Source organism: Chitinophagales bacterium (genome assembly GCA_041392475.1).
Classification (GTDB): domain Bacteria; phylum Bacteroidota; class Bacteroidia; order Chitinophagales; family UBA2359; genus JAUHXA01.
Genome location: JAWKLZ010000003.1, coordinates 380514 through 438184, shown reverse-complemented (window position 1 = coordinate 438184; position 57671 = coordinate 380514). Strand labels below are relative to the sequence as shown.

General features: G+C 39.6%; 48 protein-coding genes (2 of these 48 cut by a window edge). 22 read left to right on the top strand and 26 right to left on the bottom strand.

Annotated elements, in window-relative coordinates:
- Positions 1-269, bottom strand: the 5' portion of a protein-coding gene (locus tag R3E32_24745) for a PD-(D/E)XK nuclease domain-containing protein (protein ID MEZ4887960.1). It extends 157 nt beyond the left edge of the window; only the first 269 of its 426 coding nucleotides appear in the window; its start codon is at positions 267-269; the stop codon falls past the left edge of the window.
- 5 nt (positions 270-274) lie between these two features.
- On the opposite strand from R3E32_24745, the gene R3E32_24740 reads away from it, so the two are divergent.
- On the top strand, positions 275-820 hold the full coding sequence (locus R3E32_24740; GenBank protein MEZ4887959.1) for a hypothetical protein: 546 nt from the start codon (positions 275-277) through the stop codon (positions 818-820).
- Positions 808-1125, top strand: a complete 318-nt coding sequence (locus tag R3E32_24735; GenBank protein ID MEZ4887958.1) for a hypothetical protein — start codon at positions 808-810, stop codon at positions 1123-1125. The genes R3E32_24740 and R3E32_24735 overlap by 13 nt, the downstream gene beginning before the upstream one ends.
- A 198-nt stretch (positions 1126-1323) precedes the next feature.
- Here the strand turns inward: R3E32_24735 and R3E32_24730 are convergent, their stop codons facing one another.
- Both R3E32_24730 and R3E32_24725 read right to left on the bottom strand, forming a co-directional pair.
- Positions 1324-1593: a hypothetical protein gene (locus R3E32_24730; protein MEZ4887957.1), complete on the bottom strand. Its 270-nt coding sequence runs from the start codon at positions 1591-1593 to the stop codon at positions 1324-1326.
- Positions 1594-1757: 164 nt separating this feature from the next.
- Positions 1758-2591: a hypothetical protein gene (locus R3E32_24725; GenBank protein MEZ4887956.1), complete on the bottom strand. Its 834-nt coding sequence runs from the start codon at positions 2589-2591 to the stop codon at positions 1758-1760.
- A gap of 195 nt (positions 2592-2786) precedes the next feature.
- On the opposite strand from R3E32_24725, the gene R3E32_24720 reads away from it, so the two are divergent.
- The 3 genes from R3E32_24720 (at position 2787) to R3E32_24710 (ending at position 5426) form a co-directional block, all read left to right on the top strand.
- The gene (locus tag R3E32_24720; GenBank protein ID MEZ4887955.1) at positions 2787-3635 is read left to right on the top strand and encodes a BadF/BadG/BcrA/BcrD ATPase family protein; all 849 of its coding nucleotides are present in this window, start codon (positions 2787-2789) and stop codon (positions 3633-3635) included.
- Between the two features lie 26 nt (positions 3636-3661).
- Positions 3662-4720, top strand: coding sequence for an FAD-dependent oxidoreductase (locus R3E32_24715; protein MEZ4887954.1), 1059 nt, complete (start codon positions 3662-3664; stop codon positions 4718-4720).
- A 70-nt stretch (positions 4721-4790) separates the two neighbouring features.
- Entirely contained in the window at positions 4791-5426 is a 636-nt protein-coding gene (locus R3E32_24710) for a VOC family protein (GenBank protein MEZ4887953.1), read from the top strand.
- Positions 5427-5524: 98 nt separating this feature from the next.
- Here R3E32_24710 and R3E32_24705 read toward each other — a convergent pair whose 3' ends face one another.
- The 6 genes from R3E32_24705 to R3E32_24680 form a co-directional block, all read right to left on the bottom strand.
- Positions 5525-7825 carry a glycoside hydrolase family 65 protein gene (locus R3E32_24705; protein ID MEZ4887952.1) on the bottom strand — a complete coding sequence of 767 codons (2301 nt, stop codon included), beginning with the start codon at positions 7823-7825 and terminating at the stop codon, positions 5525-5527.
- A 26-nt stretch (positions 7826-7851) separates the two neighbouring features.
- A complete protein-coding gene (locus tag R3E32_24700) occupies positions 7852-8184 on the bottom strand; it encodes a DUF5615 family PIN-like protein (GenBank protein MEZ4887951.1) in 333 nt (110 codons plus the stop codon).
- Positions 8185-8466: 282 nt separating this feature from the next.
- Entirely contained in the window at positions 8467-8691 is a 225-nt protein-coding gene (locus R3E32_24695) for a DUF433 domain-containing protein (GenBank protein ID MEZ4887950.1), read from the bottom strand.
- 187 nt (positions 8692-8878) lie between these two features.
- Complete coding sequence (gene fbaA / locus R3E32_24690; GenBank protein ID MEZ4887949.1) at positions 8879-9961, bottom strand: class II fructose-bisphosphate aldolase; 1083 nt, start codon at positions 9959-9961, stop codon at positions 8879-8881.
- A gap of 329 nt (positions 9962-10290) precedes the next feature.
- Positions 10291-11388 (bottom strand): DUF4056 domain-containing protein, encoded by a 1098-nt coding sequence (locus tag R3E32_24685; protein MEZ4887948.1) that lies wholly within the window; start codon positions 11386-11388, stop codon positions 10291-10293.
- Between the two features lie 263 nt (positions 11389-11651).
- Complete coding sequence (locus R3E32_24680; protein MEZ4887947.1) at positions 11652-13367, bottom strand: amidohydrolase; 1716 nt, start codon at positions 13365-13367, stop codon at positions 11652-11654.
- Positions 13368-13464: 97 nt separating this feature from the next.
- On the opposite strand from R3E32_24680, the gene R3E32_24675 reads away from it, so the two are divergent.
- Complete coding sequence (locus R3E32_24675) at positions 13465-14229, top strand: PHP domain-containing protein (GenBank protein MEZ4887946.1); 765 nt, start codon at positions 13465-13467, stop codon at positions 14227-14229.
- A gap of 80 nt (positions 14230-14309) precedes the next feature.
- A complete protein-coding gene (locus R3E32_24670; GenBank protein MEZ4887945.1) occupies positions 14310-15269 on the top strand; it encodes a hypothetical protein in 960 nt (319 codons plus the stop codon).
- Positions 15270-15437: 168 nt separating this feature from the next.
- Here R3E32_24670 and R3E32_24665 read toward each other — a convergent pair whose 3' ends face one another.
- Positions 15438-17057 carry a reverse transcriptase domain-containing protein gene (locus R3E32_24665; GenBank protein MEZ4887944.1) on the bottom strand — a complete coding sequence of 540 codons (1620 nt, stop codon included), beginning with the start codon at positions 17055-17057 and terminating at the stop codon, positions 15438-15440.
- Between the two features lie 544 nt (positions 17058-17601).
- Between R3E32_24665 and R3E32_24660 the strand changes: the two genes are divergently transcribed.
- Entirely contained in the window at positions 17602-17994 is a 393-nt protein-coding gene (locus tag R3E32_24660; GenBank protein ID MEZ4887943.1) for a hypothetical protein, read from the top strand.
- 48 nt (positions 17995-18042) lie between these two features.
- Here R3E32_24660 and R3E32_24655 read toward each other — a convergent pair whose 3' ends face one another.
- The 6 genes from R3E32_24655 to R3E32_24630 all read right to left on the bottom strand — a co-directional run bounded on the left by R3E32_24655 (position 18043) and on the right by R3E32_24630 (position 25278).
- Positions 18043-20463 (bottom strand): TonB-dependent receptor, encoded by a 2421-nt coding sequence (locus tag R3E32_24655; protein MEZ4887942.1) that lies wholly within the window; start codon positions 20461-20463, stop codon positions 18043-18045.
- A gap of 22 nt (positions 20464-20485) precedes the next feature.
- Positions 20486-20926 (bottom strand): HNH endonuclease, encoded by a 441-nt coding sequence (locus R3E32_24650; GenBank protein ID MEZ4887941.1) that lies wholly within the window; start codon positions 20924-20926, stop codon positions 20486-20488.
- Positions 20919-21323 (bottom strand): hypothetical protein, encoded by a 405-nt coding sequence (locus R3E32_24645; GenBank protein MEZ4887940.1) that lies wholly within the window; start codon positions 21321-21323, stop codon positions 20919-20921. Before R3E32_24645 ends, R3E32_24650 begins: the two co-directional genes overlap by 8 nt.
- 74 nt (positions 21324-21397) lie before the next feature.
- A complete protein-coding gene (locus tag R3E32_24640) occupies positions 21398-22891 on the bottom strand; it encodes an HTTM domain-containing protein (protein MEZ4887939.1) in 1494 nt (497 codons plus the stop codon).
- 102 nt (positions 22892-22993) lie between these two features.
- The gene (locus R3E32_24635) at positions 22994-24088 is read right to left on the bottom strand and encodes an imelysin family protein (protein ID MEZ4887938.1); all 1095 of its coding nucleotides are present in this window, start codon (positions 24086-24088) and stop codon (positions 22994-22996) included.
- Positions 24089-24168: 80 nt separating this feature from the next.
- Positions 24169-25278 carry a DUF4856 domain-containing protein gene (locus R3E32_24630; GenBank protein MEZ4887937.1) on the bottom strand — a complete coding sequence of 370 codons (1110 nt, stop codon included), beginning with the start codon at positions 25276-25278 and terminating at the stop codon, positions 24169-24171.
- Positions 25279-25544: 266 nt separating this feature from the next.
- Between R3E32_24630 and R3E32_24625 the strand changes: the two genes are divergently transcribed.
- A complete protein-coding gene (locus R3E32_24625; GenBank protein MEZ4887936.1) occupies positions 25545-26747 on the top strand; it encodes an acetyl-CoA C-acetyltransferase in 1203 nt (400 codons plus the stop codon).
- Between the two features lie 275 nt (positions 26748-27022).
- On the opposite strand, the gene R3E32_24620 is transcribed toward R3E32_24625, so the two are convergent.
- Positions 27023-27376, bottom strand: coding sequence for a four helix bundle protein (locus tag R3E32_24620; protein ID MEZ4887935.1), 354 nt, complete (start codon positions 27374-27376; stop codon positions 27023-27025).
- Between the two features lie 143 nt (positions 27377-27519).
- Here R3E32_24620 and R3E32_24615 point away from each other — a divergent pair, with 143 nt between their 5' ends.
- The 4 genes from R3E32_24615 (at position 27520) to R3E32_24600 (ending at position 32691) form a co-directional block, all read left to right on the top strand.
- Positions 27520-29688: a 3-hydroxyacyl-CoA dehydrogenase NAD-binding domain-containing protein gene (locus R3E32_24615; protein MEZ4887934.1), complete on the top strand. Its 2169-nt coding sequence runs from the start codon at positions 27520-27522 to the stop codon at positions 29686-29688.
- A 304-nt stretch (positions 29689-29992) separates the two neighbouring features.
- Complete coding sequence (locus R3E32_24610) at positions 29993-30232, top strand: DUF2281 domain-containing protein (GenBank protein ID MEZ4887933.1); 240 nt, start codon at positions 29993-29995, stop codon at positions 30230-30232.
- A 1-nt stretch (position 30233) separates the two neighbouring features.
- Entirely contained in the window at positions 30234-30608 is a 375-nt protein-coding gene (locus R3E32_24605) for a type II toxin-antitoxin system VapC family toxin (protein ID MEZ4887932.1), read from the top strand.
- Between the two features lie 385 nt (positions 30609-30993).
- Complete coding sequence (locus tag R3E32_24600; GenBank protein ID MEZ4887931.1) at positions 30994-32691, top strand: Na/Pi cotransporter family protein; 1698 nt, start codon at positions 30994-30996, stop codon at positions 32689-32691.
- A gap of 159 nt (positions 32692-32850) precedes the next feature.
- Here the strand turns inward: R3E32_24600 and paaA are convergent, their stop codons facing one another.
- Entirely contained in the window at positions 32851-33843 is a 993-nt protein-coding gene (gene paaA, locus R3E32_24595; protein ID MEZ4887930.1) for a 1,2-phenylacetyl-CoA epoxidase subunit PaaA, read from the bottom strand.
- Positions 33844-34147: 304 nt separating this feature from the next.
- Between paaA and R3E32_24590 the strand changes: the two genes are divergently transcribed.
- The 3 genes from R3E32_24590 (at position 34148) to R3E32_24580 (ending at position 36448) form a co-directional block, all read left to right on the top strand.
- Complete coding sequence (locus R3E32_24590) at positions 34148-34834, top strand: hypothetical protein (GenBank protein ID MEZ4887929.1); 687 nt, start codon at positions 34148-34150, stop codon at positions 34832-34834.
- Between the two features lie 50 nt (positions 34835-34884).
- The gene (locus R3E32_24585) at positions 34885-35541 is read left to right on the top strand and encodes a pyridoxamine 5'-phosphate oxidase family protein (GenBank protein ID MEZ4887928.1); all 657 of its coding nucleotides are present in this window, start codon (positions 34885-34887) and stop codon (positions 35539-35541) included.
- A gap of 142 nt (positions 35542-35683) precedes the next feature.
- On the top strand, positions 35684-36448 hold the full coding sequence (locus R3E32_24580) for a cyclase family protein (GenBank protein MEZ4887927.1): 765 nt from the start codon (positions 35684-35686) through the stop codon (positions 36446-36448).
- A gap of 82 nt (positions 36449-36530) precedes the next feature.
- On the opposite strand, the gene R3E32_24575 is transcribed toward R3E32_24580, so the two are convergent.
- Together R3E32_24575 and R3E32_24570 are read right to left on the bottom strand one after the other, a co-directional pair.
- Positions 36531-37343 (bottom strand): ABC transporter ATP-binding protein, encoded by an 813-nt coding sequence (locus R3E32_24575; GenBank protein ID MEZ4887926.1) that lies wholly within the window; start codon positions 37341-37343, stop codon positions 36531-36533.
- 357 nt (positions 37344-37700) lie between these two features.
- Positions 37701-38381, bottom strand: a complete 681-nt coding sequence (locus tag R3E32_24570) for an iron-containing redox enzyme family protein (protein ID MEZ4887925.1) — start codon at positions 38379-38381, stop codon at positions 37701-37703.
- Between the two features lie 579 nt (positions 38382-38960).
- Between R3E32_24570 and R3E32_24565 the strand changes: the two genes are divergently transcribed.
- The 3 genes from R3E32_24565 to R3E32_24555 all read left to right on the top strand — a co-directional run bounded on the left by R3E32_24565 (position 38961) and on the right by R3E32_24555 (position 40890).
- Positions 38961-39413 carry an Hsp20/alpha crystallin family protein gene (locus R3E32_24565; protein MEZ4887924.1) on the top strand — a complete coding sequence of 151 codons (453 nt, stop codon included), beginning with the start codon at positions 38961-38963 and terminating at the stop codon, positions 39411-39413.
- A gap of 579 nt (positions 39414-39992) precedes the next feature.
- Entirely contained in the window at positions 39993-40559 is a 567-nt protein-coding gene (locus tag R3E32_24560) for a hypothetical protein (protein ID MEZ4887923.1), read from the top strand.
- Between the two features lie 106 nt (positions 40560-40665).
- Positions 40666-40890, top strand: coding sequence for a hypothetical protein (locus R3E32_24555; GenBank protein MEZ4887922.1), 225 nt, complete (start codon positions 40666-40668; stop codon positions 40888-40890).
- 90 nt (positions 40891-40980) lie between these two features.
- On the opposite strand, the gene R3E32_24550 is transcribed toward R3E32_24555, so the two are convergent.
- The 3 genes from R3E32_24550 to R3E32_24540 form a co-directional block, all read right to left on the bottom strand.
- Positions 40981-42150 carry a glycosyltransferase family 1 protein gene (locus tag R3E32_24550; protein ID MEZ4887921.1) on the bottom strand — a complete coding sequence of 390 codons (1170 nt, stop codon included), beginning with the start codon at positions 42148-42150 and terminating at the stop codon, positions 40981-40983.
- A gap of 127 nt (positions 42151-42277) precedes the next feature.
- On the bottom strand, positions 42278-45262 hold the full coding sequence (locus R3E32_24545) for a tetratricopeptide repeat protein (protein MEZ4887920.1): 2985 nt from the start codon (positions 45260-45262) through the stop codon (positions 42278-42280).
- A gap of 64 nt (positions 45263-45326) precedes the next feature.
- Entirely contained in the window at positions 45327-45938 is a 612-nt protein-coding gene (locus R3E32_24540) for a hypothetical protein (protein MEZ4887919.1), read from the bottom strand.
- A 432-nt stretch (positions 45939-46370) separates the two neighbouring features.
- Between R3E32_24540 and R3E32_24535 the strand changes: the two genes are divergently transcribed.
- Positions 46371-47813, top strand: coding sequence for an ATP-binding protein (locus R3E32_24535; GenBank protein MEZ4887918.1), 1443 nt, complete (start codon positions 46371-46373; stop codon positions 47811-47813).
- 58 nt (positions 47814-47871) lie between these two features.
- On the opposite strand, the gene R3E32_24530 is transcribed toward R3E32_24535, so the two are convergent.
- The 3 genes from R3E32_24530 to R3E32_24520 form a co-directional block, all read right to left on the bottom strand.
- A complete protein-coding gene (locus R3E32_24530) occupies positions 47872-48936 on the bottom strand; it encodes an adenylate/guanylate cyclase domain-containing protein (GenBank protein ID MEZ4887917.1) in 1065 nt (354 codons plus the stop codon).
- An 87-nt stretch (positions 48937-49023) separates the two neighbouring features.
- Positions 49024-53457: a LamG-like jellyroll fold domain-containing protein gene (locus R3E32_24525; protein MEZ4887916.1), complete on the bottom strand. Its 4434-nt coding sequence runs from the start codon at positions 53455-53457 to the stop codon at positions 49024-49026.
- Positions 53458-53591: 134 nt separating this feature from the next.
- Positions 53592-54623: a hypothetical protein gene (locus R3E32_24520; GenBank protein ID MEZ4887915.1), complete on the bottom strand. Its 1032-nt coding sequence runs from the start codon at positions 54621-54623 to the stop codon at positions 53592-53594.
- 195 nt (positions 54624-54818) lie between these two features.
- Here R3E32_24520 and R3E32_24515 point away from each other — a divergent pair, with 195 nt between their 5' ends.
- Entirely contained in the window at positions 54819-55373 is a 555-nt protein-coding gene (locus R3E32_24515) for an RNA polymerase sigma-70 factor (protein MEZ4887914.1), read from the top strand.
- Between the two features lie 257 nt (positions 55374-55630).
- A protein-coding gene (locus tag R3E32_24510; GenBank protein MEZ4887913.1) for a glycoside hydrolase family 9 protein crosses the window boundary here: on the top strand, positions 55631-57671 show its 5' portion. The gene runs 518 nt beyond the window's last position; the window shows 2041 of its 2559 coding nt (coding positions 1-2041); the start codon lies at positions 55631-55633; its stop codon lies off the right edge, out of view.

Below are 57671 nucleotides of genomic sequence, written 5' to 3'. Positions count from 1 at the left end.
AGCAGTGCCTCCATTGTACCCGATTGTGCATATTTGAATTCAATGATGTAAATTTTATTGGGAAACTTCAACACCACATCTGCTCTCCCCATGCTACCCAATTCCTCCGATTTGATGCGTACTCCAATGAGCATCATCAACATCTGAAACAAGGAATGATAATAGGCTTCATCTGTATTTTTGCGAAGTTGGTGCGGGATACTGCTGAAGAATCGCCGAATCAAACCCATTGCATCTTCCAATTCTCCTCGTTGTAAAGCGGTTCTCAAGCGATTTGTATCCAATTTTATCGCATCATAAGGCAATTTATGGGAACGCTGAAAAAATAACATTACAAATTTTGTTGTATTTTGTGCCAAAATATATGGGTCAATTTTCAAAATACGACGAAGATACTGTTTCAAGAATAAGGACTTATTTTGGCACACTTACTCATAAGGGTAAACGCCATTATGCAAGTGTAGAGGTGAAAAAATTAATTAGTATGGATGGTAAGAAAAAGGAACACTTAGGTAACCTATATCGAGCAGGTAAACTTTATACAATGGACTCAATTGAGGTCTATGACCATGATTATGCTCACTTGGCAAAGGGGAAGATTATTCCTTTTGGAATCTATGATTTACAGCGCAATGAAGGTTATATATCCATTGGTTCAAGTCATGAAACCGCTGACTTTATCGCCGATAATTTACTATGGTGGTGGGAGGAATTTGGCATTCACCAATATCCAGATGCTAAGGATATTTTGATTTTATGTGATGCTGGTGGTGCTAATAGTTACAGACACCATGCGTTCAAAAACAAATGCTTCTTTTAGCAGCTAAAATAGGAGTGAATTTCATTATTTGTCACTATCCTCCCTATGCTTCTAAATGGAATCCTATTGAGCATCGTTTATTTTGCCATGTACACCAAGCTATTCAAGGAGTTGTATTCACAGATTACCACATAGTTAAAGAAGTGTTTAGCAAAACTAAAACGGATACAGGATTAAAAGTTAGAGTTCGATTGAACCTCAAAGAGTATCAAAAAGGAATTAAAACAAAAAAAGAAGAAGTCGATTTTAATAGGATTCAATTCAACAACATTATTCCTAAATTATCCTATCGAATTGCTGCTTAAATTTGTAATGTTATTTATTTACTGTCCCTTATAAGGTCTCATTCTAAATATTCTTTCTTCTCCGATTGAAATGGTAACAACTGGACTATCTTCAAATAAATCCCTCGTGTCATCTCTATGTGCACAAATGTAATGCCCTTTCTGTCCATCGTACCAATTCAACAACAAGCCATTCAAGCGATTGTCTATATGTTTGCACTACCAGTCTAAAAATATCTTAAGATTCTCTGGGATAGGTAGCGCATTATTTTTGGAACCCGTATAACTGTAATTTTTTCCATACGCTTGCTGCCATCTTGGAGTCAAAACCTCCTTTCCATAGAATTTAATTGTATGATAATCTTTGGGATGTAAGTTACATATCTCAAAAAAATTGGAGGAGTCTAAGTTGAATTTATCAATGCTTTTTGAAGTATAGACTTGACATTCTTCGTCTAAATAAATAGTTTGGAATATTTCAGGATTCATGGGTTCTTTTTTTGATAGACCTGATTTTATTATCAACCAAACTTAACACTATTTTGCTGAAAAAACAACCATCAAAGCTTATACAAAAAAGCAAGAAAACCCATGTTCTCTTGCCTTTTCATTGCATCAAATCAAGACTTTCAAAAGACTTCAATCGGAGAATTTTATCTCGGCAATAGAATCTCTTTTAATTCTCCTTCGCTATTCGTTACCGTTGCTAGTCGGTCGCAATCTCCCGCACCAAAGTCAAGCGTCCTTGTTTCTTCATTGATGGTAAACTCCACCGAACCGCTAACAGCCCACGGACAAAGTGCTTTTTTGAGGATAGGTTTAACGATTACGCCTACATAACTCACTCCATTTCTGTTTGTTCCGTTAGCAGTACCTGTGATGGAAAATACGTCATCAAATCGTCGGAAAGTATCATATCCTTCAAGCTGTACGGCTGTGCGGCTGACGTTCCATTCAATAGAAATACCGTCCAGAAAAGTAACCGTACCCATTGCAGTTCGGCTAAAAGAAGGCTGCCCCAGTTCGTTAAGTCCGTTGTTAGTAGTGGTTTTTGTTCCTTCAATTTGAACCTCATTGATGAAAAAATTCTCCAATGTCACCGTTTTTATCGCTCCTGATTCGGTAGGTTCTGCCGATAAATGGATGATGATTTTGCCGCTTCGTACCCTGCCATTTAGGCCTTCACAACCTTCGCCATAGTCAATTGTGAGTGTGTTGGGATAGGTTCCTCTTTCGGCTGCCCAAGTGCGGACAACACATTCATCTTCACCAGTTTTTCCGCTCATAAAGGCTTCTTCAATTTGCTCATCCGCTTGATTACTGATGTCTTCAAAGAGGTTGTCGGAAGTGGTCAAATCCTCTGCTGTTTTGAGGGCAATACTTTCGTTTTCGGTGCTGAGAACTTCGCTACTTTCTTTTTGGCAAGCGGTGAATACAAACAATGCCATCGTCACCAAGACGAATAATCTTGAAATTTGAATCTTCATGATAAATTGTGTTTATGTAGTTATGAATTTAATGTGTTCGAGTAGCTGTATGCTGGATATTTTGGTTAATCGGTGTTTTGACGGAAGAAACCACCTACACCCTTTGATTTGTTTCTTATGTTTGTGATTGGGTTTCGCTATTTTGACAAATCAAAAAATGGTTTTATTCCATTGAAGGCAAATTTTTCTGAAAAAATGTTAAAAAACAATACGGTTCTCATTGCAGATAGCGGTGGCACCAAAACAATTTGGGCTTTTGTAGCACCATCTGAAAACATAGAAGTTATTGAAACAAAAGGTATTCAACCTTATTTTCAAGACGCTAACCAAATTCGTCAAATTATTGAGGACTTACCCAAAGAATTGAAGGAAAGTATAGCGGAACTCTATTATTACGGTGCAGGATGTGGTGCTTTTGAATTAGCAAGCAAAGTAGAATCGGTATTGGTCAATTGTTTTCCCAAAAAAGCGAAAATTGAAGTACATACGGATGTGTTGGGGGCTGCAAGAGCATTGTGTCAACATTCGGCAGGTATTGCTGCAATTTTGGGAACAGGGTCGAATACTTGTTATTACAATGGTGAAAACATTGTGGAAAATTCGAGGGGTTTTGGTTTCATTTTGGGAGATGAAGGAAGTGGTGCGGTGATGGGTAAACAGTTGATAGTGGACTTTTTGTATCGAAATATCCCATCTCATTTGCTGCTAAAATTGAAGGAAAAATACCGCATTGAAGATGATACAATCTTGGAGAATGTGTATCAAAAACCTGCTGCAAATCGCTATTTGGCGCAGTTCAGTTATTTCATACATGAGCATCGAAACGAACCTTACATACAGCAATTGCTGAAAACCCATTTTGAAGGTTTTTTCCGCAAGCGTGTTCTTGTCCTTCAAAAAAATCCTTACTTACCTTTGCACCTATCGGGTTCGATTGCTTTTCATTTTCAAGCCGAAATCAAAGCCGTTGCAGCGCAGTTTGGAATTGAAGTCGGAACAGTTTTGCAGAACCCAATAGAACGTTTGATTCATTACCATCTTTAAAAGTACTCAAAAAATTCACCACATACATGAATGTTAAAAAAACAGAAGTTATAATCATTGGAGGTGGCTTGACAGGGCTGACTCTTGCCTATTTACTGCAACAAAAAAATATTTCCTTCAAAGTTTTGGAAGCCAGAGAACGCTTGGGAGGCAGGGTTTTTACTAAACTTTATGAGCGTTCTGAGCCTTTGGAAATGGGGGCAACGTGGCTCGGAAGGAAACACCAAAACTTGACCAAATTATTGGATTCATTGGGCGTTGGTATGTTTGAGCAAGCATTGGGAGAAAGTGCCATTTACGAAGCTATTTCTACGAGTCCACCACAATTGGTGACTTTGGCTCCGAATACTGACCCTAGTTTTAGAATCAAAGGTGGCAGTTATAGTATTGTTGATGCTTTGCAGAAAAGGCTTGATTCTGAGCAAATTCACACAGGACAAATCGTTCAATCAATTCAGCAAAAGTCGGATAGATTTGAAGTGAAAACAAATCAAGAAACCTTTTACAGTAATTTTGTTGTTTCGACACTTCCTCCATTTTTGCTGGTCAATTCGGTTGATATTCAGCCCACTTTGCCTGATTCTGTATTGAAGGTTGCCAACCAAACGCATACTTGGATGGGTGAATCTATCAAAATTGGATTGACCTACAAAAAACCGTTTTGGAGAGAAAAAAATGTGAGTGGCACGATTATGAGCAATGTCGGACCGATTCCCGAAATGTACGACCATTCCAACTATGAGGATTCTTTTTATGCTTTGAAGGGGTTTTTGAATGGGGCTTATTTTTCGATGACAAAAGAAGAACGCATTCAGATGATTTTGAAGCAATTGAACAAATATTATGGTGAAGTGGCCAATCATTATTTGACCTACGAAGAAGCTGTCTGGCGAAACGAACCTTTCACCTTCCTCCCCTATTCCGAACACATTTTGCCGCATCAAAACAATGGGCATCCTGCTTACCGTCAAGCCTATTTAGATGGTAAATTTTTCATTGCAGGGGCTGAAACGGCTGCTGATTTTCCTGGTTATATGGACGGGGCAGTGCAAAGTGCATTTTTTGTTTTTGAGCAAATTAGCTGAATTTCAAATTCAATGCACAAAATAAATTTCATAATGTTTTGATCTATAGTTTTATAAAAATTGCTGTTAAATGAATATAGGAAGAAAAATAGACCATATCGTGTATGCGGTGAAAGATTTGGATACTGCCTGCAATGAGTTGGAAGAATTATTGGGTATTAAACCTATTTTCGGAGGCTATCACCACACGAAAGGAACAAAGAATGCGCTCTTGAATTTAGGTGATGCCTGTTATTTGGAATTGTTGGCCATTGATGATTCGAACACCTGTATCCAAGCTCCAAGATGGATGGGCATTGACCTTATTGAGCGTCCTCAAATCACCCGTTGGGCTATTAAATCCCTAAACCTCGAACAAGACAGTTTACTGCTCAAAAATCACTACCCAAAATTGGGCGAAATACAAGCTGGCCAGCGAAAAATGCTTGATGGAAATGAATTGAAGTGGCGTATGGTGTTGCCGATTGCAGACCCAAAGGTGGATATAGTGCCGTTTATGGTGGATTGGCAGGATTCTAGTTACCATCCTACGGATAGGCTTTTGGAGGGGGGTAAATTGTTGGAGGTGAGGGTTTTTCATCCTGATGTTGCCATGATTCAGGCTGTTTTGCAGAACTTGGAGGTGAATTTGAAGGTAGAAGCAGCAGCAGAAGTGAGGATTTCGATTTTGGTTGAGGGATTGAAGGGAGTTGTTGAAATCTTCTAATATCCATTTGAAATTAAGCAAAAAAAAGGAGGTGTCAAGTTTTCTAAAACCCAACACCTCTCTCATTTTTTTATAGGAGATAACCTTCATGAGGTGTTTTACCCTTCCACCGTCAATCTATCTCCAATCTCGTATTCGTGTCCAAATACAAATACCTTCAACTCTTTACCCGTTTCGTTCTCCACTGTGACTCCGCTTTTGTTCACTTCTACCTTCAACAAATGCCCTCTAAAGCGCACTTTGAAGGCAAAAGACTGCCATTGGTCAGGCACAAAAGGAGTGAAATGCAAGTGTCCGTCTTTGACCCGCATACCTGCAAAACCCTTGATGACAGCCATCCAAGTACCCGCCATACTTGTGATGTGACAACCATCTTCGGTGTCATTGTTGTAGTCGTCCAAATCGAGGCGAGCCGTCCGCAAATACATTTCGTAGGCTTTCTCTTTGTAGCCCAATTTGGCTGCCAAAATCACATGCACACAAGGTGATAGCGATGATTCGTGAACGGTCAAAGGTTCGTAGAAATCGAAGTGGCGGCGGATAGTATCTGTATCAAAATGGTCTTCAAACAAATACATTCCCTGCAAAGTGTCCGCTTGTTTGATAAAGCAAGAGCGCAAAATTCTGTCCCAAGACCATTTTTGGTTGATAGGTCGGTCGGCAGGGCTCAGTTCATCAACATGAATAATTTCTTTGTCCAAGAAATTGTCTTGTTGCAGATAAATGTTGAGTTCATTGGAGAACGGAAAATACATATTGTTGCGAATGTCTTTCCATCGAACCATTTCCGATTCGTCAAACTTGGTTTTGGCTGCAATTTCGGCATATCTTTCAGGGTGTTTTTCCTTCACAAATTCCACTGCCGATTGACAATAGCCCATGCACCAACAAGCGATATAGTTGGTGTACCAGTTGTTGTTCACATTGTTTTCATACTCATTAGGCCCCGTCACACCGAGCATCACATATTTGTTTTTGGCTTTGGAGAAATTCACCCTTTGACTCCAAAAACGGGCAATACCCATCAAAACCTCCAATCCGTATTCTGCCAAATAATCTTCATCAGCCGTATAGCGAATGTAGTCGTAAATCGCAAAGGCAATTGCTCCATTTCTGTGCAGTTCTTCAAATGTGATTTCCCATTCGTTGTGACATTCCTCGCCGTTCATTGTCACCATCGGATACAAAGCTGCGCCATCGGTAAAGCCCAGTTTTTGACCATTTTCGATGGCTTTTTGCAGGTGTTTGTAGCGGTAAACGAGTAGTTGACGAGCCACTTTTGGGTCAGCAGTACTGAGATAAAATGGGAAACAATAGGCTTCGGTATCCCAATAGGTACTTCCACCGTATTTTTCACCTGTAAAACCTTTAGGTCCAATGTTCAAGCGTTCATCTTCACCCGTATAGGTTTGGTTCATCTGAAAAATATTGAAGCGAATCCCCTGTTGTGCCGACACATCTCCTTCAATCGTCACATCGCTTTCTTCCCATTTTGCAGCCCAAGCCGCTTTTTGGTCTTGCAGCAATTGGTCAAAACCTTTTGCAGCAGCTCGGCGAACTGCTTTTCGGCACGCACCAATGAGCTTTGCTTTGGCATAATTCATGGAAGAAAGATTGGCAGCATATTTATACAATACGACTTCATCTCCTTCCTTCACTTCAATGTTTACCGTATTTGCCACATATTTTTCACGATCCGTTTCAGCAATCGCCAAATTTTGTTTTTCGCCGTTTTTATAGACTTCAAAACACATTCCCGTTGCTACGTGGAAAAAGGTCTTTTTGGTTTCCAGATTCAAATAAGCCTCTCCCGAACCTACTTCTCGTGCTACTTCGTTCCAAAATTTGTCGCCATAATTTGCATCTTCATTTTCGACATCTCCATCCAAATAAGGAGTGAGGGTCAATGTGCCATTGAAGTTAACGGAGGTGATACTGTATCGAATTGCTCCGATTTCATCGTCTGCAATGCTGCAAAAACGCTGAGAAGCGATTTTCACTTCTTGCCCTTTTGCCAATTGTGCCGTAAAATTTCGGTACAATACGCCTTCTTGCATGTCCAATACCCGCTTGAAATGCGAGACATTGCAGGTCGCTAAGTCCAATTCGTCTTTGCCGATAGTGACATTGATGCCTATCCAATTGCAGGCATTCAACACTTTGGCGAAATATTCGGGATAACCATTTTTCCACCAACCGACACGGGTTTTGTCGGGGTAATATACGCCTGCGACATAACTGCCCTGCAAGGTTTCGCCACTGTATTTTTCTTCAAAATTGGCACGCTGTCCCATTCGTCCATTGCCGATACTGCAAAGGCTTTCAGAGATTTTGTTGAGTTCAGGCTTAAAGCCTTTTTCTATGATTTGCCACTCGTCGTGGAGGATGTAGTTTTTCATGTAGTTACATTGAAGGAGTTAGTTTCTTAAAAAAGTTCTAAACAGCTTTTGTCTTGATTTTCAACGAAATCTTTTATGGTATCATAATTTTCCGTCAAAATATTTTGAATATTAATTGTTGATGTATTGCCACATCTTAACCAAATTACTTTAGGAGGATAGCCTTTCAATATACCTATATCTACAAAATCTGCATCTTGGGTAACAACCGTAAAGTCGTTGGTTTCTGCAAAAGTCCATATCATAGTATCTTCTTCAGCCTCCATTCCTTCTAATCGAACATGGGAGGAGTCTGGAAATAAAATAACTAATCTATTGACTAACTTGTAAGATAAATTTTGGTCTAAGAGTAATTTCATACTTTATGATTATTTCTTTTGCGAATATAAATAAGAAAGGCAAAACGAAATACATGCTTAGCTCTATAATCTATCTTCAAAGACAAAAAATCATTCATAAATTGAAATAATTTATCTCATAGTTTAAGATATTTTACACAGTGAATTTTATTGTAAGCAATTGATTATCAATTTTTTTTATTAAATTTCAAAATTGTTTGAAGTTAGCATACTACTTAGAATATCAAATATTTATGAATAGCGTGTTCAACAAGATACCTGAACCACAAACAGGGTCAAGAACTATGCCCTACAATACATAATTTGGTTCTCCCGTTCTGCTGCAAATTGAAGGCTTGCAAGCACATCTTGGTGGGTGAGTTCGGGAAAATCATCTATTATTTCTGCAATACTCATTCCAGAAGCAAGCCAAGAAAGAACATCATAGACCGTAATTCTCATGCCTCTGATACAAGGTTTTCCTCCTCTTTTACCTGCCTCAATAGTGATGATGTTTTTGTAATTCATGTTGGTTTTAATTTTTGAAGAATTGCTAAATAATCCAACTTAGACTTTGGAAGTTTATTCCTAAAAGAGATGAAATATTTGAAAATCAGTGTGTTCTGAAGAGAAAACTTCCAAAGTCTTAATGCCATGTAAGAAACTTATACTATTGGAGTCACTTAGCAATTCAACAACGAATCCATCAAACAGTTTAAGCATTTCGATTCACACAATTCAAATCCTCAAACGCCTGCTTCAGTCGCTTCACAAAATACCCTTCTGCATAGCGCAACCATTGGCGAGGATCGTAGGTCTTTTTGTTGGGAACATCAGCACCCTCTGGATTGCCAATTTGGGTTTGAAGGTAGGCACTTTTATCTGTGAAATAATCTCTAATGCCCTCTGCAAAAGCCCATTGCATATCGGTATCAATGTTCATTTTCACCGCACCATATTCGATAGCCTCTCTGATTTCGGCACGAGAAGAACCACTTCCACCGTGAAAAACGAAATTAATAGGATTTTCGCTCGTATTGTATTTCTTTTGAACGTATTCTTGAGAATTTTTCAAAATCACAGGCTGCAATTTCACATTACCAGGGCGATACACACCATGCACATTGCCGAAAGCGGCTGCAATAGTAAAACGCTCTTTTGGACTCACTTTCTTCAATTCTTCGTAGGCATACGCCACTTCTTCGGGCTGCGTGTAAAGGCGAGAACTATCCACGTTGCTATTGTCCACACCATCTTCTTCCCCCCCTGTCACGCCGAGTTCGATTTCGAGGGTCATACCAATCGGATCCATGCGCTTCAAATATTCTTTACACACTTCAACGTTCTCTTCAATCGGCTCTTCGCTCAAATCTATCATGTGAGAACTGTACAAAGGTTTGCCGAATTTTTCGTAGTATTTTTCACTGTAATCCACCAAACCATCTATCCATGGAAGGAGTTTTTTGGCGCAGTGATCGGTATGTAAAATAACTGTCACACCGTAAGCTTCAGCCAAAGTATGAACGTGAAGCGCACCTGAAATAGCACCCAATATTGCCGATTGTTGACCTTCATTCGACAAGCTTTTTCCTGCATAAAACGATGCTCCACCATTGGAAAACTGAATGATTACAGGAGAATTCAATGCTTTTGCGGTTTCTAACACGCCATTAACAGTATTTGTACCCGTCACATTCACAGCAGGTAATGCAAAATTATGCTCATTGGCGTGGTTTAGAAGTTCGGTTACTTCATCGCCATGTAATACGCCTGGACGAAATTTGGTAGTTGTTGACATACTTATTTTTTTTTGAATTTTAGGATTGTTTGTTCGGCTCGGAAAAAAAGATTCTTTGACTATTTTTATGTAACACCGCAGAATCCACATTCTGCTTTCTCGGTGAAAATTTCAAACTTTTGATAATCAGGGAGGAGAAAGGTTAATGTAGATTCGCTGGGAATAGAATTACAAAAAAATGTCAGAGAACCAAAAAGAATCAGATACAAAGATAGGTATATTCCACCTTGTTTTTGAATGTATCAAAATTGATTATTGATCACAATTATCTTTTTTTTCTACAATAACTTATTTATCAGTGCAATATGCGCCACCTTCAAAGTCTGCGATTAAATGTTGGCCTGTCCCAACCAATCTCTTTTTGAATTATCCAACTCTTCCTCAGCATATTGCAGCAAAGTGCCGAAATCTTCTTGTGTGATAGATCGATCGTTCCGATCTGGAAATATCTTTTTGAAGGGAAATTTATAATTGAGTTTGATGTTCAATTCATAAAAATCAGCTAAATTTTCTCCCGAATGGGTAATTTGTGGAACACTCAGTTTTTGAGGGTTATTTGCCTTTGCTTCTGTTGGAATGAGCCACGGATACACCGTTGGATAAACATTCAATTCTCTGGCTATCAAAACGTTTCGGCTTGGCAATGTTTTTTTTCCTGTCCACCATACCTCTCTCACCACTTCCATTGCAGCCCATGTTTCTTCCTCTGTTTGGACTGCCTCCAAGTCCTTCAAAGTTTGGGCAATCAATTGAGTCATAGCTTCTTCATAAGGTAATTCATTTTGCAGTGCTTTCATCCCTAAAGTTGTACCCAACAAATTGGAATAGGCATCTTCAACCGAAAAACTGGAATAGCGTTCGGGAACGAGTGGAATAGTAGAAGCTCCATACCAAGTAGAAATTTCGTGCCATACCGATAAATCATAAGCGATCTTGCCCGCTAATTTCATCATATCCTCTTGATTCAAATAAAGAGGTATTTTTATATGCAGTATCTTGATTCCTCCTTCATAACCCACCTTCTGAGTCATTTCTCCTTGAGGCTGATGCTTCAAAATTTGGGTATATAAATAGGCTGTCCAATCTGCTTGATCTCTTACGTGGCCGATATCAATAAAACCGCCTTTATGGCTATAAATGATACCATTTTTTTCTCCCGTATTTCCCAGATATTGGTGATCTCCCAATTTTTCGATACTGGTGGTTTCGGTAATTTTGATGGGAAGTCTGAATAAACTTACCTTCAATCCAAAAGAGCAGCAAGTGCGGATGATACGAGGGGGTGGAGATTCCAATTGTTTGGAGGACAAAACAGGACTTTTTGCAGATAATGGACTGACCCACATCGCTGAAAAAATAATAATCAATAGATTACAATTCGCTTTAAAGGAATTAACCATTGTTTGTGTCAGATTTTTTTTTGCCATCTAAGTAGCTCATTTTAATTTTTTTTGAAAAAAAATGATTTATTTTGGTTTCAAGGGAAAGGGTAATAACTTTAGACGAAGGAGCAAAGATGTAAGAAGTAAGATTTTAATTTATTGATAATCAGTTATTTGTATTCAATTACATTAATTTGTTAAGATTTTGATTGTCAATTCCTTATACCCCGCATCTTGCTTCCTACTTCTTTCGTCCAAAGTCCAAAATAACTGCAATTTGCAAAGATACAGAATCCTTTTGCGTTCTACTATTTTTCATAAATAACCACTCCTTCTTTAATCGTTTGCAGTATTTGAATATCCTTGATTTTATCAGCCTCTACCTTCAATGGGTTGTCACTCAAAACCACAAAATCTGCCAACTTACCCACTGCAATAGAGCCTTTTATTTTTTCCGTTTTGTGCTGATACGCCGAATTGATTGTGATGGCTTTCAATGCTTCCCACGGAGTTAATCGCTCTGCTTCACCCAAAATTTTGCCACTTCGAGTGGTGCGATTTACGGCCGTCCAAACTGTGAACAGTTGGTTGAGAGGTGTAACGATATAATCGGTGTGATTCGTACATACAAGCCCCATGTTTATTGAAGTTTTGATAGGACTCAAAAAAGCAGCCCGTTCTTCGCCCAGATTTTCAATATGCACATCACCCCAAAAAAAGGCGTGATTGGTAAAAAATGCAGGTACAAAACCAAAGTCTTTGTACTGCTGCAATTGATCAGGGCGCACAAATTGAGAGTGTATGACCACCGTTCTCAAATCTTCTACGCTTCCTTCAATGTGTTCTAAAGCATTTTCGTATGCCTCCAAAAGCATGTCAATTGAACCATCACCATTGGCGTGCATAAAAACTTGAATGCCTTGATTGTACGCCCCTTGCAGCAGTTGGTTGAGTTGGTCTTGGGTCACAGTCGGTACGCCTGTGCAGGTATGGGCGCAGCCTGGAACTTCGGTCAAATAAGGCTTGCTGAAAAAAGCCGTTTTGCCTTGTGGTGAACCATCTCCTACAATTTTAATACCTGCCAATCGCAACCTGTTTTTGTTTTGTCCAAAACGGTCTTTGTAGGTTGTCAGCCAATCTTTTGCATTTTGAAAACTGCCGAGAGCTTCAATGTCGAGTGTGAACAATCCTTTTTCAGCTGCTTTCTCCAAAAACTGAAAAGTTGGAAGGTCGGTCAAACCATCTTGTGCGGTGGTAATACCTTGACTGGCATACAATTGCTGCGTTCCCTTCAACAATGCCAAAGATTGTTCCTCAGTCGGAGTGGGCAGTTTACCGATAACTTGATAGACCATTTTTTCTTGCAACAATCCACTGGGTTCATTGGAGTTGGGGAGTTTCACGATTACTCCACCTTCCACTGCCTGAGTCGTATCGGTGATGCCTACGATTTCTAAAGCCTTGGAATTGACTACTGCCATGTGTGCCGAAACGTGTAAGATGAACACAGGATGATTGGGAAAAGCTGTGTCTAAATCCAGTTTGTTGGGATGGCGTTTTTCTTCCAACTCGTCGGGGTCGTAGCCCCAACCGACTATCCATTGACCTTCGAGAATGTTGTATTTGGCTTGTTGTGCTTGCAGTTTTTCGATAATGTCTGCAATGCTTTTGACCTCTCCCGCAGGGGGGGAACCGAGGTTGGCCTGTGCCATCATTTTCATGGCAATGGTGAAATGACTGTGTGCATCCACAAAACCTGGCAGCATGGTTTTGCCGCCCAAATCAATCATTTGCGTAGCTGCTCCCTGCAATTGATTGATAGTTTCAAAATCGCCAATGGCTTCAATTTTTCCCGCTTTCACTGCAATTGCTTCAACTTGTTGAAGACTATCTTCCATCGTTAGAATTTTGCCATTGAAGTAAATGGCATCAACTGTATCGGGGACTTGTTTTGGCGTATTGTTGCAGGAAAAACAAAAGAAAAGAAGGGGAATCACTGCAATGAATTTGAAGTATTTGGGCATTATGGACAGTTTATAGAATGAATCGGATGTTTGTTGAAGTAAAGATAAGGCTAATTAAACATTGAAGGTAAAATTACATTCTAATAAGAAAAATACCATGCAAACAAAATACGATTTACATTTTCACTCCAATTACTCAGATGGAACGGCATCTTTGCAGACCATTGAAGATAAATGTCTGAAAGAAGGTGTAGGCGTAGTGCTGACTGATCATAACGAAATCAGAGGCTCATTGAAGCTCTTGGAACGCAACAAGATAGTTACTGTTCCTGCCATTGAAGCTGGGACAAAAGAAGGCATTGAACTGCTGATTTACTTCAAAAACCCCGCAGAACTGGAGGAATTTTATACGAAACAGATAGAACCGTTTCGGGTGAAGCGTTTTATGGTGAAAATGAAAAATTCGGCGAAAGCGATACTGGAGGCTGCAAATGAGTTCGAAACTTTTGTGTCTTTAGCGCATCCTTATGCCTTCAAAAAGAAGTCGGTGGACAAACATATCAACAATCCGATGTTGGATTACCTTTACGAAAATATAGATGCCATCGAAATCTTCAATGGCAGTTTGTCCCGCGCTCAAAACAACAAAGCTTTGTCACTCAAAGATAAATTGGGCAAAAATTTTACTTTGGGTAGTGATGGACATGAGATTGAATCGTTGGGATTGGTGAACGTGGAGTTGAAAAATGCAGCTATCAACAATTCGCAAACGCTATATGAAGAATTGAAAGCCAATAATTTTGCTCGCTATACGATGAGTACGAAGGTTAAGAAATTGAAGACAGGCTGGATTATTACCAAGAACCATACGAAGTATTTTTTTACGGATGGGAAGTTTATTGAGAAGCAAGTAGATTTATAGATTAGGTAGAAAGAGAAAGCTTTATGTTTTTCAAAAAGAGTTGTTATTTTTAGCCTCACTTTTCTTCCAAAAACAAAAGTATGCCCTCTGAAAATATAGACCACGATACCCGTTGGAAAGAAATCATCGAACAGTTATTCGAAGATTTTGTCGCTTTCTTCATGCCTGACTTACACAAAGAGATAGATTTTTCCCGAAAACCAGAGTTTTTGAAGCAAGAACTCTACAAAATCATAGCCATTCCCGAAAATTCGGACAAGAAAATCAATGATAGTTTGGTCAAAGTCTATCTCAAAAGTGGGCGAGAACAATGGGTATTGATTCACATTGAAATTCAAGTAGATCACGAAACTGAGTTTTCAGAGCGAATGTTCAACTACTTTTACCGCATTTACGACAAGTTCAAAATCAAAGAAATCACTGCAATCGCTCTGTTTGTGGGACAAGACGTTCCTAAAGACTACGATCGCTTCGCCAACAAGTATTTTGGCACTGAAATTAACTATAAATACAATACTTATCAGGTCAGAAAACAGAGTGAGAAACAACTGCAAAAATCGAAAAATCCCTTTGCTATCGCAGTTTTGGCGGCTCTTTACCTTCTCAAAACTAAAAAAGACCTAAATAATCGCTTGAAATTGAAGATAGTGCTAATCAATTTCATCCGAAAAAGAGCAAACGCAGGAAACTTTCCAAAGACGGTAATTGTTCCATTGGTGCAATTCGTTATGAACTTGATGCGTTTAGATAAAAAACGAGAAGTCTTGTTTCAAGAACAATTTTACAAACCTTTAAAAGATAAAAATATGTTAACTCCTACTGCTTATGACAAAGAAATTGCTGATGGAATTAATATGATTCTGTATGGAGAAACTTTTGAAATGATGCAGAGCAGGTTAGAAAAAGAATTGTTAAAAACAAAGACCCAAACCATTCTAAATCTGTATTACCAAGCCAAAATGAACAAAGCCGATATTGCTTCGGTGATGAATGTAGAACTTGCTTTTGTAGAAAAGGTGATTGAAGAAAACAGAACTTAACTCCTACAACCTCACCCCCAACCCCAAATAAAAACTCCTTCCATCCGAAGGAATAATTCCATACTAGTGGTGAGTGGCTCTATTGCTGGATTGTCATATTTTCTGGTTATCAATACGTTCTCTTGTATAAAGGTCTCAATTATTTAACAATTGAACGAATAGGATAAACTACAAGTGTTTTTCATCAATATGTTTCTTTATCTCTTCTTGCAGAATTTTCCAATGATTCCTTACTTGTTTTCTAATTGCAGGTTCTTTCATAATACAGGATGCTTTGTAGGCATAGGATAAGTAGTTTCCTCGAAGTGTTCTTGTTTTTTTATCTTCCTTCAAGATATATGTATTTTCTTTTTCATCCCAAACTTTTTTGATAATCTTTTCTTCAAATTTTCTCCTTTTTTTATAATGCCCTGCAAAACTGAATCTTCTGTAAATTTTCCTTTTCCAAAAAATAACCTTTTTATTAGGCACTTTCTGTGCTTCATATAATAATCTTTTAGATTTCACTTTTATTGTTTTCTTCATTTTACGATAAAACTTTCCTAATCCTGCGGATTTTATTAATGTCTTATTACCGTAAAATTCGAAGCCCAAGTATTTTAATGGGATTTTTTTAGGAAACCCATTTTTATTAAGTTCAGGCTCAAGTCTTTTCTCTTTAAACCCTACTCTCTCAGACATTAAAATGTTGTGTCTATTGTACTTAAACCTAATTATTTCTGTCTTATCTTTCGATATTTTTAGTTTGCATTTTCTAATTTTCTCTTGTAGAAATTTATTGATAAACTTCAATTTTTTTTCTGAACATAAGATTAATATATCATCTGAATACCTTCTATAATAAACACCATGTTTTTCAATCAACTCATTATAAACTTGTCTATCAAAATCTAACAGATAAATATTTGCTAGAACCGCACTAATTGGCAACCCTTGTGGGATCCCAATTGAGTTACCTTTAACATCTTTAAATTGATTTTTATAAGTTCTAATATTAGGATTTTGCACAATTTTTTCCTTGAAGTCTTTTCCGTCTCTAAAAAAAGCATCAATTCCTTCGTTTTTCAATTCGGCAATATATTTTTCATCGAAACCTTTCTTTTTGTGGTGTGATTTTCGTAAATCATCAAGGCGTATATATCTAAATTTTGTCGTAGCATTATACACATTGTAATGGTCAGGGGAAAGCATATTTACGTACTTTCTATCATCAAGTAACTCTATCCACGCTTTTTTTAAATATTGATGGCTTAAGCTGCTGAAAAAGTTTTCTATATCTAATGTAATCGCAATACACTCTCCTCTATTTGTTATTTCTTTAAATACTTCTTTGGCGAAATGAATTGTTGACTTTCCTGGAGGCTTCTTATGAGGCTTCTTATTTTCCTGTTCTATTGGCATATAACGATAGGCAATGATACTATCAGAGAGTATTTTGTTTTTCTTTAATATGTTTTCATACTTTTCTTTTAGTATATATGCATAATAAGCGTAGAGTTGGGTATCTATATGAGTTGCGTAATGTATAGGACGTACTTTAGCAGTACTTTCATATTTTTGTTTTCTCTTGTTCCATTTTTTATGGCTTCTATTTCCATTCTTATCTTTTTTATATCTACGTTGTTCTATTTTTATGTGTATTAGTGGAAGGAAAGCATATTGTGCAATAAATTCTGGGGTAGCGAGTTTTTTGAGAAGTTTCGTAATTTCATTTTCACTTAATAAACCTAGTTTATTGGTTAAATGTCTATATCCTCTTTTTCTAAATTTAAATTTTTCTTTTAACATAAACTGAATTTAAAATAACGCCATACCACAAAAGTTTACCGTAGAATATCTTCATACTACTTAAGCGTACATAAAAGAACATCGTCCAAATATATGAACCCTACTTTTCGACAAATCGAAGTGTTATTAATCTTATAACATTAATGAAACTTCAAATTGAAATTTGTTTCATAATCATTTGGTTGTTTGACAAATATTAATTATCTTTAACCTAAATAAATTATTCAAAATGAACAATTACAATAGTATCATTAGTGGCATTTGCCTGTTAGTCCGATGTAACAAACACATCTACATAAGAAATATGTAACCTGTATCTACCTCCCCAATATCAATTTGTTAATTTGCCTGTTAATAATGAGTGTAGAAACAGTAAGGTAATAGGCAATCAGACAATTACAACAATTTGCAAGTATTACACTATTGTTCTGACAAAGCTATAAATGTAGTAGAAGAAACTTGACCATTATGATATAGCGTTAAATGTATGTAAAAATAGGGATTTATTTCTGATATTTGTTACATTTGCTCAAAATTATTTTATATGAATGAAAAACGCAAATTTAAGGTGGGTGATGTAGTGGTATTAAAGACTAAGTTCTATGAACAAACGAATCCCAAAATTACTCGTAATACCTTTAAACCTTCTGGGAAAGAAACTATAATAGATGCTTCTTTTATACCGCCTACAATGGTTGTGAATAATTTATTGAAGGAAGTAGATGACTTTCCAAGGAAAGTCAAGTGTATTTGGTATTCTCATAACACAGGAAAATTCTCTGAAAAGGACTTTTTAGAAGATGTCATAGAAAAGGTAGATAATGAGTCAAACAATAAACAATCTATTTCATTACAAGAAAATGGATTTGTATATTTATTTATGCTTATGCCATTGCTTCTTAATTTCTTTTCGAGTAAAATAAAAAGATGGAATTAGATTTTGAATAAAAGTTGTGTCAATAGTTCAAAAAAACTGGCATAACTCCTACAACCTCACCCCCAACCCCAAATAAAAACTCCTTCCATCCGAAGGAATAATCCCTGGTCCAGGATAAGCAGCCGCACGACGGGTAAAATATCGAGCATCTGTTAAATTGTTGATGCCCGATTGCAGTTTGTAGCGGCGATAAGTATAACTCAAAGAAATGTCTTGCACACTGTAAGAAGGAATCAAGCCACGAGTAGCATCCACCACAAATTCGGCATTCGTTGCATCGCTGAAATGCTGTTGGGTATAAGCAAATTGATACGCCAACTTCAAATTTTGCCACTTCAAATTCACGCCCGATTTGAAGCTGAAAGGCGGAATCAACTCCACATCGTTGCCCACAAAAGCCGACTGACCAGATAGGTATTCTCCCTTCAATGCGCTAAAATTGGTAAAAATCGAAACACCAAATTTTTCAGAACCTTTGTCCATTAGCTTCAATACGTCCGCTTCAATGTAAGCCTCTAAACCCACAATCCGAGCATCGCCAATATTGGTGCGAAAAGCCACCGATTTTTCGACAACAGCAGGGTCGGGAACAACGATTTCACCCACACCAATTCGGTTTTGGTAGCGCAACAAAAACACACTTGCGTCAAACTGAACTGCGCCCTTCAATGCTTGTCCACGTATGCCCAAGTCTGCATTGTAGCCCTTTTCGTCCTTCAACAAACTGTCCACCACCAAATTGGGATTGACCACAGCCAAGTCGCTGAAATTGATAGACCTATAGTTTTGTGAGAAGTTTCCATACGCTTCAATACCGTCCGAAATTTTGTAACCCACGCCCAAACCAAGCAAGGCAAATTTTCGACTATTTTCTTTGGAGTCTTCAAATTTTTGTTCAAAAATCACCTGTCCGCCCGAAAAAACACGCTCTTTGAAGAATCCATCCGAAGCAGTGCGAATATACTCCAATCTTGCGCCAGGCGTAATGCTCCAACCGCCTTTGAGGTTGAATAAGTTTTCTACAAAAAGTGAAGCATTGCGGCTCGGAAATTCATACTCAGAACGTTCCAAATCATCTGGATTCAAAAAGCGAAAATCGGCATCGCTGCCATCGCTTGCATCTCCCTGTTTGCTTTGGCTAAAGCCTTGATAGTAGCGTCCACCCACCAAAAAAGTGCTGTATTGATTGCCCAATTGATAGCGGTGAATCAGTCGGGTTTCGTTGCCAAAGTTTTCATATTCACCTCGTATCAAATCCCGTTCTCGCAAAGGGTCGGGGCGGTTGATTGCGCCCAATTCACCGAGTGCTTCCCTGCGGGCATTGAGGTAAAAAGTACGGCTGTTGATTTTGGTTTTTTCGGATAGGCGGTAATCCAAGGTCAAAGCTGCCAAATTCCAATTGACCTGAAACCAGTTTCTGGCTCGTTTGGATTGACGTGCATCTTGCTCAAATTCAAAATCTTGCAGTCCGCCTGCTTGCTGCGCCAAATAGTCCATGTAGGTGTATTGTAGCCCAACTTTTAGCTTTGAAGAAAATTCATGGCTCAAACTTACATAAGCCGTATTTTGGTGAAAGTCGGAATTGGGTCGCCATCCGTTGCCTTGTTTTCTTTGAAAAAAAGCGTAGTAATTGGTTTTTGCAGTGCTGCCGCCAATGCTATTGAAGGTACTCAACAAACCAAAAGAACCGATGGTATTTTCGGTCACGAACTCAAAAGGTTTTTCTGAATTTCCTTCTTTGAAAACAAAGTTTAACAAACCTCCAAATTGAGGGCCATATTGAAGGGAAGCTGCACCCCGCACGATTTCGATTCGCTGCAATGCCTGTGTCGGAGGGGTGTAATAGCTTTCGGGATAGCCCAAAGCATCTGCACTAATATCATAGCCATTTTGTCGGGTATTGAAGTTGGAAGTGCGATTTGGGTCGAGGCCTCTTGCGCCAATGCTCAATTGCAGTCCTGCACCATCGTTCTCCCAAATATTCAGTCCCGCAATGCCTTTATACACTTGTCTTGCATTGTTGGTCGCCAAATTTCCCACCAAATTACTCAACTCGATTACCTCACTTTTTTTGGCTGCATAAATCGCCAAACCTTCAACATTGCGGAGTCGGTGAATGGTGTAAGATGCATCAGGTTCTGCCGCCACATCTACAGCATCTAATTCCAATTGAAGCTTTTCCATTGAAATATCCATCACTACATCTTTGTGATTTTCAATTGTTATTTGTTCTTTGATGGAAGTATAACCTCGCAAGAAAAAGGTCAAGGTGTAAGTACCATTTTTCACTTCTTCAAAGTGGTATTCTCCCTTTTTATTGGTTTCTTGCAACTCACCTGTTTCCTCCAAAAATACACTGACTTGTGCCAAATTTAACTGAGTTTGAGCATCTGTGACTGTGCCTGTGATTTTTGCAGCTTGAAGTGAGAGGCTATAAAGGAGGAGTAATATGGATAAATGCTTAGACATGATTCTATTTTCTATTGGCAGGCTATTTAGACGGATATTCTTCGGGTGGATGTAAACCTACCAGTCTTAAAAGAGAGCGTAGATTTATATTATTTTCTCTATTGATTTCTAATAAATCTATTGTTGCTCGACCGATTGGGGTGACACCAAGCATAATTGTTTCATTTTCACTCCACTGAAAATGAGTTTGCCAATCATCTTTTCGAGGATTAAATAATCTTACTTCTTGGTTGGTTAGCGAGTCAAAACCATTTATTTTGTTGTACTTATGACCATTGCAGCGACTACAAGAGAGTGCAAGGTTATTAGGGTGTGAACTTCCACCCAAACTATCTGGAATAATATGCTCAATAGAAAAAAAGTCGGTAGCAAAACTTGAAGAAGCCAAACAATATTCACAATATCCTCTGGCTCTTTCTCTAACCAATTGTTTGGTTTTTATAGGTACTGATTTTCTACGCATGACCTACTGGTGTTAAACCCAATTCCGTCATTAAAACGGAAAGTGGTATATTACGTAATTGAGAGAGTTCGATTAAATATTTAACACGTTTAACTCTCAAATTTTCTTCTTCTTCTGCCAAATCCAGATACTCTTTGTGTTCTTTATCGGATATTGTTTCCGATTGCAGTTTGTCTAATAACACAAAAAACCTCTTCTTTTTTGCACTGTCTAAAACGGTTTCATTGTGAAGTCGAAGTAGTTTAGCTATTTGATAGTCTTTATCTTTTATTTTTTTTCTTGCAAGCATGGCATTTATCTCCCTTGCAAAATTCTCTAAATCATTCAACTGCATACCTTCAACTCCTTTTAGAAGTGATTGAGCGTCAATTTCAGTATGAATAGGTATTTTTAACATGATTTTATTTTTTTTTGAAAAATATACAAATGTTTGAATAGGTTGTAGAAAACAGTTGAAGTATGACCTTTCCATTATCTATCAAACGGCAAAATCCAATTTTTCTTTTCAAAACCTTCTTCAATCGCTGCCAAATTCACATTTGGGTCAATGAATTGCTGACTTGTCCGTCCATTCAAAGCTACATGAGCATCTACTGTCACCACAGGATTTTTCATCCCATGGCGAGTTTTGTACTCTTCCGCCAAAAAATGGGCAAATTGAAGGATGAAATCGGGCTGAACGCTCATTTGTTTTTCTTGGAACAAAGTTAGGTGTCTGCCATTGATAATTTCCGTTTTGCGCTGCGTTTCTTCATCCTCCACAAAAAAACGCACTTGCCCAACTTTTTCTACCAACATTACCCGCCACGAAAAACGATAGCCTTCTTCTGTCCACAACACGTTTCCATTGTATAAATAGTGGCGGAAAGGGAGGAGAAGTTGGATTAGGATGTAGATGGTTAATAAAAATTGTATTTGGGTGTTTGGGTTGATAATTGTGTTTGGGTTCGTTTGTCGTCCACCGTTCGCCGTCCACCGTTTATATCGTTCCAAACGTTGCCAAAATTTGCAATTGTTGGCAAGTTTTCCACTAATTTTCCTCTGTACCTCCTTGTCTCCTTGTTCATCCCCAAAAAAACTCTCCACCTCTCCATCTCTCCGTTTAAAATTCCTCTGTGCCTCTGCGCCTCTGCGTTCAAATCCAAGTAATCCGAGAAGCCTATTATGAAAATCTGATGGAAAAAACACCAATGTACTGAATACCATAATCAAAGGAAACAGTCCAATGTTGAATAATAGATAAGTCAGGCCATGAAAAACAATCACCACCACATAAGCTAAAACCCTTGTTGAAGAAAACATCAAAAAATAGGCAATCGTCAAATCATATAATGCTCCTATCCAACTGAATACATACGCCGTTTCTTTGAACTGAAAAAAGTAACCCAATACAGGTAAATCTGTATGTTCGGGCAACCAAACCGCCAAAGGCATGGCACGAAAAAGCCAATCCGAATTGAGTTTGGCAATTCCAGCACAGGTATAAACAATGGTTAATTGAAGGATGAGAATATTGATGCACCAAGCAGGAACGGTTTTTAATTTCAATTGTGGTTTTCGCCAGACATCCAATGAAAAAGCACGGTTGGCGGGTAGAAAAATGAGTAGGAAAGCGAAGAGGCAAACCAAATAGTAGTGATTCAGATAGTTGGTCGCATCAATGAGTTCGATGTAGGTGAAACTCAAAAAGAAGACAATAGCTGCAATTCGGTAAAAAAGCCCCAATGCAATGCAGAAAGAACTCACAATCACCACTCCAAAAAGCAAATACATTCCTGTTTTGCCCAAAGGCTGCACCCACTCGAAGCCGTAAAATTTGAAGAAAAATCGAGGTTCGAGATACAGTTTTTCAATCCAACCATTCCACACAAAACGCAATCCTCCCCACATCATCAATGCGCCAAATAAGATGCGAAAAGTGATTAGGGGGGAGATGGGGGTTTGTTTATGGATATATGGCTGCATGGTCATATTGCTGTATGGCTGAATTGTTATATGGCTATATTGTTGAATTGTTTTGCGCTCAGTGAGCAACAATAAAACAGTATAGCCATTCAACAATATAACTTAATCCGAATCACTTGGGTTATCTATATAAGTGATTGAAACACACAAGACCGAAGGCAAATCCGTTTTGATATTCACCACCTGTTTGGTCACTTCATTGTAGGCAGTTTCAACAAGTGTTGCATCAGTTTCGATTTGGGCTGAAAGTGGAGAGGTCAAAGCATCGAAGCTATTGAGAGCAGCAACGAATTGACTTTTGATAATATCGTTTAAGGGTTGTCCATTTTTTTCGGCATTGGCATTGACCAAATAATCATCCAAACCCAAGCCACTTCCACCCAAATACAAATTTCGGCTTGCCTCCAATGCGACTTTTAACAAACCTAAAGATTGGCCACTGTAAAATGCCTCTACCCTATCGGGATTCGGAAAACCCAATGTCAAAACACCCGAAGGAACGCCCAATTTTTCACGTTTAATCAATTCGTAATTTGCATTGAGTTGGTTAATAATCAAACTCAAGGAAGTTCCTGCGGCAGTCCCTGTATTGTTGATAAAGGTTTCGTCGTAGCCGTTTACCCAAGCATTGAAGGTATAATTTACCCGTTCTTGAATGTCTGCAACAACTGCCTGCAAATATTCTTCGTGATTGGCAGAATTGTCGCTTAAATATTTGAACAATATAGCATTGTCGTCTTCTGCAATGCCATACAGAAGATAATCCATTGCAGGAAAACCCTTGTCATAATTATCGGGTTGGTCGAAATCATACACACGATTTTGAATATTGGCTTCAATCATGGTGACATCCAATGGAAAATTGTTGACACTACTTCTCAAAAACACTTCTTCGGCAGGTCCAAAATTGTATTGAGCCGCTTTTTGCCAACTTGTGTAAGCTGCAATGTAAGAGCTTCTTAGACTTTCTAATGTTGCCAAATCATAAGTTGAAGTGAAGGTTTCTGTTTTGGATGCCATATCGTCCACTTTTGCCTTCAAATCGGTGTAGGCAGGCAAAATGAGGTTGTCGGTTATATTTTGGAACATGGCTTTTTGGTCGAAATCACCTCCACAATTTGTAGTTCCGCCGCCTGTGTCGTCTTTGCAGGCATTGAAGGAGAAGATAAAGATAGTTAGTATCAGTATTTTTTTCATTATGAGAAAATTGTATTTTTTGTTAAAAACCGAAGCGTCAGTCAGCCGTCTAGCAAAGCGACCGTTCACCGTCTATCGTTTTAGAGTTCATCTTTTTGTGCCTCCAATCCATAAGCGGCTGCCAATTCGTCTTTTGCTTGCTGCAATTTTTCAACCGTTGTATTGTAGAGGTTCATAGAAGCGAAATCAGAACTACCTGCAATTACGGTCAGTAAATCATTGACTTCTTGATTTGTTACTCTTTTATCAGGATTAAATTGCAGTCCATAAAGAAATCCGATACCTTCTGAAAGAGCATGTGCTCGCAAAGCCATGTCGTCAAAGTTGGCAATTCCGCTATTCAAATAATGCAAAGCCGAACCTACTCCAATCAGTTCCCAAATTTCACGAGCTTCTTCAATCGCTTCATCACGGGTATCCAAATCACCATTTGAAATAGCTGCTCGACCTTTCAATAGGACATCCATCAGTTTTTGGTTAGAACCCAAAACATCGTTTCGCTGGTTGGAGTAACTACCCCAAAATACGATTCCATCTGTATTCGTGGGGAAATCAATTGGCACTCCAAGGTAGCCAAAAGCCTCATCCCAGTGATGTTCCATTGTTGTTCCCTCTCCATCTGTAACGGTTTCATTGTCCACGTTCATTTTGTCTTCCCCCATATAAACGGCGGTGGATTGATAGTAAAAACATGCCCCCATCAAGCCTTTTTCAATCAACTGAGCATGGTCTAATCCGCTATCGCCAATCAAATAACTTCTTGTTCCGTCTAAACTTTGAATAATTCCAGATGTGCCTTCACTTCCTTCAACGGTGGATTCGCTCGCCAAAGCCAAGGCCTCCAAAAGTGTATCAAAATCCGTTCGTGCATTTTCAAAAGTTTTGTCTTTCAATTGTTTTGATGTATCGTAAGTATTTGTAAATTGAGCATTTGCCGCATCATTGGCGTACATGGCTTTCAGGCGATTGGCATCTAAAACAGCACCATCTGAACGTGAAGTGGTCATATAACTTTTCAATTCATTCATCATCGCCAATCGTTGTGTTTGACCACTGTAATTGACATTTTTGAAGCTGTAAGTTGTTGGGATTTCATAAGTTGGCGTATCGTCATCGTCTTTATCACAACCAATTGAAAAAATCACAAAAGCCAATAAAAGAAATTTTAAATAAGATTTTAACTGTATCATTTTTGCAAAGGTATTTAATTTTAATTAGACTAATTCTAAATAAGAACTATTGCTGCAAAAGTAGAGCTAAAATATTTCGCCTACAATACTGTTTTTGGGTAATTTGATTACCGAATTTTGGTAGAAAAGCTACTTAATTTTAGGTAGTGCTGCAATGGGAATGAATGAAAAAAACTGATGCTTGTCTTTTTTATTTTTTATCAAGAAAATTAGTATTTTTGTACTAAATTTGAAAACAACATTCTTAAACAAACATTTTCAACGAAATGGAAGCATATATTTATGATGCCTTACGCACCGTTCGGGGCAAAGGCAATAAAAAAGGAGCCTTAAATGGAATCACTCCTACCTATTTGACAGAAACTCTGCTCAAGGAATTGAGAAAAAAACACGACTTGGATACCAATTTGGTCGAAGACGTGATTTTGGGCTGTGTGACGCAGGTAATGGATCAAGGCGCAAACATCGCCAAAACTGCTGCTCAACAGTCTGGTTATGGCGATCATCTTTGTGGCGTGACTTTGAACCGTTTTTGTGGTTCGGGTTTGGAAGCGGTCAATCAAGCGGCAGCTTACATCCGTTCTGGTTTTTCGGAATTGTTGATTGCAGGGGGTGTAGAAAGTATGTCCCGTGTGAAAATGGGTTCTGATGGTGGTGCTTTGATGCTCGACCCTGCTGTTGCCTTGCCAGGTCATGCGATTCCTCAAGGCATTTCTGCCGATTTGATTGCGAGCAAATATGGTTTCAGCCGTAGAGATACGGACGAATTTGCAGCAGAATCTCAAAAACGTGCAGCCGAAGCGGAAGCAAAAGGACTTTTCACTTCAAGGGTAAACATCAAAGACATCAATGGCATTACCGTCTTATCTACCGATGAAAACATCCGCCCTGGAACGACTGTCGAAAGTTTGGGATCATTGCAGCCTTCTTTTGCGATGATGGGCAAAATGGCTGGTTTTGATTCAGTTGCGATTGACCGCTACCCCGAAATTGAAGAAATCAACCATGTTCACCACGCTGGTAATTCTTCTGCAATTGTGGACGGTGCTGCAATTGCCTTGATTGGTAGCAAGGCAGCTGGCGAAAAAATGGGCTTGAAGCCTCGTGCAAGAGTCGTTGCGGCAGCCGTTTATGGTACAGACCCTACAATGATGTTGGTCGGTCCTGCTCCTGCAAGCCGCAAGGCATTGAAGCAAGCGGGTATGGACAAAAACGACATTGACTTGTATGAAGTAAACGAAGCTTTTGCTGTTGTGCCTTTGCGTTTTATGCAGGATATGGGCATTGGTTTTGACAAGGTGAATGTGAATGGTGGTGCAATTGCTTTGGGGCATCCGCTTGGAGCTACGGGCTGTATGTTGATGGGAACGTTGTTGGATGAATTGGAACGACAAAACAAAACGACAGGCTTGATTACCCTTTGTATTGGTGGTGGAATGGGAATTGCGACGATTATTGAGCGGGTTTAGTTTTTTGGAAGCAAGAGGTAGGAGGTAAGATATTTAGACTTTGGACGAAAGATTAAAGACATAAGACAAAAAGTTTTAAATCATTGACAGCAAAGGAATTAAGTGAAATTGCATTAAAAATGTAATTTACTCATAACCAAACATTTACTTCTTTTGTCTTTCTACTTATGTCTTTCGTCCAAAGTCCAAAAGATATAGGATATGGGCTTTTCATATCTTGTTTTTTACTGCTCACCTCTTACTTCCTACTTCTTTCGTCCAAAGTCTAAAAGATGTTATTTGTATTTCTTTTGAAAACTCATAGTCATTCTTCTTATTTGATTGATTTTATTAGTGTAATAATCCAAATCACTTTGCTGAATATATGATAGGTCAAAAGCTAAATACAAATGACTTTCCAACTCACAACTAGAACCTATTGCAATGTCTAAAAAATAAACGAACTGCTTATCTGTATCTCTTCCACAACCTTCAGCAATATTGGAGGGAATGGATACAACACAACGACGAATTTGGGATATTAAGCCAAATTTTTCATCACTTGGAAAATTTTTAGTAGTAAGGTAAATCTCTTTAACCAGTTCTCTTGATAATTTCCAAATATCCAGATTCTTAAAATTGTGGTTCATTTTTAAATTAAATTTTATGATTGAAGGAAAGAAACAAAGTTATATTTCCTTTCAGATCTAAAAAAATATTATAAAATTGAAGTTGACGTAATAATCAAAGGAATCATCCTACTTCTTACGTCCTACTTCTTACTTCAAAAAAAATGATAAAAAACAACATCTTAACCTACGAAGTAGGCAACGACGGAATCGGAATCATTACCGTCAATATGGTAGAACATCCTGCCAATCTCTTCAATGCAGAAATGATTGAAGCCTATCACGAAGCCGCAATGAAAGCCATTGCAGATGAAACAGTTAGTGGAGTGATTGTCACTTCAGGCAGAAGAATGTTCATGGCAGGAGGTGACTTGCGATTTTTGGGCAAACCCATTGAAGATGCAAGTGAGTTTTTCAAAGGCATGATGACCTTGCACCAAAAAATGCGGGAAGTCGAAACAGGTGGAAAGCCTTTCGTTGCAGCCATCAATGGCATTGCATTGGGTGGCGGAATGGAATTGGCTTTGACCTGTCATCATCGAATTTGTGTAAACGATTCCAGCATCAAGTTGGGTTTTCCAGAGGTGAAAGTAGGTTTGTTGCCTGGTGGTGGCGGAACTGCAAAGGCTCCTTATTTGATGGGTATTCAAACGGGTTTGACCTATTTATTGCAGGGAACAGAAGCACGACCAGAACAAGCCTTGAAAGATGGATTGATTGGTGAATTGGTGGCTACGCAAGAGGATTTGATTCCTGCTGCAAAGGCTTGGATCAAGGCGAATCCAAAACCTGTTCAGCCGTGGGATGCAAAGAGTATCCGTATTCCTGGCGGCGGTCTAATGACTCCGAGTGGAGTGATGACTATGATGGGAAGCATCGGAAATGTTCGCAAAATCACACATGGTAACTATCCTGCGGCTCAATACATTTTGAGTGTAGTTCACGATGGATTGCAGGTCACAATTGACCGTGCATTGGAGATTGAAGCCCGTTATTTCACCAAAGTATTGCAGACCAAAGAATCTAAAAACATGATTCGCACAGGCTTTTTTGCTATCAGCGAAGCCAAAAAAGGCAAGGCAAAACCAAAGGGTTATGACTTCCAAAAAGTGGGCAAACTCGGTATTTTAGGTGCTGGTATGATGGGTGCTGGTATTGCTTATGTTTCTGCAAAAGCAGGTATGGAAGTGGTCTTGAAGGATGTGACGATGGAAGGAGCGGAAAAAGGTAAAAGTTATTCTACCGATTTACTGCAAAAGCAGTTGGCGAAAGGCTATACGACTCCCGAAAAAATGCAAGGTATTTTGGATAGAATCCATGCTACGGACGACCCAAATGCAGTAGAGGGTAGCGATTTGATTATTGAAGCGGTGTTTGAAAATGTGGAATTGAAGGCAAGAGTGACCAAAGAAACCGAAGCGGTTTTGGCAACAGACAAGGTCTATGCGTCGAATACTTCAACGATTCCGATTACCCTTTTGGCGAAAGCTTCCGAAAGACCCGAAAACTTCATCGGTATTCACTTCTTTTCGCCTGTCGATAAAATGCCTTTGGTGGAAATCATCGTGGGCAAAAAGACTTCTGACAAAACGATTGCACAAGCGGTTGATTATGTGACACAAATCAACAAAGTACCCATCGTGGTGAACGATAGCCGAGGTTTTTACACTTCTCGCTGTTTTGGTACATTCACTTCCGAAGGCGTTTATTTGCTGAAAGAAGGTGTGCCTGCTGCAATGATTGAAAACGTAGCAAAAAGCAAAGGAATGCCTGTTGGCCCTTTGGCAGTTTCGGATGAGGTGAGCTTGACTTTGGGCTTGCATGTCATGGAATCTGATCCTCGATTGAAAGAAAACAAAGAGCTACAAGAAATGTACGAATTGCAAAAAATGTTGGTGCATGAGTATGGTCGTGTGGGCAAAAAAGGCGGTAAAGGTTTTTACGATTACCTACCGAATCGCCAAAAACATTTGTGGCCCAAATTGGCGGAATTGTTCCACTCCAATGTCGATACGTTGGATGCCGAAACGGTTGGCAAACGCATTTTGCACCGTCAGGCTTTGGAGGCGTACCGTTGTTTGGAAGAGGGTGTGCTGAGAAGTGTGAAAGATGGTGACATTGGTTCTGTATTGGGTTGGGGTTTCCCGATTTATACAGGCGGTGCTTTGTCGTACATTGATTATGTGGGCATGAAAACTTTTATAGCGGAATGTGATGATTTTGCGGAGCGTTTTGGTGCTCGTTTTGCTGTTCCTGATGGCTTGAGAGCGATGGCGGAAGCGGGTGCTTCAATTCACGATTTTCATAAGATGCAAGAGGCTGTGGATGCGTAAATATTCGTCAGGTGTCGCCAAACCCTTCGGGTGTTTGCGAACCTTTCTCATATCAGCAAAAACTTGGCGACACCCAAATTCCCCCTTTGGAGGGGGTTAGGGGGAGGTTTTCGCAAACGTTTGAGCGGTGATGAAGCCCCAAGATTTCTTATTTGGAAGTTTTGGGGCTTTTTTGTGTTCGCTTCACATGTCGCCGAACTTTTCAAGTGTCGGCGAATGTTCGCTACCAACGTAACACTTGAAACAGAACTCCCTTTGAACCAATCCAAACCCCAAAACGTTTGAAAAGTAAAATCAAACGACAATGAACCTACAAGCAAAAAAATTAGAACTCATCAGCCAATTGGTGTATGTGGAAGATGAATCCATTATCCAACAAATTGACGGATTGATTAAAAAAGCACTTCAAAATGTATCTATTTCTCTAAAAACGAAAGAAGTATCAACGCCTATTCCTTTGAAGTTTGGGGCAGCTAAAGATATGATTCAATACATGGCAGAGGACTTCAATGAGCCGATTGACGACTTCAAAGATTATATGTGATATGAAAATTTTATTAGATACACATACTTTCTTATGGTACATTTGGGGAAGGGATGAATTGGGTGCTGAAAATCGTGCTTTGATAGAGAACCCCTCCAATGTCAAACTTTTAAGTATTGCGAGTTTGTGGGAAATTGCAGTGAAAGTGAACATTGGAAAACTGCGAATAACTGTTCCAATTACTACGCTTGTTCCTTCTGAAATTCAAATTCTCTCCATCAACTTGAATCATTTGGAGGTTTATACCCAACTGCCTCTTTTTCATAGAGACCCTTTTGATAGACTTATTATTGCTCAAGCTATGTCAGAGGACTTGCCCGTTTTATCTGTTGATAATAAGTTCGATAGATATGCGATTGCAAAGATCTGGAGATAGGGCGGCATTTCCGTTCAACTGTTGACGAGGTTTTACAACCGTCGTCAAAGTTTCGCAAACCTTGTCAACAGTCGCAGACTTTGACAACGGTTGGAACGACAACACCTGCTTCAAATCCTTCAATTTCTTCTCTTTGGACTTCAAAAATTCTTCTAAATCTTTTTGGTAAGAATCGTCTGATTGGGCTGCTTGCTATAGTTTTCAGTTTAGATGTTTGAAAATTAAAGATGTAAAAAAGATTGGTCTTTCTTGTTATTTTGAGTAGTTCTTTTGTTTTGTGTCTTTTGAGATTCAATGACTGCACCTTGTACTATTCTAAACCTTAACATAAACTTAACAGCTTTCTCTTAGCTACAAACGCATATCTTTTGATACTTTTGTGAGAATGATTGCAATATTAATTGGGCTTCTACAAATCGTTGGTTCAATTGGGGTTTTCATATACGGCATGAAAGTGATGAGTGAGGGTTTGCAGAAAGCTGCTGGACATAACCTTCGACGCATACTCAAATCCATGACCAATAACCGCCTGAGTGGAATTTTCACAGGCTTGTTAACCACTATGACAGTACAATCTTCCTCTGCGATTACGGTAATGGTGGTAAGTTTTGTAAATGCTGGGTTATTGACTTTTGTAGGGGCAATGGGAATCATTATGGGAGCCAATATAGGGACTACTATTACCGCATGGCTGACCCTTTTCAGTTTTACGCTAAAAATCCAACCCATTACAATCGCCTTAATTGGCATTTTTTTCCCTTTCTTATTTTCCTCTAATGAAAGATGGCGCAATGTAGCCGAATTCGTGATGGGATTTGGCATCTTGTTTTTGGGTTTAGAGTTACTCAAAGATAGCTTTCCCAATATTGGAGAAAACCCTGATATGCTTGCCTTCCTGAATAATTTTACGGATTCAGGCTTTCTTTCGGTGCTTTTCTTTGTAGGTGTAGGCGCACTTCTCACCATGGTTTTGCAGTCTTCTAGTGCATCTATCACACTGACAATGGTGATGGTAGCCGAAGGATGGATAGATTTTCCATTGGCAGCAGCAATGGTCCTGGGAGAAAATATCGGCACTACTATTACAGCCAATATTGCCGCAATGGTGTGCAATATTCATGCACGAAGAGCTGCACGTTTTCATTTGTTGTTCAATGTAATAGGTGTTACTTGGGTTCTGCTCATATTTCCTTTATTTTTGAGTTGGATAGGCACTTTACACTTCTACATCTTCGGCAAAGAAATTGTTAATTCTACTATGCCCAACGCTTCTGATTTGATGAATGCAACCACGGGCATCACCCTTTTCCATACCGTTTTCAATATTGCAAATGTACTATTACAAGTAGCATTTATCCCTCTACTTGCACGTCTTATTATTTACCTAATGCCTGAAAAGGGCAACACTACTTATAGCCTCAAATACATCAACAGTGGTTATATTCCTATTTCGGAATTGGCCATCAATGAAGCACTGATGGAAGTTCAAGAATTTGGAAAGCTGATTGAAAGAATGAGTGGCAATGTACAATCGCTTATGTTTCAGAAGGTGAAAAGACCTGAAAGATTGATGGAAAAACTGAAAGAAAGAGAGGAGGCTACGGATTTACTGCAAGAAAAAATCAGCGACTTTTTGGCCCAAATTGCCTCAGCAGATATTAGCAATCAGGCTTCAATGCGTATTAGAGCCATGCTAAAAGTAGTAAATGACATGGAGCGAATGGGGGATATTTTCTACCAAATGACACTGCAATTGGAGAATATGAAAAAACGAGACTTAGAGTTTCCAGAAGAATTTCTACTGAAAATCAAAGCTTTATTAGAATTGGTTCATACAGCTATCAAACAGATGAACCTCAACATGAGTGGTTCATTTCAGAAAATTCATCTGGAACAAGTATATGCCCAAGAAAAACAAATCAATCTATTGCGGGATGAATTAGTTGTAGCCTATTACAAAAGAGTCGAAAAGGCTAAATATGGGATTCGGGAAAGCATTGCTTTCCTCAACTGTGTAAACGATGCGGAGAAGGTAGGCGACCATGTAGTAAATGTGAATGAAGCCATTGCAGGATTGAAGTGATTGTAAACAGAATAGCAAACGAAAAAAGGTCCAAGCCGTGAAGCCTGAACCTTCTTTGTAAAATTCCTAAGTATTTGAATAGAATTAGAAAGGTATATCTCTGAAAGAAAAAGGAGTCCTCTCTTCAATAGCCTTAATATATGGTTCTTTACTAACTATTTATGCCAAAGGGATTGCATACTTTTCGTTTGGTTTCATCAATGCTTTTCTCACCCATTCACCATGTTCTTCCGCCCAGCGTCTGACAGCCATTCGTTCTTCATTGCAGGGACCATCGCCATTGATAACTCTATAAAACTCACTCCAATCGGGGTCGCTAAATTCCCATTCTCCTGTCTCCTCGTTTTTGCGGAAGTTGGGGTCGGGAATCGTAATGCCAAGTTCTAAGACTTTGGGAACATATTGGTCAAAAAATTGGTTTCGCATATCGTCGTTTGAAGCCATTTTCACCTTCCATTTCATCAACTTCTCGCTGTGAATAGACTGCTTATCAGGAGGACCAAAAAAGTGAATAATCGGTTTCCACCAACGATTCACTGCATCCTGCAACATGGCTCTTTGAGTCTCGCTGCCCGTAGCCAAATATACAAATGCTTCATATCCTTGCTTCAAATGAAAAGATTCTTCAGCACATATTCGCCTCAATGCCCGACTGTAAGGCCCGTAAGAACCTTTAGCATTCGCCAACTGATTCACGATAGCCGCTGCGTCAATCAAAAAACCAATCACGGCTACATCTGCCCAAGTTTCAGCAGGATAGTTGAACACATTGGAATATTTCGATTTGCCACTTAGAAGGTCATTGATCATCTGCTCACGAGGTTTTCCAAGTGTTTCAGCAGCAGAATAAAGCAACTGTGCATGACCAATTTCATCCTGTACCTTGGCTATCAAAGCCAATTTACGTTTGAAGTTAGGCGCACGGGTAATCCATGTACCTTCGGGCAAAGCTCCCATTATTTCGGAGTGAGCATGTTGCTCAATCATTCGGGTCAATTGCCGACGGTATTCGTAAGGCATCCAATCCGTTGGCTCAATTTTTTCACCACGCTCTATACATGCCTCAAACGCTGCCAACTTTTCAGGATCTTCGGGCAGGGCAGCACCTCTATTTTTTGTATCTACTTGATGGATATATCCGCCTCCGTACATAATTTTGATGATTGATTTGAATAAAAAGATTGGAGTTTGTTGAGCTTCAATCTGAACATTTATAACGACAAAAATAACATATTGTTTGCAGAATAACTAACAAACGCTAGTCTGTTGTCATTTTTATTTGAAGAAAATACGGTGAAAGGTTTTTGAAGTTTTCCTCAAATTACAATAATTACTTATTTTTCACCAATTTTGTGAGTCGAGTTTCAAACAATCTTGTTCACTTTAATTTACTTCAATTTATGCCCCCATTCCGTTGTTAGGGTGTACCAAGTTTTTAAGTAAAAAAACACTTTTAATGAAAAATATTTCCCTCTCTTTCAATGCTTTCCAGCAAGAATTTGCAGAATACATTGCTCCTTTTTACGAAGCCCATGAAAAGAGCTTTGACATTACGGGTATTCACGGTAGAAGACACATCTCAAGAACCTTGGTTTTGGGAGAATGTCTGGCAAGATACTATGCTATCACCTTCGATTTGGATGTCGATTTTGAAGCAGTACGTACTGCAATCGCTTTTCACGATACAGCTAGAGAAGGAAATGGTCAGGATTTTTGGGAGTCAGAAAGTGCTGATTTGTGTTTTCACTATTTGCAGCAAAAAGGAAAATCAGGTGATTATTGCCGAACAGTAGCCGATTTTATTTCTAAAAAAGAAGAAGCAAATAGCTGGGGACAAATTGTTTACGATGCAGATGTACTTGAAATCTTGCGTATGTTTTGCAATACTCCAGAAGGAATAGAACGGTTTCAAAAAGAAAGATTGTATTTTTTGAGTCACAAAGACATTTTGATACCGCTCTCTGCAATGAATAACAAAGACATTCGCAATCAATTGATTGAAGAAGCATGGCAATTGATTCGACTGACCGAAGATGTCGGAACGATTCAGATTAGCAATCACTATTTGAAGGATTTGGTGGAATGGATAGGCGAAAATGCCAATAAATTTCCGTTTATTTGGGGCTTGTTATCCAAAATATGAAGAAAGAAGGAAATGAATATCATTTCTAACAAAAAATTCATATTAACAAAATGAACATCACCGACCGAACAAAAGTTAAGAGAATTCCCAAGAGAGGGCAGTACGATTTAGAAACCATTTATTCCATTTTAGATGCCGAATTTGTGTGTCATATCGGATTTGTGCATCAGGGTTATCCTGTGGTCATTCCGACCTTGTATGGCAGAAAGGATGACTACCTCCTCGTTCATGGCGCAGCTACGAGCCGAATGTTGAGTGAATTGAAGAAAGAAGTAGATATATGCCTGACTGTCACGATTACCGATGGTTTGGTGTTGGCTCGTTCGGGCTTTCACCATTCTGCCAATTATCGTTCGGTGGTAGTGTTTGGTAAGGCGCAACTCATTGAAAACAAAGCCGAAAAAGAGGCAGCACTGAAGGCCGTTTCTGACCACATCATTGTAGGACGTTGGGAGGAAGTACGTCCAACGAAAGACAATGAACTGAAAGCCACGCACGTTTTCAAAATCCCAATTGAAGAGGCTTCTGCCAAAATCCGAACGGGTGGCCCTGCTGATGACAAGGAGGACTACGAATTAGATGTTTGGGCGGGAGTTTTGCCAATCAAAAAAGTATATCAAACGCCTATTTCGGATCCACTGAATAAGGAAGGAATTGAAATGAGTGAGAGCGTGCGGCAGTTTATGGAGGTGAACCAGAACCGCTAAACACATCAAAGACTTTTGAAGTTTTTAATTGAGAATAGGCTGATTTTCAAACATTCAATATCTTTCAGAATAAACTTCAAAAGTCTCCTTCTTCTAAAACCTGCGATGAACGCTAATTTTCAATGCAATCAACACCAAAAACATGAAAATCATTGATCTTTCCAAACCAATACAGTACAACAGTGGCGACCCTTTTTTCATGAAGGTCAAAATCAAGCACAAACCCCATAAAAAAGCCAAATGGTTGATTCGTTTGTTTGGTTTACCCTTCAAACTGTTTCCCAAAGGTTTTGTGGGTTGGGCAGATGATAGCATCCAGAAAATGGGTGTTCACTCTACGACTCACCTCGATGCACCGTGGCACTATGCCCCTACTTGCGAAGGCAAACCTGCCAAAACGATTGACGAAGTGCCTTTGGAGTGGTGTTTTGGAGAAGGAATGGTGATAGACATGAAGCACAAAGCCGATTTTGAAGCGATTAGCCAAAAAGACATCCAAGATTTCCTACAACAACACAACTTGACGCTGCAAAAAGGCATGATTGTCTTGATTAAAACGGGGCGGGATAAGCTGATGGGAACACAAGATTTCTTCAAAAAAGGAACAGGCATGAGCGCAGAGGCAACCGAATGGCTGATTGACCAAGGCATTAAGGTGATGGGCATTGACCAATGGGGCTGGGATTTGCCGCTTCCTCATTTGATTCAAAAAGCGAAGGAAACGAACGACCCTGACCTGTTTTGGGAGGCACATTTGGTGGGGCGTGACAAGGAATATTGCCACGTCGAGCAATTGACCAATCTAGATGCACTACCATTGACGGGCTTCAAAGTAGCGGTTTTCCCATTGAAGATTGTCGGCGCATCGGCTGCGCCCGCCAGAGTAGTGGCAATGATGGAGGATTAGGATAGTGATTTATTGATTAGAAACTGGTTATTAGGTTCTTAACACGATTATTTTCTAACAGTTAAACTTCCAAAATCTCCTTTCAAAGATACGTAATCCCTGCTTCTTTGTGTAGGTTAATCATCTTGTCTTCAATATCATACACCATGTCAATGAATCGGGGGTCGCGCTTTACTGACCGATCTCGCACCAAAGGTAAATCAACATCTAGGCGGTGAATGATTTGGGAAGGGACAGACTTCATGATGTAAATTTCGTCTGCCAAATATACTGCTTCTGCAATGTCATGTGTCACAAAAATGATGGTTGGGTGAATTTCTGCCCAGATGTCTTTGAGCATGTTTTGCATCCTCAGACGGGTGTTGATGTCCAATGCACCAAAAGGTTCGTCCATGAGCAGGATTTGGGGATTGACCAACAAACTTCGAGCAATGGCGACCCGCTGCAATTGTCCACCCGAAAGCGTAGGATATTGGGCATACTTTCCTTCATGTCCTACCAACCCCACTGTTTTGATGATTTCCATGGCTTTTTCTTCTCGTTCTTTGCGTGGTACACCCTTGTACTTCAATCCCAAAGCTACATTCTCAAGGACGGTCATCCACGGCAAGGAAGAATATTTTTGAAAGACCATTCCAATACGGTCTTTCTCACTTCTTGGTTTTCCATTTAAGAATACCTCTCCTTCTGTCGGTTTTTGCAGCCCTGCAATGTAGCGTAATATCGTAGATTTGCCACAACCTGATACTCCCAATATGCAAATGAATTGCCCTTGATTGGGCTTGTCTTCAATGAGCATATTGAAGTCTTTGATGATCCAATTCTGTCCTCCATCGTAACTTTGTCCGATGTTTCTAAGTTCGATGATGTTTGCGTTTTCTGTGTCTTTGAACATGTTTTTTTTGTTTTTTGTATTGGTTTATTAGGTTGGAGGAGTGACTTATAACTCTTGGCGTATGTATTTTAGACTTTGAACGAGAGAGCAAAGACACAAGAAGTAGGGGCTTAATTTGTTGATAGTTAGCGATTTGCATTTAACTGAATCAAAAAGTTAAGATTTTGATTATCAATTTTTTATATCTCACCTCTTGCTTCCTACTTCTTTTGTCAAAAGTCCAATTGTATTCAGAGTGATCATTTTTATGTCATAAAAAAATCAAAATCAATTCTTATGACTATGTTCTAAGTCTTCAGTTTGACTACTTAAAAATACGAACACTTCAACACAAAAAAACATTAACACATCAAGATTCTAATCCAAATACTGCTCCAATCCATCCCAAAACGACAACTCCAATTCTATTGCAGCCTCCGCCCCTTCTCGAATCAAATCTCGGTTTTCTTTGCTATCCGCATACGGCACCAGAATGTCCACCATTTCGGAATAGTGTGTTTCGTCGAGGCTGATATGCACCGTCCAAAACTCAATGTCTTCGTCCGTCAAAAAATCGTATTTCGCCAAGCCGTTTGCGATGATGCTGTATTCTTCGGAGGTAAAAAACTCTGTTCCAGGCCCTAAAGCACCCAAACTTTCGATAAAACTTCCATTGAGGCAAAGATCAAATAAGGTGGTGACACAAGCCTGTGTTGAAGCCAAAGGTTGCGCTTGCTTCAATTCGTCTGCACTCACCCCAAGCGATGCTGCAAAGCTGTTGTAAAGCGTTCGGTGCGATTTCGACATTTTGCCTTCACCATGTTCTTCCCACAGGTTTTCGATAATCGGCATTCGGGCTTCATCGTAGGGAATATTGGCAGCTGTTGCCGCTAAAAAGCGAGGAAAATAGTAGCAGTAAATGCTGTATTGTTTGGCGAAATATTGCAGTTGAGACTTGGTTAACGAGGCATCTGCAATGCGCTGCAAAAAAGGGTGTTCTAGGATTTGATTGATTCCCCCTCTTAGCGAATCTTCTAAATTTTTGAAATATTTGGTCATGAAAGGATTGTTAAATGGCTCAATTGTTTGATGGTTAAACTGATTCTTTTGTGTGTTTGTTCAAGGCTTATTTTTGAAGCAAAGCATTGTGGAGTTTTACCTATCTTTCATTTGTTTGTTTCGGCGATGTTTTGTGAAAGTGAAAATACAAAAGATTGGGGGAATGTGGTAATTTGACCAAAGGTGAGTGCAACTAAAGTTTTGAAGGTAAGGAGTGGAAAGTTTAGGTTCACTTCAATGTTTTGTAAATTAAACCACTTCATTTTCTTGTCTTCAACTAACCCAATACTTAACTTATCAACAGCTTGGTAGTCAAAAAATGATTCTTTATGTCAAAATGACAGTAAACAATCAATATTTATGCCATAATGTCATTGACATTGCTTTTTTGTCACATCAAAGAATCTATCATTTCTACGCAAAAAATTGCAGAAAAGAACATAATAATTTAATAGTCAGTTCATTAAGACAAAAAATGATTCTTTGAAGAAGAAAAAAAAATTCACTTGGTACTCTGTTTGATAATAGAGAGGTGTAAGACAAAAATTTATTTTCAAACAAACATAAATTGTAATAACCATGAGAATTAAAAGATTCATGCCCGTAACAGCAAATGCACAGTACAGTCCTACAATCAACAGATTTTTTGACGATTTCTTTAAAGGAGAATTTCCTACAACAAATGGAGTGAACGGACATACAGGTGTAAACGTTTCTGAAAGTGATGCCGATTTCTTGATTGAAGTAGCACTTCCAGGATTAGAAAAAGGCGACTTCGATGTGAATGTAGAAAAGGATTTATTGACCATTTCTGCTGAGAAAAAAACGGAAAACACAGAAGAAGGCAACAAAAACGGCAGAAAATATACCCGCAAAGAGTTTGGTTTCACCAGCTTCAAACGCTCTTTCTACCTCCCCGAAAATGTGAACAGTGACAACATTGCCGCTTCTTACAACAATGGTATCCTTTCTTTGAGTTTGCCAAAATTGGTGAAAGAAGAAGTAAAACCGAAAACGATTGAAATTTCGTAAAAAATTGATAATAAGATAAGAGTAAGTGTTTTAAAGGGTTTAATTAGGAATGATTCCAGTTTGTGGGATTGATTTAGGTTGAATTGAATGAAGGTGAAAGGCGGCTAACTGTCAAAGGTTGGTCGCCTTTCTTTTTTGTCTTTGGACGAAAGACATAAGTAGAAAGACAAAAAAAGTAAACATTTGGTTATGAGTAAATTGCATTTTCAATTGCTGATTATAACGGATTACTGTGATAAAAAAAGGCCACTGAAAATGTTTATGTTTAAAGGACAAACCAAACTCAATGGCATCTAAAATTAAGAAAAATTGTACAATTGTATTGCCCATTTTAAATACGATTCATTTTTAAAAGATCCAAAAATAGCTCACCAAATAATTAGTGAAATATGGGCAACAAGCCCTGAGTTATTTCCTGCACAAATGACTAAAGGTTATGTGCTTAACGGCAAAACTCGGCTGTCCAAAAAAATGGACATCCAAATGCGAAAAATAGAAGTATAGGGACAAAATTATCAAATACGTCCAAGTTTCATTCTGTCTTATTGCAAAGCGAAAACAGATGTAGCTTCTAAAAGCTTGTTTTTAAAGCGATTCGGTGTTCCTTTTTGGGCATTGGCATTTGTTTTTGGATACAATGCAATGTGGTGGTATCGCCTCTATAATTGTTTTAGTGATTATAGTATTGTAGGCACAACCCTACATGATCCAGAAAAATTACCTTCCGATGTTTTAGCAGATGAATACCATGTAAAAATACAAGGTAAAAAAGCTTATGTGGCTACAACTGTTGGGCAAAACTGTTTTTTGGGCATGAAAGTTTCTTCTGGCGCAGATGCAGATTCTTTGGAAGAAGCTTACGGTGTATTCAAACAAGAAGCAGAGGATGTATCATCAGACTATCAACCCAATACAGTAAACACAGATGGGTGGACAGCCACACAGAACACATGGCAAAAACTCTATCCAAATGTTCAAGTCATTGAATGTTTCTTACACGCCGTTCTAAAAATTAGAGATAGAGCTACAAAAAAAGTACAAGACTATTACAATACAGCAGCAGATAAGGTGTGGAAGGCTTATCGAACTTACTTCAAAAAGACAATTTGCACAACATATAAGAAGGCTTCGGGAATGGGCATCTAACAATGTGCCCTGCTGCCCCATCAAAGACAATATTCTTAAACTCTGTAAAAAGAAAAACAAGTGGTTAGCACATTTTGACTTTCCCAAAGCACACAAAACCTCCAACATGATAGATAGATCCATGAGGGCAATGAATAGACATGCCAACAACTCCCAAATGTTTCATGGAGATGTACTTAGCACTACCCATAATTTCAGAGTTTTTGCACTCTTCCATAATTTTTCACCCTCTTGTGTACAGGCGTGGGATGAATCAGCCCTGCGGCTAGGCTCAACAGATTTGTCTATCATCAAGACTGGTTGCAGAATTTGTTCATCGCTGCTTCTTTAGGGGGGTATCGTTATCACAGCAATCCGTTATAATCAGGAAGTTTCATTTCACAGATTTTGTCATAAATCCAAGATTGTTCTAGTGTTTGTGTTAAGTAATTCCTTGATAAACCTCCATCATTCTCCCCACGACTTCCTCCTCTCGAAATTGATCCACATGGTTCCATCCATTTGCCATTAACTGAATACGGACTGCACCATTGGTCATGGCTTCTTCAATTGCATGGGCTAATTCCTCTGCATCCAAAGGATTGACATACAATGCACCTTCACCTGCCGCTTCTCGAAAACAAGAACAATCGTTGTCAGATGTAATCACAGGAGTTCGGCTAAACAATGCTTCAATAATCGGAATGCCAAAACCTTCAAACAGTGAGGGGTAAACCATCACCAATGCCTTGCGGTAGATATTCGGCAAATGTTCATTGGGAATGTTGCTGAGGAATGTAACCGATTTTTGGAGTCCATGCTGCTGCAAGTAGTTCACAACTTGCTGTTTGTAAGCACCGCCGTCACCAACAACTACCAAATGTGGATTTAGGCTGCCTTTCATGATGTGGAGTGCTTTGGCAATGGTCAGGAGGTTTTTGCGTTCGGTGATGGAACCGACATACAAGATGTATTCTTCGGGCAAATCATAGGGAACTTCAATGTTGTCTTGTTTGAACAATCCGTGTTGCAGAAAAATAGCATCATTGTAGTCGTAAAAACTGGGGTGACAGCCTTGGTAAACGACTTCAATTTTGCTGGCTTCAATGCCCAAAAATTCGATGATGTCGCTTTTGGTTTGTTCGCTGATAGCAATGACCTTATCGGCTTGTTGACAAGCGTATTTCCATTTTTGACGATAAATGAGGCGGTCAATTTTGGAGTACAGGTCGGGATAACGTAGGAAAATGAGATCGTGAATCGTGACAATGTTTTTGGTTTGGGGGCGACTTCGGTGAATATTGCGAGGGAGTTCGTGGCTCAATCCGTGGTAAATATCCAATTGGTCGGATTTGATTTGATTGCCCAATTGCAGGCTACGCCAAACACTGCCGTCAAAGAGTTTTTGAAAACGAGTTTGGGGTATTTTGACTTCTATGTTTTTGAAGTTTTGTATTTCTGCAAAAGGAGAATTTTGAATAGATTTGGGGCTATACAATATATATTGATTGTCAGGATAATATTTGACCAAACTTTTGATGAGGGTGCGGCTGTAATTGCCGAGTCCTGTGTTGTTGAAGAATGCTCTTTTGGCATCGAAACCGATTTTCATGGACGTTTATTTTGAAGGATGAAAGCTGAATGTTGAGTGAGAAGAAAAACAAAGATAAGGTTTTGATTTTTGGGTTCTTTGACAATTTTTCTACCCCTTGTAGTGTTTTCAAAATCAAATCACCAGTCTACCTCCCGACCAATGCAAATCCTGCCCAATACAAAGGTTCTTGACCCTCTGCCATCAAATCCAATTTGGCTTTTTGAAGAGCGGCGGCATAGCTGCAATTTTCTTCCAAAACATAGCGGAAAAAATTGGGAGTCAATTGGCTGGCTGCATCGGGTACTTTGAAAAGGGAGTAAATGATGTTGCTGGCTCCTGCGTACAAAAATCCCCGATTCAATGCCAACATTCCTTCTCCTTTCTGCAATTCTCCAATTCCGCTTTCACAACTGCTTAAGACCACCAAATCTGCATTTAAAGGTAAGTGAAAAGTATCTGAAATGTAGAGCTTTCTTTCTTCTCCTGATAGTGATTGGTGATGGCTAATTGGTGATGGGGCATTGGATATTGGATGGTTTTGTACGTTTTCTGATTTCTGACTCCTCGCAAAATAAATCCCTGATAGTGAAGGATTTTCTTCGTTGTAAAAACCGTGTGACGAAAGCACAATGTATTTTTTATCTACAAGGTTTTGGATGAAGTTTTGCTTGGTGGCTTGGTCATAAAGTAGGGCAGTTGAAGGTAATTTGTGTTGGGTGAAAAGTTGGTGGATTTTTTGGATTTCAGCCTTGGAGTCGGTGAGTTCTTTTAATTTTCCGCCTGCATTGAAGTCGGATTTGAAGGTAATATTTGTGTTTTGAGATGTTTCCTCTTGGGTGATTTCGTCAAAATTGATGGGAGCGATTCCTAAAAAGCTGCCTGCTTGCCCTGTTGCTTTTTTGTTTTTTTGACCATCAAACCATAAGGTTGCAGAGTAATGGTAAGAAATTTGGAAGGATTCAATTAAATAGTGTTTATGTGTTTGTGTGTTTGAATCTTTGGGGATGTTTTGTAGAGATGTGTTACTAAAATTTCTGAATGTGTTTTCTTCCTCATCCAACGTCCATCGTGCCAAAATATCGAAAGGAAGCCTGTGCAAACAATCATCGGGAATAATCACCAATTGCTGACAATGAGGTTCTTCCTCCAAAATAGGCTCTAATAATTGCTCAAATAGCTGTTCTCCCAAATCCTTCAAATCTTCTTCGTCGCCCATTCCGATTGCATCGTGAATGTACTCAATGGTATCGTTCAAATCATCGGGTTTGGGGAGATGGTGAAAGTGAAACTGATGCTTTGAGATGGCGAAAATAAACAGGTTTTTAGCTCCTACAAAATAGTTGACAAGCGTTTTTTGGGGTTGCAGTTGTTGTTGAATATTTGCAGCGTGAGCCGTTTCGAGGTCATATTTGAGTTGGTAATATTGAGGATAATTTTGCTCGATTTCTTCAATGATTTGGTCGTATTGAAAGCTGATGTCGAAGTATTTTCCTTGCAAATAATTAACCATTTTTTGTTGCTCAGGGTTAGCTGTTTGGTTGTTAATTTGCAGTTTTAGCTGTTGGATGCGTTTGTCCAAAGCAGCCATTTCTGTTTGCAGATTTTGCTCTTTCTGAAGGATTTCTGTTGGAATGTGTGCGCTAATTTTGGCCGCTGCTTCCTTGAGTTTGCTAAACAATACATAACTTTTGCTCAGTTCTGCAAAGGCAAAAGCAGTGTGGAAATAATCGTGGTTTTGCGTCTTTTTGTACAGCAAGTAAGCCGCAAAAATGGCATACTCATACGTGCCAATCACCAATTTTGCATGAATAAGCTTGGAATCTTCAGTTTTGTACCTTCTGCGGTTTTCGTTCAATACTTGAATAGATTTTTTGAAATACGTCAAGGCAGTTATCAAATCACGGTTGGTGTCATTTTGGAGGTATTGAGCCAGAAAAATTTTGGCTTTGTAGTTCAGCGCATAGCCCAATTTGATTCCGTGATAGTATTTTTCCAAAGAAGGAACCGCATATACATCGTCCTCATTGAAGGAAGGAATGGCACTTTTCAATACAATGTGAAAGGCTTCAATTGCTTGGGTATATTGTTGGGTATCATCATAATACTTGCCGAGGGTGTTGTAAATAACGATTTTTTCGACTTGTTGCTCTGGCACTTGCTGGTGTATTTGCAGGGCTTTGGTGAGGTATTGAAAGGCAATATCTGGCTGATTCATTTCGAGGTAACAAGCTCCTAGGTTTCGATATATTTTGACCAAAGAAGGGTGGTTTTCATGCGTAACAGCACGCCTAATTTGCAGCCCTTTTTGATAGCCTTCAAGTGCCTCATTGAAGCGTTCCATTTTCATCAAGCAATAGGCAATGTTTTCAAAGCATTGAGCAACAAGTGGGTGTGTTTCTCCAAATACATCGGTTCGGAGTTGAAGTGCTTTTTCGTAGTATTGAATCGCCATTTTGAAGTCGGCTTGTTGGCTGTAGCCCAATCCTATATTGTTGTAAGCAAGAGCAGTTTGTGGATGTTTTTCACCATAAGTATTGAGCCAAATTTGCAGGGCCTTTTGGTAATAAATCAAGGCTGTATTGGTGTCACCAATGAAAATGTAACAAGCTCCCATGTTGTTGTAAGTCTGTGCGACTTCGTTGGGATATTGTTCAATGGTGTTTAGTCGAATTTTGAGAGCAGATTGATGGTAATCAAGAGATTCTGTGTACTTACCCATTTCACTTAGGCACCAACCCAAGTTGTTGTAGGTATTCGCCAATTCACGCTGATAGTTTGTCGTTTGTTGGAGAATGGTCAATGCCTTCAAAAAACATTCATTGCTCTGCTCGTATTTGTGTTCATCTCCATACACACATCCAAGCATATCATAGGTTTGAGCGATATTGAAGTTGTTTACTGAAAGGTGTTTTTCTCCTGCTTTTTGGGCTTCAAAAAGATAGGCAAACGCATTTTCATATTTAGAAAGGTATTTATGCACAATACCCAATTCGTTCTGCGCCCGCACATAGGCCTCCCAATCAGCTATTTGTTGGGCTAGTTCAGAAGCTTGCAAAAGGGCATCAATGGCCGATGGATACTTTGCTTCGTTGAAGTAGTTTTCTGCTGACAGAAAAAGGTCTTTTATCAATGGTTGTTTATTATTGATAGAATATGGCTTTTGTAAGAATACTGAAACGTTGAAATAGAGTCGCTTATTCAACCATTACCTTCAAAGCAGTGCTATTTTTATCGCCCAGCGCATTGAGTTTTTTATTGAAAGACCCCAAGAATGTTTTGCTTTGGTCTGGAGCATACACTTTTTCTTTGGTAAAATCTACCAATAACTTCAATTGGTTACTTTCACCATTGATTTTCAAAGGTTTGATTTTCCCACTTTTTTTGTCTTTGTAGGTAAGTTCAATGGTGAAGTTAGCTGCTTGAGCATAACATGGAACTTCAATTTCCCAATCAGGACTAATTTTTCCCTTTCCTTTTTTATCAAACTTGAAGGTATGCGTTTTTTTGTAAGGAGCAGTGATTTCTGCTTTGATACTACTTTGAAAACTCATGGCTTCCACTTCTTCAGCGGGAATTTTTGTGATGTCGAGATCCACAATGAGAATCCTAAAATGCGGTTTTTTGCCAGTAGAAGCTCGGTTGTGTCCACATTCTGAACCCGAATGGGTTTGTGAACCTAAAATACCAAGGTATTTGATGGTGTCTTTTTTCGCATCAAGGGGTTTGTCGTTTTTGTCTTGTGCGGCTAAATAATTGGGTAAAAACGCCATCATGCAAAAAGCAAAAAAGATGAATAACTGTTTCATTTGTAGGAGGTTTTTGGTTTAATGTATTGTTCGATAGAACTTTCTTTGTATTAGACGTATAGAATGAGGGTTTTGGAATGAAGGTGCGAATTTATTTTTTTTTTAAGGTGTGGATTTTTGAGTAATCAAGTCTTCAAAAGTACCCACAAGTCTATTTTTATTTAATAAAGATAAAAAAAATACTTGAATAGTTTTTAGCAACACTCCTGAATTCCTTTTTTGGAATCTATTGGAGGTGTTGCAAGTGCTTTTAAAGTAGTTTGATTTTATTTGGAGTAAAGAGTTTATTTGCTTCATCGAAGACTTTATAGACTCTACCAAAGTTGCCAAAAGACTGTATTTTTTAATATTTTTGGCAAGTTATAAAACTTATATCTTGCCAAAAATGTTACTTTTTAGTATTTTTTGGCGAATTATAAAATATGGAATCGAATGAAAGTCATTGGTAGAAAAGAAGAAATCTTATTATTAGAATCGCTCTTGCAAAAAGAGGAAGCAGAATTTGTAGCGGTTTATGGCAGAAGAAGGGTGGGAAAAACCTTTTTGGTGCGTGAAGTCTATAAAAAGCACATAGTGTTTGAATGTAGCGGTTTGCACAATAAAAGCTTTGGGCAACAATTGGAGAACTTTTGGCTGACTCTTCAAGAAACCAACACAAATGGGAAGCCAACCCTACCTCCTAAAACTTGGCTGCAAGCCTTTTCTCAGCTAAAACTGTACCTCAATACGCTAAAAGGAGATGGTAAAAAGGTGGTTTTTTTGGATGAAATACCTTGGTTTGAAACGCCCCGTTCAGGATTTTTGGCAGCATTGGATAACTTTTGGAATCAGTATTGTACCAAACGGGAGGATATTATTCTGGTGATTTGTGGTTCGGCAGCTTCATGGATGATAAAAAAGGTCATCAATGATACAGGAGGTTTACACAACCGTGTCACCGTCCATATTCAATTAATGCCTTTCACGCTACACGAAACGAAAATGTTGTTGGAGAGCAAAAATGTTCATTTGACGCTGAAAGATATGGCTCAACTGTATATGTGCATTGGAGGAATTCCTTTTTATTTGAGAAATGTGAAAGCGGGTAAAAGTATCCCGCAAATTTTAGATGATTTATTCTTTGTCAGACAAGCAAGTCTGAAACAAGAATTTGACAACCTCTATGCTGCCCTCTTCAAAAACAGCGAGTTGCATGAGCAAATCGTAGCTGTTTTATCGACCAAAAACAAGGGCTTGATTCGCTCTGAAATCATTGAGCAAGCCCAAATTAACAGCGGAGGGGGATTGAGTAGAGCCTTGAAAGAATTGATAGAGTGTGGTTTTGTAGAGCAGGTTTATGCGTATTATCCAAAGACAGGAAAGTCTTTGTATCGTTTGATGGATGAATACACACTTTTTTATTTTAAGTTTCTGAAAAACAACAAATTAAATAACAGTTGGTTGTATCTTTCCAATCAAAATACCTACAAAATTTGGTTGGGATATGCTTTTGAGAATCTTTGCCTTAGACACATTCAACCCATTAAGCAGGCTTTGGGGATTCATGGAATCGTCACAAATGATTTTACCTGGTCTTATAGGGGCGATGACTCAACAAAGGGAACACAAATTGACTTGGTGATTGACCGAAGCGACAATTGCATCAACATTTTTGAATTGAAATTCTACAACCAAATTTTTGAAATCAACCCATCCTATGCACTGCAATTGCAGCAAAAAGTGGAAGTTTTTAAGACACAAACCAAAACCCCAAAAAATGTATTTCTTACTTTTCTAACAACCCTAGGAGTCAAAAAGAACAAATATTATTTGAGTATCGTTACCAATCAATTACAAATTGAACATTTGTTTGAGGAAGTTCGGGTTATTAGTTGAAGCCCAAAAGAAATCGAATGGGGGAGTTTATTTTTACCGCATATTTGAGGAGATTCACCTACTCCTCTGTTGAAGTAGAAACTTCCACGCTGTAAACATTGACTGTCTCCACTTTGCCTTTCAGCAATAGATTTCCTACATGCTCAATCAAAAAACCATTATGAGATGCCAAGCAGTTCTTCAAAAATTCAGATATCAACAAGCTCTTTTCCAGTTCATTGCATTGACCTTGTATTCTGGCAGCCGTATTGATGGTATCACCGTGGTAGGCAATTTCTCGTTTAATCTCACCTACCTCTGCTACCACAATTTTGCCGCAGTTCAAACCCGCTTTGAATTGCGGAATAAGTCCATATTTCTTTTCGTAATAGGCAGAACGATCCAATAGTCTTTTTTTGAAGTCGAAATAAGCCCTCAAGCAATTGGAGTTTTCAATCCCTACCTCTTTCGACCAAGTCAATACAGCCTCATCTCCCACATATTGATAGACTTCTGCATGGTACTCTTGGACAACTTCAAGGTCTTGGAAACAATCTTGAATCATCTCACTGTAGAGCAAATGCCCCAATTTTTCTGCAATTCTGGTTGAGTCCTTCAAGTCAAGGAACATGAATATTTTTTCATCTTCCTTTGGGTGGTAAAATTCCCCTTTCAACATTCGCCAAAGATTGCCAGGTCCGAATTTTTTGTCTATCTGTTTGACAAAATCTACTATGAAGCCCACGAGAAAACAATAAAAAATGAAAAGTAGAATCTGCTTTGTAAAGACAAACTGTTTGTACGTTTCCCAGTTCAGTTCAATGCCAACGACCAACGAAATAACCCTCATTCCGAATGAAATAAACAAAATGATGGCAATCAGATAGGTAAATACTCCAAACAAAATGGCTTGACCAAATGTAGTGCGCTTTACCACGTTTTTTTCAATGAAATATGAAAGAGAACCAAAAGCAATTCCTGCAAATAGACCCATTGCTACATTGACACGCACATACTGCAAAAAACTTATTTCGGCTGGACGAATGACCTCCTGACCAAAATTTCGCAATAGATTCCAAAAAGCAAAAGCAAACGTCCAAATGAGAAAGTGGTAGAAGATGGATCGAAGGTGTTCTTTGTTCATGTTGGTACAATGATTTGTTGCTCAACTTGATTGAATTGAAGCATTTAGAAGAAAGATAAGTTGCCGTTCAATTGATTTTTTGCTGTCCTACTCCTTCACCACCCCAATCAAGCTACTATTTGGCAGATACAAATTAAAATCTGCCACCGTCACCTGACCATCCAAATTCAAATCCCCAAGTATATAGATGTTCAGTGTAGCCAATTGAGAAATATACAAATTGTAATCTGCAACAGTAATCACCGAATCTCCGTCAAAATCCCCTGCGTGTAAGGCAAAAACACCTGAACTCATTTGCTTCAATTGGTGCTGCCCCAAAGCTTGATTTGCGCCCATAGACCAATCATAAGTAGTGGCGTTAGGAATCGAAAAAGCAGTGGAGGTCATGACCGCCAAATGGTTGCGGTGACGCAATACAAAGCGATAGTCGGTTTCGGCATCCAAACCGCTGAAATACACCCCCTCCGCAACACTTGCATCCACATCCCGAATCGTACCATTTTGTAGCAAAAGGGCAGCTTTTGAAGTCAAAAAAGCATTTTCGTTGGCGGCATCTCTGGCTTCAATCAATACCCAATCCACCACATTTGAAGGGAAAAGGCTTTTGGTGGCGACCTGTTCGCTGCCTGTATAGTTCCACGGCTCGGAATTGTAGGGCTGTTGAAGTGGGAGTAAGTTGTTGTTTTGCAGTTGATTGGTCATTGAAGCAGTTTGAAGATTGTAAGCACCTTCTAAAATGGCTTTTAACTTGACAGGAATGGTTTTGGTGGTCAAGAAAAACTGACCCGATTCAGTGAGATTGCAGTCGGCATTGAAGCCAAAAGAGCCGTTTCCCATTGCAGAAAAAGTAGCGGCATTGCAGCTTTCAGACCAATCGTTTGCTTCACTGTTCTCCGACCTTTGGTAGAGCGAAATTTGCGGAGCGTTTTGCACCGATTGAAGGGCATGATTGAAGGCTGAAGGGTTGAATTGCAGATTTTGCAGGGCTGCAAAAGAGGGATTGCTGCCGTAGTTGTTTATTATCCAATGTTGCTGCAAGTTTTGACTTTGAATCGAGTTGTCATTTGGGATGGTATTGGGTAAAACATCCAAACGACTGACCACGATTTCTCCATTGGGATAAGTGGCATTTGAAGCAAAAGTAAGCTGTGTGCCTGTTTCTCCAAAATCGTAAGTACCTGCTACATTGATCATTGTGCGGTGACTGACTCCGCCTCCAAAGGGTGCGTTAGAGGGCGTAAGTTCGGCTTGTCCGACAAGGGCGGCATGGTAGGAATCGGCTCTATCCAAGATGCTTTTGGCATTGTCATTGAATTGGTAGTAGGCGATAATGTCGGGGTCGTTGATGGGGATTTGGGTGAGGTGGCGTAGTTCTCGGATTTCGTCTTGGCTCAAAGAACGGTTCCAAATACACACTTCATCTATCAAGCCCTTGTAGTTTCGTCCGCCCCAAGCCTTGTAACTGCCGATTTTGAGGCTGCCAAAATCCACTACTTCCAAGTCAGTTGTGTGGGTACTTCCAATGCCGTTCACATAGACAGTCAATGAGTTGGGTGTTGCGACCAATGCGACATGTGACCATTCATCGGCTGGCACTTCCAAACCCGAATCCCACCACCAAGCACCGCCTGGCCAATGGTAGCCAAGCGTATTATTGGATTCCCTGAAATTGAAGCCTGCTGTTGTACCATCATTCATCACAATGCCCGAATATTCAGGCTGAATCCCATTGGGTTTGACCCATGCAGTCATCGTAACGGTATTGGAGGTGAAGGGAATGTTTGGGGTTTGCACCCAATCGCCATCGTTTGAGGTTTGGAGCGCAAGACCTGTGGTTTTTTCGGCTTCGCATTGGCTCAAAACCGTGACCATGTTGGGGATGGTTTTGCTGTCAGAATTGCCGTTTCCGTCCGTTACAGTCAGCGTCACATCATAGCTTGTTTCGTTTTGAAGTAGGACTTTTGGATTGCGTTCGGTGGTAGAACTGACCCATAGCGGTTCGGGAGAAAAAGTCCATTGCCATATTGCATCTGCGTGATTCAGAATGGAATAGCAGTCAAATTGAACGGTATCTCTGCTGCAATAAACGATATCTTGACTGGTCATGGGCTGTGCTAAAGGCAGGGATGTTTCTTCAAAAGGTGCTTCCCAAATGCCCATCACGGAAGACAATCGGATTTTACTGTCTCTGTAAAAGGGCTTGAAAATGTGCTTGACATCGCCCATCACAAAGGGCAATCCTTCGTGGTAGTCTATCCATTCTGCTGCAATATCGTCCCAATAAAACAAGCCGTAAGACGACACAACATAAACTCTTGAATGTTGGCTGCCTCCTTGAAAAAAGCCATCGTTGATGCGGTGCCCGTCTAATGTAGAAGTAGTCATATTGCTCCAATTTGCGCCGCCATCTGTGGTTCTGAAAACTTTGTTTGTGTCGTTGTTGGTGTTCGCAAAAATCCACAATTCTTGGTCGTTGGCGGGATTGATGCTGATGAGTTTGCTGCCCGATGAGGGGAGATTTGCAGTGACATCCCAAGTGCGTCCGCCATCTAATGATTTGTAAATGTTGGTTTTGTTATAAACACAATAGAGTAAGTCGGGATTTTGTCGAGAGACTTCAATGCCTGTCACCTTGCCTGAGCCAAAGCTATGTAGGAGGTCAAAGGAATTGCCATTGTCGGTGGATTTCCAAAAACCGCCATCTTGTAGACCTGTCGATGCGCCCAAATAGAGGTGATGGGCATAACGTGGGTCTCGCACGATTTCGCTGTTTTCTGCATGAAAATAGGATTCATGTGGATATTTGCCGAGTTGCCCCGTATAGCTTTGTTTCCCTGCAATCGTGGGGTCAAGCAGACTCGTAGAAATATCCGAAAAATAGGTGGTCAAGGGATTCAACAAATCTACATAACCTGTTGCGGCTTCACCTCCTCCGAGTCTGCTGGAATTGCCTGTGCCATAGACTTCGTAGAGGGCTGTATTACCGTTGTGGTAGCGTCCACCGACCAATACATCTTTGTTCCAGCCTTGCCCCAAACCCCAAAAATGAGAACCCACCAATCCATTTTTGCGGGATTCATGTGTTGCAAATTCGTCATTGGAGTAGTTGATGCCGCCGTCTGTAGCTACCCAAACATCACCGCCCAAAACGTGGATGTCTTGAATGTCGGGGTGAATCCAACCTGCGTCGCTTTCGGAAGGGGTATCGTAGCCTCCAATTCTCGTCCAAGAATTGCCGCCATTGGAGGAAACGGACAGCGACAAAACGCCCAAATACAATTTCCCTGCAACGGTGTGGGAAGCGTCAAAACCAAAGTCATAGAAGGTTTGTGAAAAACCGCTTGTTCGTCCACTTGTGGCCAAATTTTGATTGGTAATGGTGTTGTAAGGTCCTCCATCTTGAATAGGATTGGTCCAAGATTCGCCTTCGTTTTCACTTCGATACACGCCTATCCATACATTGTCTTGGACCTTGTGATTGCCCATCATGCCGACATATACTTTGTTGGGTTCGAGTGGGGTAACGGCTATCAATGCACCGTAGTCTATGTGTTCATTGAAGTTGGCATTGATGGGATTGTACCAACCATTATTTACTTGTGTCCACGTTGTCCCTGTGTCTGTGGATTTCCAAAATTCGGCATACTGCAAAGTTGGATTGTGGCGAAGGGTGTAGAGAATGTTGGGTTGAATTGGGTGAAAATTGATGTCCCAAAATTTGTCGCCGTACTGTTCTGTCCATGTGTCGCCGCCATTGGTAGTTTTGTGTAGTCCATTTTGACCAACTGCAAAAACAATATCGGGATTGGTGGGATGTATGACGATTTGGTAAGTGCCATTGATGGAGTAAACGGATGCCCAAGTCGTGCCGCCATCTGTGGATTGATAGATATTGGAGTTGTCGGCGAGATAGACCAAATTTTCGTCCGTTGCGGCTACTTTGATGTCTTGAATGCCTCTGATGTCCTCATTTTTGGTGATTAAAGTCCAGTTCAAACCTTTGTCGGTGGTTTTCCATGCACCTTGTCCTTCTGTGCCTGCATACAAGACATTGGGATTGGAAACTGATTGGTCGATGCAATAGACATTGACCTGCCAAGAAACGGGAATCACGCCTAAATTGTCGTCATCAGCGTAGGTTTCAAAAGGGCCTATTGCAGCCCAAATATCGGTCTTTTTTTGAAGGGCTTCGCTTTGCCGTTTTTGCTTCAATTGGTTAATCCATTTTTCTCTTTCTGGATTTTTGGATTCAATAAAACCCTTGTCGTTTAGGTATTCTCCAATGTGGATGAGCCAAAATTTGTAGTTTTGGGTGTGGATGTTTTTTTCAAATTCATGCGTTTTGTAGAAGGCATCGTGCTGTTCTATGACCTCATACACATTGGGATTTTCGGAGTACATCAAGCTCGCCCAAGCGGGTTCAGAGCCATCCAAATAAGGAATGGCTTTGAAGAATTCGGCTTTGTTTTGGGCGTTTATTGAAGTGGTGATAAAGAGGAGGAGAAAGAGTATTTTTCGCATGATGGGAGGGTTGTTTTTTTTCTGAATCAGCGAATGTACTAAAAATCGGTTTATTTTTGATTATAAAACCATCTTGCGCTCGTTTGCAACGAGTGCAAGTCGAGAGCGTTTGTGAAAAAGAGTTGAACGTAAAATCAATAGTTCAAAATCAAAAAAATCGGTAGATGGTCGCTGTATCCTCCATAATAGTTGGGTCCACCGTAGGTTTTGTTCGGCACTTTTCCACTCTTTTTGTCGTCATACATCATCCAATCTTCTTGAAAAATAGTCACTTCTGAATTTGCCCTCACTCCCTTATTGTCGTTCAGCAATCCACCTGATACAATCATTTGGTCGAGCATGTTCCAATCCCCTCGATAGTTATACGTTCCCTTACCTGCTTTGTCGAGTGCCGCCGAAGTATTGAACAATTCGTTGTTTTTCAGGTCTTTTGAAGAAGATTTTGCGCCAAGTGTTTCCACGATACTTTTATTGTTGGGTTCGTCATTGAAGTCGCCCATGATGATGACTTTTGCATCTGGATCTGCCCGAAAAATCTCCACCAATTTTCCCTTCAATACCAAAGCGCAATTCACCCTTTTAGGTTCAGATACATCTTCCCCTCCTCGTCGAGAGGACCAATGGTTCACAAAAACGTGTAAGGGTTTGTCCGTGTCCTTGATTTGACCTTTCACATAGATGATATCACGAGTAGTCACTTCGGGATCAAAATCGAAGTGGACAGGGAGGGCTTCTTCTTCAAGCACTTTGAAAACCGAACTATCGTAAAGTAAGGCACAATCAATGCCCCTTGCATCGGGAGATTCGTGGTGAACGATTCCATAACGCTCATTGATAGACGTTTGGCGAATCAAATCCCGCAACACACTTTTGTTTTCTACCTCCGCTAAACCAATCAGCGCAGGCACATTGCCTTCCCCTTCTATGCCACTCAATACTTTATAGAGATCGTTGAGTTTTTTGATGTAGCGTTCTTCCGTCCATTTTTTTTCAGATTCTGGCATAAACTCCTCATCTATCGTATTTGGGTCATCTTTGGTGTCGAATAGGTTTTCGACATTGTAGAATGCCACTTTGATTTGGTGTGCGCCTTTGGGTTGGTTCATGTTTTTATTGCAGCCAATCAAAGTCCAGATTAAGAAAGAAATATAAAAAAATGATTTCATCTATACAATATTTAATGAGGTGAGTTTTCTGCACCAAAGCTACGGAATACTTGTGATAAGCGTATTGATTTAGTAAAAGTTGAATGTTAATTTTTTGATTTCCTTTGTATCCATTTTCTATCTTTGTTGGTGCAACCTTTGACTAAAAATCTATTCTTTTCACTAAAAGCTGGCATTCAACAAAAATCAAACTACATGACCAAGCATAATTTCGATGACGACTACTTGCTGCAATTGCTTCAAACAGATGAAACAAAGGCAATCGAAATTATATTCAAAACCTATCACGCTTCCCTCTGTTTGACAGCCCATCGTTTGTTGCAGTCCAAGGATGTATCAAAAGACGTAGTACAAGAAGTATTTATGAAATTTTGGACAAAGCGAGAAAACATCCAAATCAATACATCCCTAAAAGCCTATCTACATCGAGCAGTAGTCAATACCTCTCTGAATTATCTTCAAAAAAATCGCCGCAATCCAACAGATGATTTGAATACAGTTGAGGCACATATTTCTTCCCACAAAAATACGGCAGAAGATTATCTGCAAGCAGCCCAATTGACAAGCGATATTGATGCCGCCCTATCTACTTTGCCTCCCAAATGCAGAACCGTATTTATTCTCAGTCGTTATGAATACATGACCTACAAGCAAATCGCCGAAGAATTGCAGATTTCGGTCAATACTGTCGAAAACCACATCTCTAAAGCCTTGAAAATATTGAAGGAGCAGTTGCAGCAATATCTTTAGGAACATCCACTAAAAATACCAAAATTTCAAAAAAATGCCCTATCTTCAAGTGGAAAATTAATGATGCCTTTTCTATTTTATACTTTGGACGAAGGAGGAAAGATGCAAGAATTTAATTTACTGATAGTCAATCATTTATACCTAATTACATCAATGAATTAAGATTTTGATTATCAATTCTTTATAGCTCGCATCTTGCTTCCCACTTCTTTTGTCCAAAGTCCAATTCTATTAAAACCTATACAACTGCTTGAATTATGTACCCTATCCACTTCAATTTCCTCCCAAAGTACCCCTGCTTTTTACTATTTTTTCTATTGTCCTTCAAACTGATAGGTGCGCCTGCAACCATAGACGACCACATCAAAGTTGATCAATTTGGCTATCCACCTGATGCCCAAAAAATAGCAGTTATCAGCAATCCCATCACTGGCTTCAATGCAGGAGATAACTTCACCCCAGGCAGCACCTATCAAGTCCGAAATTGGAGTGATGATGCAGTGGTTTTCACAGGAACTGCAACTACTTGGAATAGTGGCGCGACCCATAGTCAATCAGGTGATAAAGTGTGGTGGTTTGACTTTTCGGCACTAACTGAATCGGGCAGTTATTACATCTATGATGTGACGAATCAAGTCGGTTCGGGGCGTTTTGAAATTGCAGTAGATGTATATGCCGAAGTATTGAAGGCAGCAGTCCGTACCTTTTTCTACCAACGCTGCAATTTTGCAAAAACAGCTCCGTATGCCGAAACAGGTTGGACGGATGCAGCGAGTTTTGTGGGAACACAACAAGATGGCGATTGTCGTTTGGTGACCAACACCTCGGTTTCAACCTCCAAAGACTTGACAGGTGGATGGTTTGATGCAGGTGATTACAACAAATACATCAATTTTGCCGATGGAGTTGTCCATGATTTATTATCGGCTTATGAGCAAAATCCCACGATTTGGACAGACGACTACAACCTTCCCGAATCCAACAATGGCGTTCCCGATGTTTTGGACGAATTGAAGTGGGAATTGGATTGGATGCTCAAAATGCAAGAAGAAAACGGCTCTGTTTTACACAAAATTTCCTCCACCAACTTCAATGCTTCAAGCCCTCCCAGTACCGATACCGAAGTGCGCCGATATGCCCCTGCAACGGCATCCGCCACCATTTCGGCTTGTGGCGCATTCGCCCATGCAGCCATTGTCTATCAGTCGCTTGACGATACTGAAATGCAGGCTTATGGCGATGAATTGGAGATTGCAGCCCTCAATGCTTGGAATTGGTTGCAGGCAAATTCAGGACAGATTCCTTCGTCTTACAACAATTCAGGCTTTGTGAATGTGGGTGCGGAAGACGACAACTACCAACAAACCGCCAACCAAATTGCGGCAGCCGTTTATCTGTATGCACTGACCAATGATGGAACCTACCGCACTTTTTTTGATAACAATTGGTCTCAACTCCATTTGTATCAATGGTGGTTTGCGTATGCTTTTGAAGATGAATATCAGGATGCAGCTTTGTATTATGCAGCCTTGGACGGAGCAACGACTGCAATAGCCAATGAAGTATTGAGTAGATATGGTGGCTCAGTGGAAACGAGTGGTGACAACTTACCTCGATTTACGAACAAGGACGATGCGTATAGGGCATTTCTGACAGATGGAAACCACGTTTGGGGTAGCAATGGCGTGAAATCGGTCAAAGGTTCGATGTTTTACAACATGGTCTATTATGGCATTAACACTACGAATGAAACCCACTATCGAAATGCTGCAATGGCTTATTTGAATTACCTTCATGGGGTCAATCCTTTGGGTTTGGTTTTTTTATCAAATATGGAAAATTATGGCGCAGAAAACTCAGTGACAGAGTTTTACCACTCTTGGTTCACCAACGGCAGCGCACTGTGGGACAAAGTGGGTGTTTCGACTTATGGCCCGCCTCCAGGCTTTTTGACAGGTGGGGTGAATCCTTATTTTGCGCCTGATGCTTCTTATGGCGGCACAATTTCACCACCTCAAAACCAACCTATACTCAAATCTTACAAAGATTGGAACACAAGTTATCCTGAAAATTCATGGGAAATCACCGAAAACGCAATTGGTTATCAAAGTGCTTACATTAAATTATTATCGAAGTTTGTGAGCCTACCATCAGGTGTTCGAGTGAAGGCAAAAGTTTGGTTAGAGGGAGTTTACGATCAAAACAGTGGCGAAATGAAAACCAATTTATTGGATAGGAGCTTACTTCCTTTGCAGCAACCCTTCAATGTTTCTCCGTGGAATTATGATGGATTAGAAG

Excerpts from the sequence above, each read along its gene's own strand:
- R3E32_24735 (MEZ4887958.1), top strand. The coding sequence starts at position 808 with ATGCTTCTTTTAGCAGCTAAAATAGGAGTGAATTTCATTATTTGTCAC.
- R3E32_24730 (MEZ4887957.1), bottom strand. The coding sequence starts at position 1,593 with ATGAATCCTGAAATATTCCAAACTATTTATTTAGACGAAGAATGTCAA.
- R3E32_24725 (MEZ4887956.1), bottom strand. The coding sequence starts at position 2,591 with ATGAAGATTCAAATTTCAAGATTATTCGTCTTGGTGACGATGGCATTG.
- R3E32_24720 (MEZ4887955.1), top strand. The coding sequence starts at position 2,787 with ATGTTAAAAAACAATACGGTTCTCATTGCAGATAGCGGTGGCACCAAA.
- R3E32_24715 (MEZ4887954.1), top strand. The coding sequence starts at position 3,662 with ATGAATGTTAAAAAAACAGAAGTTATAATCATTGGAGGTGGCTTGACA.
- R3E32_24710 (MEZ4887953.1), top strand. The coding sequence starts at position 4,791 with ATGAATATAGGAAGAAAAATAGACCATATCGTGTATGCGGTGAAAGAT.
- R3E32_24705 (MEZ4887952.1), bottom strand. The coding sequence starts at position 7,825 with ATGAAAAACTACATCCTCCACGACGAGTGGCAAATCATAGAAAAAGGC.
- R3E32_24700 (MEZ4887951.1), bottom strand. The coding sequence starts at position 8,184 with ATGAAATTACTCTTAGACCAAAATTTATCTTACAAGTTAGTCAATAGA.
- R3E32_24695 (MEZ4887950.1), bottom strand. The coding sequence starts at position 8,691 with ATGAATTACAAAAACATCATCACTATTGAGGCAGGTAAAAGAGGAGGA.
- fbaA (MEZ4887949.1), bottom strand. The coding sequence starts at position 9,961 with ATGTCAACAACTACCAAATTTCGTCCAGGCGTATTACATGGCGATGAA.
- R3E32_24685 (MEZ4887948.1), bottom strand. The coding sequence starts at position 11,388 with ATGGCAAAAAAAAATCTGACACAAACAATGGTTAATTCCTTTAAAGCG.
- R3E32_24680 (MEZ4887947.1), bottom strand. The coding sequence starts at position 13,367 with ATGCCCAAATACTTCAAATTCATTGCAGTGATTCCCCTTCTTTTCTTT.
- R3E32_24675 (MEZ4887946.1), top strand. The coding sequence starts at position 13,465 with ATGCAAACAAAATACGATTTACATTTTCACTCCAATTACTCAGATGGA.
- R3E32_24670 (MEZ4887945.1), top strand. The coding sequence starts at position 14,310 with ATGCCCTCTGAAAATATAGACCACGATACCCGTTGGAAAGAAATCATC.
- R3E32_24665 (MEZ4887944.1), bottom strand. The coding sequence starts at position 17,057 with ATGTTAAAAGAAAAATTTAAATTTAGAAAAAGAGGATATAGACATTTA.
- R3E32_24660 (MEZ4887943.1), top strand. The coding sequence starts at position 17,602 with ATGAATGAAAAACGCAAATTTAAGGTGGGTGATGTAGTGGTATTAAAG.
- R3E32_24655 (MEZ4887942.1), bottom strand. The coding sequence starts at position 20,463 with ATGTCTAAGCATTTATCCATATTACTCCTCCTTTATAGCCTCTCACTT.
- R3E32_24650 (MEZ4887941.1), bottom strand. The coding sequence starts at position 20,926 with ATGCGTAGAAAATCAGTACCTATAAAAACCAAACAATTGGTTAGAGAA.
- R3E32_24645 (MEZ4887940.1), bottom strand. The coding sequence starts at position 21,323 with ATGTTAAAAATACCTATTCATACTGAAATTGACGCTCAATCACTTCTA.
- R3E32_24640 (MEZ4887939.1), bottom strand. The coding sequence starts at position 22,891 with ATGCAGCCATATATCCATAAACAAACCCCCATCTCCCCCCTAATCACT.
- R3E32_24635 (MEZ4887938.1), bottom strand. The coding sequence starts at position 24,088 with ATGAAAAAAATACTGATACTAACTATCTTTATCTTCTCCTTCAATGCC.
- R3E32_24630 (MEZ4887937.1), bottom strand. The coding sequence starts at position 25,278 with ATGATACAGTTAAAATCTTATTTAAAATTTCTTTTATTGGCTTTTGTG.
- R3E32_24625 (MEZ4887936.1), top strand. The coding sequence starts at position 25,545 with ATGGAAGCATATATTTATGATGCCTTACGCACCGTTCGGGGCAAAGGC.
- R3E32_24620 (MEZ4887935.1), bottom strand. The coding sequence starts at position 27,376 with ATGAACCACAATTTTAAGAATCTGGATATTTGGAAATTATCAAGAGAA.
- R3E32_24615 (MEZ4887934.1), top strand. The coding sequence starts at position 27,520 with ATGATAAAAAACAACATCTTAACCTACGAAGTAGGCAACGACGGAATC.
- R3E32_24610 (MEZ4887933.1), top strand. The coding sequence starts at position 29,993 with ATGAACCTACAAGCAAAAAAATTAGAACTCATCAGCCAATTGGTGTAT.
- R3E32_24605 (MEZ4887932.1), top strand. The coding sequence starts at position 30,234 with ATGAAAATTTTATTAGATACACATACTTTCTTATGGTACATTTGGGGA.
- R3E32_24600 (MEZ4887931.1), top strand. The coding sequence starts at position 30,994 with ATGATTGCAATATTAATTGGGCTTCTACAAATCGTTGGTTCAATTGGG.
- paaA (MEZ4887930.1), bottom strand. The coding sequence starts at position 33,843 with ATGTACGGAGGCGGATATATCCATCAAGTAGATACAAAAAATAGAGGT.
- R3E32_24590 (MEZ4887929.1), top strand. The coding sequence starts at position 34,148 with ATGAAAAATATTTCCCTCTCTTTCAATGCTTTCCAGCAAGAATTTGCA.
- R3E32_24585 (MEZ4887928.1), top strand. The coding sequence starts at position 34,885 with ATGAACATCACCGACCGAACAAAAGTTAAGAGAATTCCCAAGAGAGGG.
- R3E32_24580 (MEZ4887927.1), top strand. The coding sequence starts at position 35,684 with ATGAAAATCATTGATCTTTCCAAACCAATACAGTACAACAGTGGCGAC.
- R3E32_24575 (MEZ4887926.1), bottom strand. The coding sequence starts at position 37,343 with ATGTTCAAAGACACAGAAAACGCAAACATCATCGAACTTAGAAACATC.
- R3E32_24570 (MEZ4887925.1), bottom strand. The coding sequence starts at position 38,381 with ATGACCAAATATTTCAAAAATTTAGAAGATTCGCTAAGAGGGGGAATC.
- R3E32_24565 (MEZ4887924.1), top strand. The coding sequence starts at position 38,961 with ATGAGAATTAAAAGATTCATGCCCGTAACAGCAAATGCACAGTACAGT.
- R3E32_24555 (MEZ4887922.1), top strand. The coding sequence starts at position 40,666 with ATGATAGATAGATCCATGAGGGCAATGAATAGACATGCCAACAACTCC.
- R3E32_24550 (MEZ4887921.1), bottom strand. The coding sequence starts at position 42,150 with ATGAAAATCGGTTTCGATGCCAAAAGAGCATTCTTCAACAACACAGGA.
- R3E32_24540 (MEZ4887919.1), bottom strand. The coding sequence starts at position 45,938 with ATGAAACAGTTATTCATCTTTTTTGCTTTTTGCATGATGGCGTTTTTA.
- R3E32_24535 (MEZ4887918.1), top strand. The coding sequence starts at position 46,371 with ATGAAAGTCATTGGTAGAAAAGAAGAAATCTTATTATTAGAATCGCTC.
- R3E32_24530 (MEZ4887917.1), bottom strand. The coding sequence starts at position 48,936 with ATGAACAAAGAACACCTTCGATCCATCTTCTACCACTTTCTCATTTGG.
- R3E32_24525 (MEZ4887916.1), bottom strand. The coding sequence starts at position 53,457 with ATGCGAAAAATACTCTTTCTCCTCCTCTTTATCACCACTTCAATAAAC.
- R3E32_24520 (MEZ4887915.1), bottom strand. The coding sequence starts at position 54,623 with ATGAAATCATTTTTTTATATTTCTTTCTTAATCTGGACTTTGATTGGC.
- R3E32_24515 (MEZ4887914.1), top strand. The coding sequence starts at position 54,819 with ATGACCAAGCATAATTTCGATGACGACTACTTGCTGCAATTGCTTCAA.